The organism is Comamonas sp. MYb21 (assembly GCF_037479395.1).
Taxonomy (GTDB): domain Bacteria; phylum Pseudomonadota; class Gammaproteobacteria; order Burkholderiales; family Burkholderiaceae_C; genus Comamonas.
The window spans coordinates 1-55,814 of sequence record NZ_JBBGZC010000016.1 but is presented as its reverse complement, the minus strand read 5'-3'; the positions used below and the strand labels follow the sequence as shown (position 1 = coordinate 55,814).

General features: G+C 62.6%; 56 protein-coding genes and 1 tRNA gene (1 of these 57 running past the window's edge). 13 read left to right on the top strand and 44 right to left on the bottom strand.

Annotation, left to right across the window (positions count from 1 at the left end):
- A protein-coding gene (gene tam / locus WH367_RS21450; protein ID WP_339537600.1) for a trans-aconitate 2-methyltransferase crosses the window boundary here: on the top strand, positions 1 to 713 show its 3' portion. The gene continues 49 nt to the left of window position 1, outside the view; the window shows 713 of its 762 coding nt (coding positions 50-762); its start codon lies beyond the left edge, outside the window; it ends in the stop codon at positions 711 to 713.
- A 15-nt stretch (positions 714 to 728) separates the two neighbouring features.
- Here the strand turns inward: tam and WH367_RS21445 are convergent, their stop codons facing one another.
- Together WH367_RS21445 and pmbA are read right to left on the bottom strand one after the other, a co-directional pair.
- Positions 729 to 1,436 carry a riboflavin synthase subunit alpha gene (locus tag WH367_RS21445; RefSeq protein ID WP_339537599.1) on the bottom strand — a complete coding sequence of 236 codons (708 nt, stop codon included), beginning with the start codon at positions 1,434 to 1,436 and terminating at the stop codon, positions 729 to 731.
- A gap of 121 nt (positions 1,437 to 1,557) precedes the next feature.
- A complete protein-coding gene (gene pmbA / locus WH367_RS21440; protein ID WP_021028588.1) occupies positions 1,558 to 2,958 on the bottom strand; it encodes a metalloprotease PmbA in 1,401 nt (466 codons plus the stop codon).
- An 80-nt stretch (positions 2,959 to 3,038) separates the two neighbouring features.
- Between pmbA and yjgA the strand changes: the two genes are divergently transcribed.
- The 3 genes from yjgA (at position 3,039) to WH367_RS21425 (ending at position 5,838) form a co-directional block, all read left to right on the top strand.
- Positions 3,039 to 3,725 (top strand): ribosome biogenesis factor YjgA, encoded by a 687-nt coding sequence (gene yjgA, locus WH367_RS21435; RefSeq protein ID WP_021028587.1) that lies wholly within the window; start codon positions 3,039 to 3,041, stop codon positions 3,723 to 3,725.
- Between the two features lie 22 nt (positions 3,726 to 3,747).
- Positions 3,748 to 4,344 (top strand): molybdopterin adenylyltransferase, encoded by a 597-nt coding sequence (mog, locus tag WH367_RS21430; RefSeq protein ID WP_021028586.1) that lies wholly within the window; start codon positions 3,748 to 3,750, stop codon positions 4,342 to 4,344.
- 285 nt (positions 4,345 to 4,629) lie between these two features.
- A complete protein-coding gene (locus WH367_RS21425) occupies positions 4,630 to 5,838 on the top strand; it encodes a multidrug effflux MFS transporter (RefSeq protein ID WP_339537598.1) in 1,209 nt (402 codons plus the stop codon).
- Between the two features lie 129 nt (positions 5,839 to 5,967).
- Here the strand turns inward: WH367_RS21425 and WH367_RS21420 are convergent, their stop codons facing one another.
- Complete coding sequence (locus WH367_RS21420; protein WP_339537597.1) at positions 5,968 to 6,378, bottom strand: hypothetical protein; 411 nt, start codon at positions 6,376 to 6,378, stop codon at positions 5,968 to 5,970.
- A 463-nt stretch (positions 6,379 to 6,841) separates the two neighbouring features.
- Positions 6,842 to 9,997, bottom strand: a complete 3,156-nt coding sequence (locus tag WH367_RS21415; protein ID WP_339537596.1) for an IPTL-CTERM sorting domain-containing protein — start codon at positions 9,995 to 9,997, stop codon at positions 6,842 to 6,844.
- A gap of 317 nt (positions 9,998 to 10,314) precedes the next feature.
- On the opposite strand from WH367_RS21415, the gene WH367_RS21410 reads away from it, so the two are divergent.
- The gene (locus WH367_RS21410; RefSeq protein WP_021028582.1) at positions 10,315 to 11,532 is read left to right on the top strand and encodes an ABC transporter substrate-binding protein; all 1,218 of its coding nucleotides are present in this window, start codon (positions 10,315 to 10,317) and stop codon (positions 11,530 to 11,532) included.
- Positions 11,533 to 11,706: 174 nt separating this feature from the next.
- Positions 11,707 to 12,390, top strand: coding sequence for a YitT family protein (locus tag WH367_RS21405; protein WP_339537595.1), 684 nt, complete (start codon positions 11,707 to 11,709; stop codon positions 12,388 to 12,390).
- Positions 12,391 to 12,408: 18 nt separating this feature from the next.
- On the opposite strand, the gene WH367_RS21400 is transcribed toward WH367_RS21405, so the two are convergent.
- Entirely contained in the window at positions 12,409 to 13,074 is a 666-nt protein-coding gene (locus WH367_RS21400; RefSeq protein ID WP_312986904.1) for a nitroreductase, read from the bottom strand.
- Positions 13,075 to 13,213: 139 nt separating this feature from the next.
- Positions 13,214 to 15,148, bottom strand: a complete 1,935-nt coding sequence (gene thiC / locus WH367_RS21395) for a phosphomethylpyrimidine synthase ThiC (RefSeq protein ID WP_339537593.1) — start codon at positions 15,146 to 15,148, stop codon at positions 13,214 to 13,216.
- A 608-nt stretch (positions 15,149 to 15,756) separates the two neighbouring features.
- On the opposite strand from thiC, the gene WH367_RS21390 reads away from it, so the two are divergent.
- Positions 15,757 to 16,980, top strand: coding sequence for an ABC transporter substrate-binding protein (locus WH367_RS21390; protein WP_339537644.1), 1,224 nt, complete (start codon positions 15,757 to 15,759; stop codon positions 16,978 to 16,980).
- A 79-nt stretch (positions 16,981 to 17,059) separates the two neighbouring features.
- Here the strand turns inward: WH367_RS21390 and WH367_RS21385 are convergent, their stop codons facing one another.
- From WH367_RS21385 to WH367_RS21230, 32 genes are all read right to left on the bottom strand, one after another.
- Positions 17,060 to 18,043: a branched-chain amino acid ABC transporter permease gene (locus WH367_RS21385; protein ID WP_339537592.1), complete on the bottom strand. Its 984-nt coding sequence runs from the start codon at positions 18,041 to 18,043 to the stop codon at positions 17,060 to 17,062.
- Positions 18,044 to 18,052: 9 nt separating this feature from the next.
- On the bottom strand, positions 18,053 to 18,937 hold the full coding sequence (locus WH367_RS21380) for a branched-chain amino acid ABC transporter permease (protein WP_021028576.1): 885 nt from the start codon (positions 18,935 to 18,937) through the stop codon (positions 18,053 to 18,055).
- Between the two features lie 130 nt (positions 18,938 to 19,067).
- Entirely contained in the window at positions 19,068 to 20,264 is a 1,197-nt protein-coding gene (locus WH367_RS21375) for an ABC transporter substrate-binding protein (RefSeq protein ID WP_339537591.1), read from the bottom strand.
- 77 nt (positions 20,265 to 20,341) lie between these two features.
- On the bottom strand, positions 20,342 to 21,064 hold the full coding sequence (locus tag WH367_RS21370; protein ID WP_021028574.1) for an ABC transporter ATP-binding protein: 723 nt from the start codon (positions 21,062 to 21,064) through the stop codon (positions 20,342 to 20,344).
- A 1-nt stretch (position 21,065) separates the two neighbouring features.
- Positions 21,066 to 21,836 carry an ABC transporter ATP-binding protein gene (locus WH367_RS21365; protein ID WP_021028573.1) on the bottom strand — a complete coding sequence of 257 codons (771 nt, stop codon included), beginning with the start codon at positions 21,834 to 21,836 and terminating at the stop codon, positions 21,066 to 21,068.
- Positions 21,837 to 22,165: 329 nt separating this feature from the next.
- A complete protein-coding gene (locus WH367_RS21360; RefSeq protein WP_339537590.1) occupies positions 22,166 to 22,684 on the bottom strand; it encodes a DUF1178 family protein in 519 nt (172 codons plus the stop codon).
- Between the two features lie 4 nt (positions 22,685 to 22,688).
- Positions 22,689 to 23,015: a DUF2818 family protein gene (locus WH367_RS21355; RefSeq protein ID WP_027011294.1), complete on the bottom strand. Its 327-nt coding sequence runs from the start codon at positions 23,013 to 23,015 to the stop codon at positions 22,689 to 22,691.
- 32 nt (positions 23,016 to 23,047) lie between these two features.
- The gene (gene nuoN / locus WH367_RS21350; protein ID WP_021028570.1) at positions 23,048 to 24,541 is read right to left on the bottom strand and encodes an NADH-quinone oxidoreductase subunit NuoN; all 1,494 of its coding nucleotides are present in this window, start codon (positions 24,539 to 24,541) and stop codon (positions 23,048 to 23,050) included.
- Between the two features lie 27 nt (positions 24,542 to 24,568).
- Entirely contained in the window at positions 24,569 to 26,038 is a 1,470-nt protein-coding gene (locus tag WH367_RS21345; RefSeq protein ID WP_312986898.1) for an NADH-quinone oxidoreductase subunit M, read from the bottom strand.
- A 12-nt stretch (positions 26,039 to 26,050) separates the two neighbouring features.
- On the bottom strand, positions 26,051 to 28,090 hold the full coding sequence (nuoL, locus tag WH367_RS21340) for an NADH-quinone oxidoreductase subunit L (RefSeq protein ID WP_021028568.1): 2,040 nt from the start codon (positions 28,088 to 28,090) through the stop codon (positions 26,051 to 26,053).
- 28 nt (positions 28,091 to 28,118) lie between these two features.
- The gene (gene nuoK / locus WH367_RS21335; RefSeq protein WP_021028567.1) at positions 28,119 to 28,427 is read right to left on the bottom strand and encodes an NADH-quinone oxidoreductase subunit NuoK; all 309 of its coding nucleotides are present in this window, start codon (positions 28,425 to 28,427) and stop codon (positions 28,119 to 28,121) included.
- A complete protein-coding gene (locus WH367_RS21330) occupies positions 28,424 to 29,092 on the bottom strand; it encodes an NADH-quinone oxidoreductase subunit J (RefSeq protein WP_021028566.1) in 669 nt (222 codons plus the stop codon). The genes nuoK and WH367_RS21330 overlap by 4 nt, the downstream gene beginning before the upstream one ends.
- Positions 29,093 to 29,127: 35 nt before the next feature.
- Positions 29,128 to 29,640: an NADH-quinone oxidoreductase subunit NuoI gene (nuoI, locus tag WH367_RS21325; RefSeq protein WP_021028565.1), complete on the bottom strand. Its 513-nt coding sequence runs from the start codon at positions 29,638 to 29,640 to the stop codon at positions 29,128 to 29,130.
- Between the two features lie 15 nt (positions 29,641 to 29,655).
- Positions 29,656 to 30,732 carry an NADH-quinone oxidoreductase subunit NuoH gene (nuoH, locus tag WH367_RS21320; protein WP_339537589.1) on the bottom strand — a complete coding sequence of 359 codons (1,077 nt, stop codon included), beginning with the start codon at positions 30,730 to 30,732 and terminating at the stop codon, positions 29,656 to 29,658.
- Entirely contained in the window at positions 30,729 to 32,843 is a 2,115-nt protein-coding gene (nuoG, locus tag WH367_RS21315; protein WP_339537588.1) for an NADH-quinone oxidoreductase subunit NuoG, read from the bottom strand. Before nuoG ends, nuoH begins: the two co-directional genes overlap by 4 nt.
- 14 nt (positions 32,844 to 32,857) lie before the next feature.
- On the bottom strand, positions 32,858 to 34,213 hold the full coding sequence (gene nuoF, locus WH367_RS21310; protein ID WP_021028562.1) for an NADH-quinone oxidoreductase subunit NuoF: 1,356 nt from the start codon (positions 34,211 to 34,213) through the stop codon (positions 32,858 to 32,860).
- A complete protein-coding gene (gene nuoE, locus WH367_RS21305; RefSeq protein WP_021028561.1) occupies positions 34,210 to 34,701 on the bottom strand; it encodes an NADH-quinone oxidoreductase subunit NuoE in 492 nt (163 codons plus the stop codon). The genes nuoF and nuoE overlap by 4 nt, the downstream gene beginning before the upstream one ends.
- Positions 34,698 to 35,951 (bottom strand): NADH-quinone oxidoreductase subunit D, encoded by a 1,254-nt coding sequence (locus WH367_RS21300; RefSeq protein ID WP_312986895.1) that lies wholly within the window; start codon positions 35,949 to 35,951, stop codon positions 34,698 to 34,700. Before WH367_RS21300 ends, nuoE begins: the two co-directional genes overlap by 4 nt.
- Before the next feature lie 27 nt (positions 35,952 to 35,978).
- Entirely contained in the window at positions 35,979 to 36,587 is a 609-nt protein-coding gene (locus WH367_RS21295; RefSeq protein WP_021028559.1) for an NADH-quinone oxidoreductase subunit C, read from the bottom strand.
- A gap of 8 nt (positions 36,588 to 36,595) precedes the next feature.
- A complete protein-coding gene (locus WH367_RS21290; protein WP_021028558.1) occupies positions 36,596 to 37,075 on the bottom strand; it encodes a NuoB/complex I 20 kDa subunit family protein in 480 nt (159 codons plus the stop codon).
- A 22-nt stretch (positions 37,076 to 37,097) separates the two neighbouring features.
- Positions 37,098 to 37,457: an NADH-quinone oxidoreductase subunit A gene (locus WH367_RS21285; RefSeq protein WP_021028557.1), complete on the bottom strand. Its 360-nt coding sequence runs from the start codon at positions 37,455 to 37,457 to the stop codon at positions 37,098 to 37,100.
- A 73-nt stretch (positions 37,458 to 37,530) separates the two neighbouring features.
- A tRNA-Leu gene (locus WH367_RS21280) sits at positions 37,531 to 37,615 on the bottom strand.
- Positions 37,616 to 37,730: 115 nt separating this feature from the next.
- A complete protein-coding gene (gene secG / locus WH367_RS21275; protein ID WP_339537643.1) occupies positions 37,731 to 38,198 on the bottom strand; it encodes a preprotein translocase subunit SecG in 468 nt (155 codons plus the stop codon).
- Positions 38,199 to 38,245: 47 nt separating this feature from the next.
- Positions 38,246 to 38,989: a triose-phosphate isomerase gene (tpiA, locus tag WH367_RS21270; RefSeq protein WP_339537642.1), complete on the bottom strand. Its 744-nt coding sequence runs from the start codon at positions 38,987 to 38,989 to the stop codon at positions 38,246 to 38,248.
- Positions 38,983 to 39,978 (bottom strand): NAD(P)H-quinone oxidoreductase, encoded by a 996-nt coding sequence (locus tag WH367_RS21265; protein ID WP_339537641.1) that lies wholly within the window; start codon positions 39,976 to 39,978, stop codon positions 38,983 to 38,985. Before WH367_RS21265 ends, tpiA begins: the two co-directional genes overlap by 7 nt.
- Positions 39,979 to 40,077: 99 nt before the next feature.
- Positions 40,078 to 42,321 (bottom strand): polyribonucleotide nucleotidyltransferase, encoded by a 2,244-nt coding sequence (pnp, locus tag WH367_RS21260; protein WP_021028553.1) that lies wholly within the window; start codon positions 42,319 to 42,321, stop codon positions 40,078 to 40,080.
- A 209-nt stretch (positions 42,322 to 42,530) separates the two neighbouring features.
- Positions 42,531 to 42,797, bottom strand: coding sequence for a 30S ribosomal protein S15 (gene rpsO / locus WH367_RS21255; RefSeq protein WP_027011292.1), 267 nt, complete (start codon positions 42,795 to 42,797; stop codon positions 42,531 to 42,533).
- 132 nt (positions 42,798 to 42,929) lie between these two features.
- A complete protein-coding gene (locus WH367_RS21250) occupies positions 42,930 to 43,259 on the bottom strand; it encodes an AzlD domain-containing protein (protein WP_312986891.1) in 330 nt (109 codons plus the stop codon).
- Positions 43,256 to 43,978 (bottom strand): AzlC family ABC transporter permease, encoded by a 723-nt coding sequence (locus tag WH367_RS21245; RefSeq protein WP_339537587.1) that lies wholly within the window; start codon positions 43,976 to 43,978, stop codon positions 43,256 to 43,258. Before WH367_RS21245 ends, WH367_RS21250 begins: the two co-directional genes overlap by 4 nt.
- A 140-nt stretch (positions 43,979 to 44,118) precedes the next feature.
- On the bottom strand, positions 44,119 to 44,655 hold the full coding sequence (locus tag WH367_RS21240) for a GAF domain-containing protein (protein ID WP_339537586.1): 537 nt from the start codon (positions 44,653 to 44,655) through the stop codon (positions 44,119 to 44,121).
- Positions 44,652 to 46,010, bottom strand: coding sequence for an MFS transporter (locus WH367_RS21235; protein WP_339537585.1), 1,359 nt, complete (start codon positions 46,008 to 46,010; stop codon positions 44,652 to 44,654). The genes WH367_RS21240 and WH367_RS21235 overlap by 4 nt, the downstream gene beginning before the upstream one ends.
- Positions 46,011 to 46,035: 25 nt before the next feature.
- On the bottom strand, positions 46,036 to 47,268 hold the full coding sequence (locus WH367_RS21230; protein WP_021028547.1) for a metal-dependent hydrolase family protein: 1,233 nt from the start codon (positions 47,266 to 47,268) through the stop codon (positions 46,036 to 46,038).
- Between the two features lie 137 nt (positions 47,269 to 47,405).
- Here WH367_RS21230 and WH367_RS21225 point away from each other — a divergent pair, with 137 nt between their 5' ends.
- Together WH367_RS21225 and WH367_RS21220 are read left to right on the top strand one after the other, a co-directional pair.
- A complete protein-coding gene (locus WH367_RS21225; protein WP_339537584.1) occupies positions 47,406 to 48,311 on the top strand; it encodes a LysR substrate-binding domain-containing protein in 906 nt (301 codons plus the stop codon).
- Positions 48,312 to 48,380: 69 nt separating this feature from the next.
- Positions 48,381 to 48,773: a low affinity iron permease family protein gene (locus WH367_RS21220; protein WP_339537582.1), complete on the top strand. Its 393-nt coding sequence runs from the start codon at positions 48,381 to 48,383 to the stop codon at positions 48,771 to 48,773.
- A gap of 47 nt (positions 48,774 to 48,820) precedes the next feature.
- Here WH367_RS21220 and ykgO read toward each other — a convergent pair whose 3' ends face one another.
- Together ykgO and WH367_RS21210 are read right to left on the bottom strand one after the other, a co-directional pair.
- A complete protein-coding gene (ykgO, locus tag WH367_RS21215) occupies positions 48,821 to 48,970 on the bottom strand; it encodes a type B 50S ribosomal protein L36 (protein WP_021028544.1) in 150 nt (49 codons plus the stop codon).
- A 112-nt stretch (positions 48,971 to 49,082) separates the two neighbouring features.
- Positions 49,083 to 50,150 (bottom strand): SDR family oxidoreductase, encoded by a 1,068-nt coding sequence (locus WH367_RS21210; RefSeq protein ID WP_339537581.1) that lies wholly within the window; start codon positions 50,148 to 50,150, stop codon positions 49,083 to 49,085.
- Positions 50,151 to 50,330: 180 nt separating this feature from the next.
- On the opposite strand from WH367_RS21210, the gene WH367_RS21205 reads away from it, so the two are divergent.
- Positions 50,331 to 50,480, top strand: a complete 150-nt coding sequence (locus WH367_RS21205; protein WP_165841178.1) for a hypothetical protein — start codon at positions 50,331 to 50,333, stop codon at positions 50,478 to 50,480.
- A gap of 54 nt (positions 50,481 to 50,534) precedes the next feature.
- Here the strand turns inward: WH367_RS21205 and WH367_RS21200 are convergent, their stop codons facing one another.
- Positions 50,535 to 50,855 (bottom strand): plasmid stabilization protein, encoded by a 321-nt coding sequence (locus WH367_RS21200; protein WP_339537580.1) that lies wholly within the window; start codon positions 50,853 to 50,855, stop codon positions 50,535 to 50,537.
- A 54-nt stretch (positions 50,856 to 50,909) separates the two neighbouring features.
- Positions 50,910 to 51,038 carry a hypothetical protein gene (locus WH367_RS21195; RefSeq protein ID WP_339537579.1) on the bottom strand — a complete coding sequence of 43 codons (129 nt, stop codon included), beginning with the start codon at positions 51,036 to 51,038 and terminating at the stop codon, positions 50,910 to 50,912.
- Positions 51,039 to 51,255: 217 nt separating this feature from the next.
- On the opposite strand from WH367_RS21195, the gene WH367_RS21190 reads away from it, so the two are divergent.
- Entirely contained in the window at positions 51,256 to 51,492 is a 237-nt protein-coding gene (locus tag WH367_RS21190; protein ID WP_339537578.1) for a hypothetical protein, read from the top strand.
- Between the two features lie 29 nt (positions 51,493 to 51,521).
- Here WH367_RS21190 and WH367_RS21185 read toward each other — a convergent pair whose 3' ends face one another.
- Both WH367_RS21185 and WH367_RS21180 read right to left on the bottom strand, forming a co-directional pair.
- Positions 51,522 to 52,193 carry a hypothetical protein gene (locus WH367_RS21185; protein WP_339537577.1) on the bottom strand — a complete coding sequence of 224 codons (672 nt, stop codon included), beginning with the start codon at positions 52,191 to 52,193 and terminating at the stop codon, positions 51,522 to 51,524.
- Positions 52,190 to 53,233, bottom strand: coding sequence for an MlaD family protein (locus tag WH367_RS21180; RefSeq protein WP_148293042.1), 1,044 nt, complete (start codon positions 53,231 to 53,233; stop codon positions 52,190 to 52,192). The genes WH367_RS21185 and WH367_RS21180 overlap by 4 nt, the downstream gene beginning before the upstream one ends.
- Positions 53,234 to 53,672: 439 nt before the next feature.
- Between WH367_RS21180 and imuA the strand changes: the two genes are divergently transcribed.
- Entirely contained in the window at positions 53,673 to 54,488 is an 816-nt protein-coding gene (imuA, locus tag WH367_RS21175; RefSeq protein ID WP_339537576.1) for a translesion DNA synthesis-associated protein ImuA, read from the top strand.
- Positions 54,406 to 55,814: Y-family DNA polymerase (locus WH367_RS21170; protein ID WP_339537575.1), on the top strand; the 1,409-nt coding region annotated here is incomplete at its 3' end. The genes imuA and WH367_RS21170, both read left to right, overlap by 83 nt.

Below are 55,814 nucleotides of genomic sequence, written 5' to 3'. Positions count from 1 at the left end.
GTCCCGTGCGCGATCTGGTGGCCGCCATTCCGAACACCGAGGTGCAGATCGCAATCGACCTGGGCTGCGGCCCCGGCAACTCCACCGAGGTGCTGCAGGCGCGTTACCCTAAAGCGGCCGTGACCGGCCTGGACAATGACGAGGACATGCTGCGCGCCGCGCGCGAGCGCCTGCCGCAGACGCCGTTTGCGCTGGCCGATATTGGCAACTGGCAGGCTGCGCCGGCCGTGGATGTGATCCTGGCCAATGCCAGCCTGCAGTGGCTGCCTGACCATGCCCGCCTCTACCCACAGCTGCTGCAGCAACTGCACGCCGGCGGCAGCCTGGCGGTGCAGACGCCCGACAACCTGCAAGAGCCCGCCCATGTGCTGGCACGCGAAGTGGCCGCACAAGGCCCCTGGGCCTCGCGCATCGGCGCGGTGCGCCACCCGGACCGCCACAGCCTGGACTGGTACTACGCACTGCTGCAGCCGCTGTGCCGCCGGGTCGATGCCTGGCGCACCACCTATATGCACCCGCTGGCCAACCACGAGGCGGTGGTGGAATGGTTCAAGGGCTCGGCGCTGCGGCCATTTTTGGCGCAGCTCGATGCACAGGAGAAGACGCAGTTCCTGGCCGACTACCTGGCCGCCATCCGCCAGGCCTACCCGGCGCTGCCCAGCGGCACGGTGCTGCTGCCCTTCCCGCGGATCTTTATCGTGGCCACTCGTTGATCTAGACCTTGGGCATCAAGCCTTGGGCAACTGCGGCGGCGTGACCAGGTCATCCAGGCTCAAGCCCTTCTCGCGCAACAGCGCTTCGAGCAGGGGTTTGAGTTGGCCCAGGCTCTCATCCACCGCTTCGCGCACGGTGTCGACGACGACCTGGGTGCTGCGCTCGATCTCGATGTTCAGGCGGTCGCCGGCGCGCTTGTCGCCAAAGACGGTCATGCGCAAGGTCTCGGGAATCAGCCAGACCTCGAACCAGCCTTCCTGGCGGTTCACCTCGGCGACGGTCAGGCTGGCGCCATTGATGGCGATATAGCCCTTGGCAAACACATAGCGGCGAAAGGCCTCGGGTACCGCCACGCGCATCACATGGTTGTTGTCGAACTGGCGCACCTGCGCCAGGGTGCCGGTAAAGTCCACATGGCCCGACAGCGGGTGGCCGCCAATCTCGGCGCCATCCTTGGCAGCGCGCTCCACATTCACTGGCGAGCCCAGCTCCAGCGCGCCCAAGGTGGTGATGTTCAGGCTTTGCTGCATCACATCAAAGCGGGCATGGCTGGGGTCCAGCAGCTCGGTCACCGTGAGGCACACGCCGTCGTGCGAGACGCTCGCTCCTATCGCCAGGTCTTCGCAAAAGCCCTCGGGGAAGGCCACGGTAAAGCTCCGCAGCCCCGGTTGGTCGTCGATCGCGCTGATGCGCGCCACTGCCTGAATAATGCCGGTAAACACAGCCCACTCCTTACGGCACTGGCCAGCCTTGGCCAGCTGCTCACTCAAAAAAACAAAACCCGCCCGCCGCCCCTGGATTGGATGGCTCTGAGCGGGCTGGAAGCTATTGAACGGCGCGTGATCAGGACCCTGCCACCTTCATGCGGTTGACCAAGATACTGCCCAGGGTCTTGGAGCCGGCGTTGTACTCGTCGGCGCCCACGGCCTCGATGCCCTTGAACATGTCCTTGAGGTTACCGGCAATCGTGATCTCTTCGACCGGGAAGGCGATCTGGCCGTTTTCGACCCAGAAACCACTGGCGCCGCGCGAGTAGTCGCCGGTGACCGGGTTCACGCCCTGGCCCATCAGCTCGATCACAAAGAGGCCCGTACCCAGCTTTTGCAGCATGGCATTGAGGTCGTCCGAAGGGCGCGTCTTGGTCGAGTAGAAATGCAGGTTGTGGGCGCCGCCGGCATTGCCGGTGGTGCGCATGCTCAGCTTGCGGGCCGAATAGGTGGACAGGAAATAGCCGGCCACCTTGCCGTCCTCGATCACCGAGCGCTTGGCCACGCGCACGCCTTCGTCGTCATAAGGCGCGCTGCCCTTGCCGCCGATGATGAACGGATCTTCGATCAGCTGGATATGCTTGGGGAACACCTTCTTGCCCAGCGAATGCAGCAAGAAGGAACTGCGGCGGTAGAGCGCGCCGCCGCTGATGGCCTGCACCAGCGAGCCCACGAGGCCAGCAGCCAGCGGTGCATCGAACAGCACCGGGCATTCGGTGGTGGCAATCTTGCGCGCGCCCAGACGCGAGAGTGCGCGCTCGGCAGCGTAGCGGCCCACGACGGCCGGATCGGCCAGATCGCCCGCACGGCGCATGCTGCTGTACCAGGCATCGCGCTGCATGTCGGCCCCCTTGCCGGCAATCGGCGCGACCGACAGGCTGTGGCGCGAGCTGGCATAGCCGCCGGCAAAACCATTGGTATGGGCGCTGTAGAAATGGCTTTGCTGGGCCGAAACACCGGCCCCTTCGCTGTTGGTGATGCGCTTGTCGGTGGCAAAGGCTGCTGCCTCGCACTGCAGCGCCAATTGGGCCGCCGCCTCGCTGTCAATGGCCCAAGGATGGAATAGCTCGAGCGCACGGTGCTCGGCTGCTGGCACAATGTCGGCTGCGTCGGGCAGACCTGCGATAGGGTCCTCGGCGGTGAAGCGTGCAATGTCATAGGCCGCCTGCACGGTGCGCTGCACTGCTTGGGCAGAGAAATCAGACGTGCTGGCGTTGCCACGGCGTTTGCCCAGATAGACCGTCACCCCCAGTGATTTGTCCCGGTTGCGCTCCACCGTCTCCAGCTCGCCTTTGCGCACACTCACCGACAGACCGGAGCCTTCGGAGGCATCGGCCCCGGCGTCGCTGGCCCCCAGTTTTTTGGCATGCGAGAGCGCCTGCTCGACGAGATCTTTGAAAAATGCGCGGCTGTAGCTGAAGCCGGACTCAGCCTTGGCATCGCCTTGGCTGTTAGAGCTGGATACGGATTTATTCATACTGCCCGCTATGATACTGATAACCGCCATCGCCCAGGCACTGCGCCGGGCGATGGCCTTTTGAACAAAAGCATTTAACCATGTCACGCAAACCCAAAAAAGGCTATTTCGTTCGCGGCAAGTTCGTGGCCGAAGGCAGCGAGCTCGATATCGAACTCAAGGCCGAGCTCAAAGGCACGACCGAGTCGAGCAAATCCGACCTGAAAAAGGAGATGGATGAGCTGCAAGACCTGGGCAAAGAGCTGCTGACCTTGCGCAGCGATCTCTTCAAGCGCCTGGAATTGCCCGAGATCCTGGCCAACGCGTTGGCCGAAGCCAAGCGCATCACCAATTTCGAGGGCAAGCGCCGCCAGATGCAGTACATCGGCAAGCTGATGCGCAAGCTCGAAGACAGCGAAGTTGCTGCCATCAATGCCGCCCTGTCCGAGCAAAAGGAAGGCTCCAGCCTGGAAAAGGCCCTGCTGCATGCGGCCGAGCAGTGGCGCGACCGCATGATCGTCAGCGACGACGCCGTCGCCCAGTGGATCAATGAAGCCCCCGATACCGACATCCAGCAGCTGCGCTCGCTGGTGCGCCAGGCCCGCAAGGACATGCCCGGCGCCCATGAGGCCAATGTGCAGGAATCGACCGGCCAGGCGCCCCGCAAGGGCCGCGCCTACCGTGAGCTGTTCCAGCTGGTGCGCGACCATGTGATGGCCGCCCACAGCGCCAGCCGCAGCAGCGCCGATGCGCCCGAAGACGGCGATGACGACGATGACCAGGCCTGATGGCAGCGCAAGGGGTCCGGCCATGAGCAACACCTGCGACAGCGTCAAGATTGGCCTGGTCTCCATCAGCGACCGCGCCAGCCGTGGCGTCTATGAAGACAAGGGCCTGCCTGCGCTGCAGGACTGGCTGGGCCGCGCGCTGCGCAACCCGCTGCAGTACGAGACCCGCCTGATTGCCGACGAAGAGGCACTGATCAGCCAGACCCTCATCGAGCTGGTGGACGCTGGCTGCGCGCTGGTGTTGACCACCGGCGGCACCGGCCCCGCGCCACGCGATGTGACGCCCGAAGCCACCCTGGCCGTGGCCGACAAGGTGATGCCCGGCTTTGGCGAGCAAATGCGCCAGATCAGCCTGCAGTTTGTGCCCACCGCGATTTTGTCGCGCCAGGTGGCCGTCATCCGGGGCAGCAGCCTGGTCATCAACCTGCCCGGCCAGCCCAAGGCGATTGCCCAGACCCTGGAAGGCCTCAAGGACGCCGAAGGCCAGCAGCAGGTGCCCGGCATCTTTGCCGCCGTGCCCTACTGCGTGGACCTGATCGGCGGCCCCTATCTGCAGACCGATGAAGCGGTCTGCAAGGCATTTCGCCCCAAGGGCGCCGAGCGCCCCAGCGCGGGCTAAACGCTCTACAACACCGATACCCGCCCAGAGCGCGAAATGTGTACACAGTTTCGCGCTCTTTGCATTACAGCGGGCCAATGTCCCAGCTCTTTGCGGCGGCGCCGCCAGCGGGCACAGGCAGCGGCATTTTTTGGTTAAATGCTTGCTTGCCACTTTGCCGCTCCCCTCTTCTGAGAGGCGGTGGTTCTTCATTTCGGCGCCTTAGCCCCCACCCGCTTCTTCCTCCGCCCGCAGGGCCAGGCAGCGCTTGCTGTGATCGCGGCCCAGGGCAGCGCCCAGCGCCCCATGCAAAAGTCACCCGTTACGCTCACCTTGCTGTTTGCCCTGTGCACCATGATTGGTCCGCTGGGCATCGATACCTACCTGCCCTCTTTCCATGCCATCGGACAGGAATTTGGCGCCACGCCGATAGCGGTGCAGCAGACGCTGAGCGTCTATGTGTTTGCGATGGCCAGCACCATGCTGTTCTACGGCACGCTCAGCGACACCTTTGGCCGCCGCCGCGTGCTGATGGTCTCGGCCATCGGCTACTGCATCACCTCGCTGGCAGCGGCCTTTGCCGGCTCGATCGAATCGCTGGTGCTGATGCGCCTGGTGCAGGGTCTGTGCGCCGGCTCGGGCATGGTCATCGTGCGCGCGATGGTGCAGGACCAGCACCAGGGGGCAGAGGCGCAGCGCATGATGGCGCTGGTGATGATGGTGTTTGGCCTGGCCCCTGCGCTGGCGCCCGTGCTGGGCGGCTGGCTGCAAAGCCATGGTGGCTGGCGCTACAGCTTCTATTTCCTCTCGGGCTTTGGCGCGCTGCTGGCGCTGCTGATCTGGCGCCAGCTGCCCGAGACGCTGCCGCCCGAGCGCCGCACGCCTTTGAAGCTGCGCGTCATTGCCGGCAACTACCTGCAGGCGCTGCGCAATCGCAAATTCCGCACCATGCTCATTGGCCTGGCGCTGATGGCCGGCGCCAACTCCATCTACATCAGCTCGGCCGCCGAGTTTGTGATGACCATCCTGGGCAAGGACGAAACTGCGCTGGGCTGGCTGTTCATCCCGCTGATCGCCGGCACCATGCTGGGCTCGGCCGTCTCCAGCCTCTTTGCCCGCCGCATCCCAGCTGCCGTGCAAAAACGCATCGGCTATGCCTGCCTGCTCATCGCCTGCGCCAGCAACCTGCTCTACAACAGCCTGACGCAACAGCCCAGCGTCCCCTGGGCCGTCCTGCCGATCACGCTCTACACCTTTGGCATCTCGCAGCTGATGCCCATCCTGACCTTGGAAGCCATGGGCCATTTCCCCCAGATGCGCGGCCTGGCCTCGTCTCTGCAGGGCTTTAGCCAGATGATGGTCTTCACCATCATCTCGGGCCTGGTGGCGCCGCAGCTCTTTCACAGCGGGCTGCTGCTGGCGCTGGGGCTGGCAGTGACGGTACTGCTGGGGATGGTGGTGTTTGCCTGGGCGTCGCGCATGCCGGATGCGCGGGGGATTGGGCAGGTGGCTTGAGGGCTCAGGCGCTCGAGGACACTATTGTGCCGCGTTGGTTGCCAATTAAGGCATTTGATCAGCTGAGCGCTGCGCAAAGATCACAAAATCCTGCCTTTTGTGAAGACAGGATCGGGAGATTATCTTTCTTCAGGCTTCTGCAGGCCAAAACATCTGCTTCACGTCGCTGTGAAGGAAGGGGAGAGTTAGCGCAAGCCCATGCGCGTAAGTAGCCAAAAATTCTAATACCTGGGACACATTTGACTGCGCTGATGGTGCACTGTCGACGATTAAAAATAAAAGTGCGATCAAAGTAAAAAGAATGTTGAATTTAGGTGCCCAACGCTTAAACCTAAGGGTTCCGTATAAGCCAGCTATGAACATGGGCAACAATACGAATACGGCGATCATCATCGACACATAATCGAAATCTGATTCCCTGATGGATAACTGCACATATAGTTCTCTTGGAATCAATCCAAATACTATATCTACAACTCCCGCGAATATAGAGACAACCATCCCACCCAGAACTAACATGCGATATTGATTTTTAGTCATTCCCTAGCCTTTGAAAAGCTAAGATCCTAGCAAATTGCAGGAAAGATTGAGCGTAATATATGCAAAAATGCACCAGAGATGTCGCCATCTTCCAACAAGGTGCGATACAACAGGCTCACTGCACAAAAAAATTCTTATCCAGCAATCACTACAATTATATCTTGTTATCTTAAATAAATAAATAAATATAATCGCATGCCATACAGCATCAGCCAAGAAATATTTGAAAGCCACACTGGATTTTATAATCTGCCAAAATCCCTGAAACGCGAATTCAGAAGTCTAACTAGTGCTGTTCTGAAAGTCTTTACCAATACCGCACCGCAACCTGCCAAATAAAGAATTTGAACCCAAATCCATAAAACCAATAAAAAAACACACAAATGATTGAGCAGCACTGATAAAAACCGCCAGGGCACCCCAAGGCACCACTGGCGGTCAACTACCCATCAAACCCTAGCGATCAAACCAGCGACTTGCGCTTGCGGCGCCAGGCCAGCAGGCCCATGCCGCCCGACAGCAGCGCGAGTGCTGCATGGCCCAAGGTAGGCACGGGGGTGGCGGTAGCGCCAGGGGTGCCAGGGGTGCCTGGGTCATCGGCCAGCACGGCTACACCACCCGGATCGCGGATGACGCCATTGGCCAGCAGGTCGTCATCGCCGGTCTGGCCGTCGGTGAGGGTCAGGATGACCTTGTTGCCGCTGATCGTGGCGTTGGGGTAGGCATACCAGTGGTCCTGGTTGTTGTCGGCGGTCTTGCCAAACTTGTAGTACTTGGCATTGGCGGGCAGCGCCTGCGGGTAGGTCATCTCCACCGTGGCGCTCTGGCCTGGCTGGCCGCCGGTCAGCTGCAGGCTGACGACGCCAAACGGAAAGCTCAGGCCACTGGGCGCGGCCGCTGCCGGGCTTACGGCCACCGCTTGCGCGGCATCAAAGGCCCACAGGCCCGTGCCGCCGCCTTGCACGGTGGCTTGCATCTCGCCGTCCTTGCCGATGGGGGTCAGGGATGCGCTGGCCGGCTTGGCCACAAAGTCAAAACGCACCTGGCACTGCGCTGCAATCGTGCCGGTGGTGTAGGCCGTTTGGTCGGCATTCCATTGGCCGGCCGGGCAGCTGCTGTCTGCCGCCAGGCCCACCAGCTGGTAGCCCGGTTGGGGCACCACGGCGCAGGTGCTGGTCTGGCCGGGCACGGCGCTGCTGCAGCTCACATTACCGGCAGCAGGTGCATTGGGTGTGCCCACCACGCCATCGCTGCCATCGCCCACCACCAGGGTCACGGGCTGGCCCACGATCACATAGCTGTAGGTGCCATCCATCTGGTAGCGGTAGCCGGGCATGACGATGGCCGTGCCTGCGCTGCTGAAGCTGAGGCCTCCTTTGCCATCGGGCACCGCCGTAGCGGTACCGCCCAGGTACACCAGCTCGGTGGCGGTAGCATCGCTTTGCGCACGCAGTTGGGTGGTCAGGGTCACACCCAGGCTTAGCGACTCGTTCAAGGCCAGTGCGGCCGTCTGCAGCTTGGCAGCGATCTCCACCGGGAAGTTGCTGGCCAGGTAGGCGTGGTCGGTGGTGATGCCGTTGGTGCCCCAGCTGTAGTACTTGTAGAAGTCAGTGGCCGTATTCACTGTCCAGGGCCAGAAGGTCACGCCCCGGTGCTTGGCCGCTTCCATCGTGCTTTGGCGAATGGCGGTGTAGCTGGGGTTGAAGGTCGAGGAGTTGGCCTGGGTCGCTTCCAGCACATTGCGTACGCTGGCCGGCACATCGGCGCTGTCGCCAATGCTGTTGAGGAAACCGCCCGTCAGCTCGGGCATTTGCTCGCCGCTGCGCTTGAGCTGGTCGGCAATGAAGGAGATCGCAACCGACTGGTCCGCCACCCCCTCTTCGGCCATTTCCTTCTTGAGCTGGGCAATGATGCGCGGGTTGCTGCTCTTGAGCTCGATCACATGGGTGATCGGATTGTTCTTGAAGGCCTGGAAGTACTCACGCATGGTGGGCACTTTGTAGCCCTTGGTTTTGCTGGCAAGGGCTTTAACCTGCGCCAGCGTCATATTCTCGATAGCTCCAGTGCCATTGGTAGTGTTGTCTACTGTCGCGTCATGCATGATGACCAGGTGGTCATCGGTGGTGATGTAGATGTCGTTTTCCACGGCATCGGCACCGGCAGCCACTGCCGCCTTGGCGCTTTCCAGCGTGTTCTCGTCCTCGCGGCTGGGCATACCCCGGTGGCCGATGACCAGCGGCTTGCGCAGCAAGGTGTTGGCGGGCAGCTTGCGCAGCACCTCGGCGTAGGCGGCGCTGTTGGCAGAGACGACGCCGTTGACACCGCTGACCAGCACCTTCGCTGCTTGCTCGGGGGTGGCGGCCTCGGCATTGCTCCAGACCGTGATCAGCAGGCGCTGCAGGTGGGCGACAAATGCGCGGGTTGTCAGGCCCTCGGGCAGGATCGCGATCTTGGCGCCCGCCCGGTTGGTATCGCCCACGATGGTCAGCAGATCGGCCTTGGACGTGGTCAGCTTGCGCTCGCTGAAATCCACCGCCGTGCGCAGCTTGGGCAGCGCCACGCGGGCTTGCTTGAGCAGTGCCACATCGCTGGACAACAAGGTCAGGTCGGCGAGATTGTGCACCTGGTCGGAGAAAGTCACCAGCGCATTCAGGGTCGCTGCATCCTGGATGCGCAACAGCGGAATGGTGTTGCGGTTGGGCTGGGCAAAGTAGGCCGCCAGCGGACCCACGGTGGCGCCGCTGGCGTCAAGCAGGTTGAGGGCGCTGTCCAGCGTCCACAGCGCATTGCTGGCGCCGGTGCCAGCCAGCGATTGCAGGCCTTCTGCCGCCTGTACCAGGGTGGGTGCCATTGCCGCTGCGCTGCCGGCGTCCTGCACGGCCACAGGCATATCGAACTCAGGCAGTGGCGTGATCTGCTCGGTCACCTTGATGCTTTTGACACGCATGATGAGGCCGGCAGTCGACATGCCAATGCCCCCGTTGGCCATGTCGGCCGTCATCACCGTGTCGTGCAGCAAGGCCCCATCGAGGTACTGGCGCACCCGGTTGCCATAGACCACAACGCTGGCGGTATAGGTTTTCGCGGCGCTGATCGCCTCGGTAAAGGGCTTGGTGCCCTGCACCGACCAGGCATTCGCCTTGCGGAGCGCAAATTCGGTGCCATTGTTGGCTGTGGCCGTCTGGCGAATCGCAAATTGGTAGTAGGGCTCGTGCGCCGGAGAATTTGTGGCGGGCGAGGTGCGGTACATCACACTGCCCCAGCGCGTGGCGTTGTTCTGCTGCTCGAAGCTGAACTCCACATCCACCCGGTAGTTGGACAGCTTCTCCAGCTCCACGGGCAGGAGGACTGCCGTCATCGCAGTGTCATTGGCCTTGCCGTTGATCAGCAGATTGCCGGTGCTGGCATCCATAGTCACCGTGCCCTTATTCCATGAGGCTGGGCGCCAGCCATCAGGCAGCTTGGTCGCTGCCGGGTCATTGAATACATGCGCAGCATAGACCTGGCCTTGCGGGTCAGCGGCGGCCAGCTTGGCCTCCAGCGCCTGGCCAGCGGGGGTCTGCACCGATAGATCTGCCGCTGGCGTGGTTTGTGTGGTGAGGATGAGCAAAGAGGCCATGGCGGCCACAAGGGGTAAGCGTCGCATAGGGATCCCAAAAGAAAGGCGGGAGTGTTGCAACGGCGGGTGACATCCTGATGAAGAAGATTTGACAGAGCCGCTCTTACAGCAGCATGCCCTCTGGACAAATATTCCTATGTGTTATTTGGTATTTATTTGTATTTATCAACTTATCAAATATTCCTCTGCACAGCGCGCCCGGTAACGTGGGTGACAAACGCGGCGCGGCGCCGCGGCTTCCACCCTGTCGCCATCTGGCATCTGCTCTTAGCATGGCTGTTGCACCACCAAAGCAACCCATAACAAAGGAGTCTCGTATGTCCACCCCAACCTCCCTGCGCTTTCGGCCCGCGCTCAGCGCCTGTGCCCTCGCCTGCTGCGCGATCACCGGCACGGCCCAGGCACAGGCCCCAGCGCCGGTGCGCCTGGGTTTTCTCACCGATATGTCCAGCCAGTATTCGGACGGCGATGGCAAGGGCGGCGTGACCGCCATCCAGATGGCCATCGAGGACTTTGGCGGCAAGCTCTTGGGCCGCCCGATCGAGCTCTTGTCGGCCGACCACCAGAACAAGGCCGATATCGCCTCGACCAAATCGCGGGAATGGGTCGACACCCAGGATGTGCAGCTGCTGATTGCCGGCACCAATACCGCGACGGCGCTGGCCATGGGCCAGGTGGCCAATGAGAAAAAGCGCGTGCTGCTGATCAATGGCGCCTACTCCTCCAACCTGACGGGCAGCCAGTGCTCGCCGTACTGGGTGCACTACAACAGCGACACCACGGCCATTGCGCGCGGCACGGGCCGGGCGGTGTCCGAGCAAGGCGCCAAGACCTGGGCGCTCTTGGTCGCCGACTACACCTTTGGCCACACCCTGGAGGCCGATGTAACCCAGGTGGTGCAGGCCCAGGGCGGCCAGATCGTCAAATCGGTGCGTGCGCCCTTCCATGCGAACGATTTTTCGTCCTACCTGGTGCAGGTGCAGGCCAGCAAGGCCGAGATCCTCGGCCTGGCCAATGCCGGCGGTGACTTCATGAACGCGCTCAAGGCCGCACGTGAGTTTGGCATTACGCCCAAGATGAAGCCCGTGGCGCTGATGGTGTTCGCCAATGAGGTCGAGAGCCTGGGCCTCAAGCTCGCCGGTGGCCTGATGTTCACCGACAGCTGGTACTGGGACCGCTCGCCCGAGGCCCGCGCCTGGACCGACCGCTACTACGCCCGCACCAAGAAAATGCCCACCTCGCTGCAGGCCTCCGACTACTCCTCAGCAATGAGCTACTTCAAGGCCGTAGAGAAGGCCCAGAGCCTGGATGCCGACAAGGTGATGCAGACCCTCAAGTCGATGCCGCTGAACGACATGTTCGGCAAGGGCAAGATCGAGCCCAATGGCCGCTATGTGCACGACATGTACCTGCTGCAGGTCAAGACGCCGGAAGAGTCCAAGGGCAAGCATGACTCGTTCAAGCTGCTCAAGGCGCTGCCAGGCGAGACGCTGTTTGCCAGCAAGCAAGAGGCCCAGTGCCCCATTTGGAAGTAAGCGACTGAACCGGGGATGGCAGCCTGCAGCCGGGCTGCGCCAATCCTCGGCGGGGCTTGAGGGATAAGGGTTAGCCCTATATTTGAGGGCTATCTCGCCTTTTGCTTGCGCCTGGTCAGAGTGGGGACATGCGCTGCGCCCCAAGCTGGCAGGACTCTTGCTTGCCCTCTTCCCATGACCCGATACCGCCTCTTTGCCAGCGCAGGCTTTGCGCGCGTGAGCCAACTGACCTCCGACAAATTCCGCTGGGCGCTCAAGACCGGCTCCTCCGGCCATTCCTGGCTGGAGGATGGCATCGCGATGGCGGTCGGCATCTTGCTGATCTCTACCGCCTTGGTGCTGTACAAAAGCGCGGGGCTGCTGACGGGCGGCATTGCCGGCATTGCACTGCTGGGGCACTACGCCACCGGCAGCGATCTGGGCCTGCTGTTCTTCTGTCTGAATTTGCCGTTCTACTGGCTGGCGGCCAAGCGCATGGGCACTGCCTTTGTGGTCAAGACCTTTATCGCGGTGGTGGCCACCTCCTGGCTCACCGAGCTGCTGCCGGCGCTGCTTTCCATCTCCTATGTGTCCCAGCCGCTGGCCGGCATCCTTGGCGGTGTGCTGCTGGGCACCGGCTTTTTGATTCTGTTCCGCCACCGGGTCAGCCTGGGCGGCTTTGGCATTCTGGTGCTCTACCTGCAGGAGCGCCATGGCTGGTCGGCCGGCAAGGTGCAGATGGGCCTGGACTGCCTCATCGTGGCGTTTGCGCTGTGGCTGGTGCCGGCCGTGTCGGTCGCCTGGTCGATTGCAGGCGCCGTCATCCTGAACCTGATTGTGGCGATGAACCACCGCAAGGACCGCTATATCGCGGTCTGATGCTCCCGACCAAAAGCTTCAGTCAAACCCGCGCATCTGCGCCCAGTCGCCAAAGGGTGCGCGGTCGGCGCGCAGGCCGTTGATGGGCGCCGTCAGGTCTTCATAGCCCAGCGCAATGCCATAGGCCACACGGTAAGGCTCTGGCGCCTTGAGCACCCGCTCCACCGTGTCGCCATAGCGGCGCCAGTAGCCCTGGGCACAGGTGGCCAGGCCGCGCTCGGTGGCCAGCAGCATGAGGGACTGCAGGTAAATGCCCAGGTCCACCCACTGCGCATAACCCATGCGCTCGTCGGCAAACACCAAGAGGCCCACCGGGGCGCCAAAGAAGCGGCCGTTCTTGGCCAGCTGCTCCAGGCGCGCGGCCTTGTCCTCGCGCGGAATGTCGATGGTCTTGTACAGGTCCTCACCGTTCTTGAAGCGGCGCGTGCGATACGGCTCCCAGAGATTGGGCGGGTAGGTGTAGTTGTTGCCGCCTTCGGGCAGCGGCTGCGCATCTGCAATGGCATCGGTCAGTTCGTGCAGCGCATGGCCCGCCAGCGCCACCACCCGCCAGGGCTGCAGGTTGCCGCCCGATGCCGCCTGGGCCGCATCGGCGATCAGGCTGTGCACCTCGTGGGCAGAGGGAGCTTTGGGCAAAAAGGCGCGCACCGAGCGGCGCTCTTTCATGGCTTGCGTGACGTTCATGGCAAAGGGCTTTCTGGCGTTGAAAGGGGCTGGCAGATGGCAGTCCGCAGTTTAGTGCAGCGCAGCAAATGCTGCTGACACCGAGGCGCCAATGCGGCCACCAGGTGGTGGCCGCATGGGGTCAACGCCCGCCGCGTCCTTATCTGGCCGTGGTGTCGCTGGCGATCGGGATGTAGAAATCGCCGCCCGCCCGGTTGAACTCCGCCGCCTTGGCCTGCATACCCACGGCAATGCCCTGCTCTTCGGCCACGCCCTGGTTCTTGGCAAACTCGCGCACCTCCTGCGTGATCTTCATCGAGCAGAACTTGGGCCCGCACATCGAGCAGAAATGCGCCACCTTGGCACTGTCCTTGGGCAGGGTTTCGTCATGGAAGGCGCGGGCCGTGTCCGGGTCCAGCCCCAGGTTGAACTGGTCCTCCCAGCGGAAATCAAAGCGCGCCTGGCTGAGCGCATCGTCACGCGCCCGGGCCCCCGGGTGGCCCTTGGCTACATCGGCTGCGTGCGCTGCAATCTTGTAGGCAATGATGCCCTGCTTGACGTCATCGCGGTCGGGCAGGCCCAGGTGCTCCTTGGGCGTTACATAGCACAGCATGGCGGTGCCAAACCAGCCGATCATCGCTGCGCCGATGGCGCTGGCGATATGGTCGTAGCCCGGCGCGATGTCGATGGTCAGCGGGCCCAGGGTGTAGAACGGCGCCTCATGGCAGTGCTTGAGCTGCTCGGTCATATTGGCCTGGATCATGTGCATGGGCACATGGCCGGGGCCTTCGATCATGGTCTGCACATCGTGCTTCCAGGCCAGCTGGGTCAGCTCACCCAGGGTGGCCAGCTCGGCAAACTGGGCTTCGTCGTTGGCATCCGAGGCGCAGCCCGGGCGCAGGCCGTCGCCCAGCGAGAAGCTCACGTCGTACTGCTTCATGATGTCGCAGATGTCTTCGAAATGCGTGTAGAGGAAGCTCTCGCGGTGGTGGGCCATGCACCATTTGGCCATGATCGAGCCGCCGCGCGAGACGATGCCGGTGCGGCGCTGGGCTGTCAGGTGGATATAGGCCAGGCGCACGCCGGCATGGATCGTGAAATAGTCCACGCCCTGCTCGGCCTGCTCCACCAGGGTGTCGCGGAAGATCTCCCAGGTCAGGTCCTCGGCCACGCCGCCCACCTTCTCCAGCGCCTGGTAGATCGGCACCGTGCCAATGGGCACCGGCGAGTTGCGCACGATCCAGTCGCGCGTGGTGTGGATGTTCTTGCCGGTGGACAGGTCCATCACATTGTCCGCACCCCAGCGGATCGCCCAGACCAGCTTCTCGACCTCTTCCTCGATGCTCGAGGTCACCGCCGAGTTGCCGATGTTGGCATTGATCTTGACCTTGAAGTTGCGGCCAATCGCCATCGGCTCAATCTCGGGGTGGTTGATATTGGCCGGGATGATGGCCCGGCCTCGCGCCACCTCATCACGCACAAACTCGGGCGTGATGATCTTGGGGATGGCCGCGCCCAGGCTGTTGCCGGCCAGGCGCGCCTCGCGCGCGGCATCGCGCTGGTACTCGGCCATCCATTCGCGGCGGCCGTTCTCGCGCAAGGCCACATACTCCATCTCGGGGGTGATGATGCCTTTGCGTGCATAGTGCATCTGGGTCACGTTGGCGCCGCTCTTGGCGCGGCGCGGCTGGCGCTGCAATGCAGCGGCCTCGGCCCGCAGCTGGGCCACGCGCAGGTCTTCTTCGCCGCGCTTGCCGCCGTCATCGAGCGCCACGCGCTGGCGCCCCACATAGTAGTGGCTGTCGCCGCGCGCCGCGATCCATTCGGCACGCAGCGCGGGCAGGCCCTGGCGCACATCGATGGCCACGGCCGGGTCGGTGTAGGGGCCCGAGGTGTCGTAGACGCTGACCTGCTCTCCGTTGGTCAGCGCAATATCGCGCACCGGCACCTGCAGCTGCGGGTGGATGGCACCGGCCAGATAGGACTTGGTCGACGCAGGGAAAGGCAGGCGCGATTGGGCCAGCAGTTCGCCAAAGCGGGCGGCATCGGGGGCATCACCGGTGGCGGGGATGAACAGGGACTCAGGGGCGTTCATGGCAGTCTCCTCAAAGCGGTTGATTTCATCGAACGCTCCGAGACGTGCCGGCCCTCTTCTGCTGCAACACGCCAGGCATGGCTGCTTGGCCGCAACACGCCCATCGACTACACCCCGGCCCGGCCGTGCTGTGCGTGGTGCCAGGGCCGCTGTTAGGTGGCCATGGCGGCACCTGTTGCGCGCTGACAGGTGCCGTCCCCAAAAAAGACAAAACCCCAGTGCGCGAGGCGCCTGGGGTGTGCGTGGCAGGTGGCCGCAGGCGCGTGCCATGCAACGCTGCCTGCCTTCCACCGCTGTGCTTTCAGGGTCCCGCTCTTCTTCCGCCGGCATGAACCGGATCAAGTTCGTCGGGTTCACTACTCAGCAGTCTTGCAACTGCCTTTGGCATCTCAGCGCTTTCGCACACCCCGGAGCTGCGAGCAGTATAGCCGCTTCGTGCCGCGCGCGCAGCCCCGTTTTTTGCGCCGCGCTGGTGCTTACCCCAGTAGGCGCGCGCCAAGCAGCCTGCAACCATCGGGGCGCAGCAGCCCACGGGTGCGCCGCACCTGGCAGCCGCACTGCACGCCTGTCTATTTGAACAAGGAGACCTTCCGATGAATGTTCCTGCAATGCCCTCTTTGCGTTCTGCCCGGCCGCACCGGCGACGCGCGATTGCGGCCGCTGCCGCCGGCTGCGTGCTGGCCCTGTTCGCCCAAGGTGCGCTGGCGCAAGACAAGGTGCGGATCGGCTTCATCACCGACATGTCCAGCGTCTATGCCGATGTCGATGGCAAGGGCGGAGCGCTGGCCTTGCAGATGGCGATTGATGACTTTGGCGGCAAGCTGCTGGGCAAGCCGGTGGAGCTGATGGTGGCCGACCACCAGAACAAGGCCGACCTGGCCGCCTCCAAGGCACGCGAGTGGTTTGACCAGCGCGATATGCAGATGCTGGTGGGCGGCACCACCTCCAGCACCGGCCTGGCGATGGCCAAGGTGGCCGAGGAGAAAAAACGCCTCATCATCGTCAACGGCTCGGGCACCTCGGCGCTGACCAATGACCAGTGCAGCCCCTACACCGTGCACTATGCCTATGACACCGTAGCCCTGGCCAAGGGCACCGGCGGCGCCATTGTGGCGCTGGGCGACAAGGACTGGTTCTTTCTGACAGCCGACTACGCCTTTGGCCATGCGCTGGAGGCCGATACCACCAAGGTGATCAAGGCCGCAGGTGGCCGCGTGGTGGGCGCCGTGCGGCATCCGATCAATGCCTCGGATTTCTCATCCTTCCTGCTGCAGGCGCAAAACTCCAAGGCCCAGATTCTGGCGATGGCCAATGCCGGTGGCGACACCATCAACACTATCAAGGCCGCGCGCGAGTTTGGCGTGACCAAGACCATGAAGCTCGCCGGCATGCTGCTGTTCAGCTCGGACATCCACAGCCTGGGGCTCAAGCAGACCGAAGGCCTGATGTTCACCGACAGCTGGCACTGGGACCTGAACCCGGAAAGCCGCAAGTTCTCGGACCGCTTCTTCGAGAAGTTCAAGAAGATGCCCACCTCGCTGCAGGCGGCCGATTACTCGGCGATGATGACCTACCTAAAGACGGCCGACCGCATCAAGTCCACCGATTCGGACAAGGTGATGGCCGCGCTGAAGGCCGAGCCCCTGTCCGACTTCTATGCCAAGGGCGTTGTCCGCCCTGATGGCCGCTACGCCCATGAGATGTACCTGATGCAGGTCAAGGCCCCGGCCGAATCCAAAGGCGCCTGGGATTATTTCAAGGTACTCAAGACGCTCAGCCCCGACGAGGTCTGGACCACCAAGGCCGAATCCAGCTGCAAGCTCTGGAAGTAAGACCGCCCTCCGCGCCCTCCCCAAAAACAAAGACCCGCGCAATGCGGGTCTTTGACTTGGGCGGGTCTGCAAGCCTCCGCTATTTCTTATTGCGATCCATGAAGGCGATCAACTCGCCCATGATGCCGCGGCGGAACGCCAGCACGCAGATCACAAAAATCAGGCCGGTCACAATGGTCACCGACTCACCCAAGGTGTTGAACCACTCGACGCCGGTCAGGCGCGACAGCCAGGTACCGATATCGCCGATCTTGTTCTCCAGCGCGACGATCACAGCCGAGCCGACGATCGGGCCAGAGAGCAGGCCCAGGCCGCCCACCAAGGTCATCAGGATGACCTGGCCCGATGCCGTCCAGTGCACGTCGGTCAAGGTCGCAAAGCCCAGCACCACGGTCTTGAGCGAACCGGCCAGACCGGCCAGCGCAGCCGAGATGACAAAGGCCAGCAGCTTGAAGCGGTTGACGTCGTAGCCCAGCGAGATGGCACGCGGCTCGTTTTCCTTCAGGGCCTTGAGCACCTGGCCGAAAGGCGAATGCACGGTGCGCATGATCAGCAGGAAGGCCAGCACCACGATGGCCAGGGCCACGTAGTACATGGTCCAGTCGCTCTCCAGGCTCAGCACGCCAAACAGCTTGCCGCGCGGCACCGCTTGCAGGCCGTCCTCACCACCGGTAAAGGGCATTTGCAGGCAGGCAAAGAACAGCATCTGGGCGAGCGCCAAGGTGATCATCGAGAAATAAATCCCCTGGCGGCGAATGGCCAGCCAGCCAAACACCACACCCAGCAAGGCGCCGAACACCACGCCGAACAAAATACCCAGCTCCGGCGTCAGGTGCCAGACCTTGATCGCATGGCCGGTGACATAGGCCGCACCACCAAAGAAGGCGGCATGGCCAAAGGACAGCAGACCGGTGTAGCCCAGCAGCAGATTGAACGCACAGGCGAACAGTGCAAAGCACATCAGCTTCATCACGAACACAGGGTAGGCCCCCATGAACGGCGCAGCGATCATGCCGAGCAGCAGCAACCCATACCCCAGTTTGGCAAACTTCTTGGAATTCATCCCCTCACCTCACTTCGCTTTGCCAAACAGGCCAGCCGGGCGCACCAGCAGCACGATGACCATGATCACGAACACGACGGTGGCCGAGGCTTCTGGGTAGAAGACCTTGGTCAGCCCTTCGATCACGCCCAGTGCCAGACCGGTGACGATGGCGCCCATGATGGAGCCCATGCCACCGATCACCACCACCGCGAACACGGTGATGATCAGGTTCTGGCCCATCAGCGGCGTGACCTGGTAGACGGGCGCTGCCAGCACGCCGGCAAAGGCGGCCAGGCCCACGCCAAACGCATAGGTCAGCATGATCATCAGCGGCACGTTGACACCGAAAGCCTCGACCAGACGGGGGTTCTCGGTGCCGGCCCGCAGGTAGGCGCCCAGGCGGGTTTTCTCGATCACATACCAGGTGGCAAAGCAGACGATCAGCGAGGCCACCACCACCCACATGCGGTAGTTGGGCAGCAGCATCACGCCGACATTGGTAGCGCCTTCGAGCAGCTCGGGCGTGTCGTAGCCCAGGCCCGAGACACCGTAGATCGAGCGGAACACGCCCTCGATCAGCAGCGACAGACCCAAGGTCAGCAGCAGGCCGTAGAGGTGGTCGAGCTTGTAGATATGGCGCAGCAAAAAGCGCTCTATCAACACCCCGATAATGCCCACCAGAATCGGCGACAGCAGCAGCATCACCCAGTAATTGACCTGGAAGTAGGATGCCGCCATCCAGGTGAACATGGCCCCCAGCATGAACAAAGCGCCGTGGGCGAAATTGATCACGTTGAGCAGGCCAAAGATCACGGCCAATCCCAGACTGAGAATGGCATAGAACGAGCCATTGACCAGACCCAGCAGCAGCTGGCTCATCAAGGCCGGTAATGAGATACCAAAAATTTCCATGAAAAGCTCACGAGTCAGTGAATGAACACAACAGGCCTGGCGTCATGCCGCTGCTTTTGCGACCCGGGCCATCAGCGATGGCGGGCAGCTGCAGCCAGCAGCAAAGACGCAGGTTAGGTGTGAGCGGTGCTTACTTCCAGAGCGCGCACTTGGATTCGGCCTTGGTCGTCCAGACCTGGTCCGCAGGCAAGGTGGACAGAACCTTCAGGTAATCCCAGGGCTTCTTGGATTCGGCAGGCGACTTGGCTTCGACCAGGTACATGTCGTGCGCGTAGCGGCCATCGGGGCGGATCACGCCCTTGCCGTAGAAGTCGTTGAGCGGCGTGCTCTTCAGGTAGGCCATGACCTTGTCGGCATCGGTGGTCTTGACGGCTTCGACAGCCTTCAGGTAGTTCATCGTGGCCGAGTAGTCAGCGGCATGCAGATCGGTAGGCATGCGCTTGGTTTTGGCGAAGAACTTGTCGGCAAACTTGCGCGTGTCGTCGTTCAGATCCCAGTACCAGCTGGTGGTGTGCAGCAAGCCTTCGGTGTTCTTCAGGCCCATGCTGTGGATGTCGGACAGGAAGACCAGCAAGCCGGCGGTCTTCATGGTCTTGTTGATGCCGAACTCACGCGCGGCCTTGATGGCATTGATGGTGTCGCCGCCGGCATTGGCCAGACCCAGGATCTGGGCCTTGGAGCTTTGCGCCTGCAGCAGGAAGGACGAGAAGTCAGACGCGTTGAGCGGGTGGCGCACCGAGCCCAGCACCTGGCCGCCCTTGGCCTTGATGACGGCCGTGGTGTCCGCTTCCAGCGAGTGGCCGAATGCGTAGTCGGCCGTCAGAAAGAACCAGGACTTGCCGCCACGGTCCACCACCGCGCCGCCGGTGCCCTTGGCCAGCGCCACGGTGTCATAGGCATAGTGCACGGTATAGGGGCTGCATTGCTCATTGGTCAGTGCCGAGGAGCCCGCGCCGCTGTTGAAGTAGACGCGCTTTTTCTCTTGCGCCACCTTGGCAGCGGCCAGTGCGGTGCCGGAGTTGGTGCCGCCAAACAGCATGGTCACGCCTGCGGTATCGATCCACTCGCGCGCCTTGGAGGCAGCGATGTCGGCCTTGTTCTGGTGGTCGGCCGAGACCATCTCGATCGGCTGGCCCAGCACCTTGCCACCAAAGTCATCGATGGCCATCTGGATCGCGACTGCGCCGTTCTTGCCTTCCACATCGGCGTAGAGGCTGGACATGTCGGTGATGAAGCCGATCTTCACCTTTTCTTGTGCCTGGGCAGCGCCTGCGGACAGGGCGACCAAACATGCCACCTGGGCAATGGCTTTGAGCTTTGCTTTCATCTTGTCTCCTAAAAAATATCTGTTCTCAATACATGGCGGCAGTCTGCGCTGCGCCAGGGTTGCAAAAAAGTGGGAGGCTAAACCCCCAGCAAGGTGTTGAGCAAAGGCATCTTGCCTTCGAGCTCGTCGGCGCTGAACTGCTCGACGATCTGGCCGTGTTCCATCACATAGAGGCGGTCGGCCAGTGGCGCGGCAAAGCGGAAGTTCTGCTCGACCATCACCACGGTGTAGCCCTTGGCGCGCAGGCTCACGATCATGCGGGCCAGCGCCTGCACGATGACGGGGGCCAGGCCTTCAGAGATCTCATCGAGCAGCAGCAGCTTGGCGCCGGTGCGCAGAATGCGGGCCACGGCCAGCATCTGCTGCTCGCCGCCCGACAGGCGCGTGCCCTGGCTTTGGCGGCGCTCGGCCAGGTTGGGGAACATCTCGTAGATCTCTTCCACCGACATGCCGGCTGAGCCGGTTTTGAGGTCCGGCGGCAGCATCAGGTTCTCTTCGCAGGAGAGGCTGGCAAAGATGCCGCGCTCTTCCGGGCAGTAACCCAGGCCCAGATGCGCAATCTTGTGCGTGGGCATCTGGATGGTCTCGACGCCATGGATCTTGATCGAGCCCTTGCGCGCTCCGGTCAGGCCCATCACCGCACGCATCGTCGATGTGCGGCCCGCGCCATTGCGGCCCAGCAAGGTCACCACCTCGCCCGGCATCACGCGCATGTTCACGCCATGCAGCACGTGCGACTCGCCATACCAGGCGTGCAGATCGCTGATCTCCAGTGCAGGCACTCCGTTTTTCTCATTCATGTCAGTGCGCTCCCTGCAGCTGGCCGTCGGTGGTTCCCATATACGCTTCCATCACCTGGGGGTTCTGCGACACCGTCTGGTAGTCGCCCTCGGCCAGGATCGCGCCGCGCTGCAGCACCGTGATGCGGTCTGCAATCGTCGAGATGACCTTCATGTTGTGCTCGACCATCAAGATGGTGCGGCCAGCCGAGACCTTCTTGATCAGCTGGGTGACGCGCTCGACGTCCTCGTGGCCCATGCCCTGCGTGGGCTCATCGAGCAGCATCAGCTCGGGCTCCATCGCCAAGGTGGTGGCAATCTCGAGCGCACGCTTTTGGCCATAAGGCAGGTTCAAGGTGATCTCGTCGGCCAGGTGCGCCAGGCCCACCTCTTCGAGCAAGGCCACGGCGCGGCCATTGAGCTTGTCCAGGGTGCGCTCGCTGCTCCAGAAGTGGAAGGACGTGCCCAGCTTGCGCTGCAAGGCGATGCGCACGTTCTCCATCAGGCTCAGGTGCGGGAACACCGCCGAGATCTGGAAGGAGCGGATCACCCCCCGGCGGGCAATCTGCGCCGGCTCTTCACTGGTGATGTCCGTGCCGTTGAAATGGATGATGCCCTTGGTGGGCGTCAGAAACTTGGTCAGCAGGTTGAAGCATGTCGTCTTGCCGGCCCCATTGGGGCCGATCAGCGCATGGATCGAGCCCCGCTGCACCGACAGGTTGACATTGCTGACTGCTGTGAATCCCCGAAACTCCTTGGTGAGATCTCGGGTTTGAAGAATGACATCACTCATGGGCACCGCACCGCTTCGCTGGAAAAAAGTGCGACGCCATTTCCTGGATGGAAATATACGTCGCTTCGATGCTGCCAATACTAGGAAAGAATACTGCAACGCAACACTGGGGAAAGCCTGTAGGTGAGGCTGCGTACGCGTTAACCCGTGGGCTTTATGCGCTCACTTTTTGATAGTCACCTGAGGGACAAGTGGTCGTCTTTTTGTCATCAAAATCAAGCACGGGCGACAATGCAAAGGCCCTGCCCCAACCCATTCATACGCGCTGTGCATCATCGGCGCTGCAGCATGCCAGCCAGGCGGGCTGCTGCCAAGGCGACAGATAAAGCCTATTGCAGGCGGTGCTTGCTCGCTTCGGGCAGCAGCAAGGGCAGCACATCGATGCCCTCATCGACCAAAGCGCGCTGCTCCTCGGGGGTGGCAGTGCCCCGGATCGGGCGGGCATCGACCTCGCCCTCATGCATCTGCCGGGCCAGGTCGGCAAAGCCGCTGCCTACATCGTCGGTGTTGGCTACGATCTGGCGCGACAGCTCCAGCCAGGCCTGTTGCAGGCGCCGGGCATCGCTGAGCGGGCTATGAGGGGCCTGGGATGGCGAGGACGCAGCCGGCGCGCTACCAGGCTGTGCAGGGGCTGCGCTGGATGAAGGTTGCGCAGCAGGCGCCGCTGGGGCCAGGGAATTGGATTTGCGCGCCAGATGCGGCGTGCTCAGGCCTTTGACGATCTCGTGCGAGTTGCACATCGGGCAGCTGAGCCAGCCCTGGCTTTGTTGCTGCTCGAACGCGGCGTCCGAGGCGAACCAGCCCTCAAAGATATGGCCCAAGGGGCAGCGCAGGTTGAAGACCTTCACAGGCTCACCCCGCTCGGCTCACCTTGCGCAGCAGGTACTGGTAGGCAAAACCGGGGAAGGCAAAGGTCAGGAACAAGGTGCCGGTGACCGCATAGAACTCCCAGCCCTGGCTGCTGCGCTGGCCGGCACGGCCTTCGAGCAGCATCGCAAAGGCCCCGATGAGGAAGTACAGCACGACGAGCTCGACCAGGCGGATCCACAGGGCCTTGCCGGCACTGCTGCCGTCATGGCACAGGGGCCCAGCAGCCAGGATGCGTTGGTTCAGAAACGGCAGATTGGCCGCAACAAAGCCCGCCACGATCACCAACCAGATGGATGCAGTGATAGACATGCGGGCTTTGTCAGGCTCGGTTGCCGAGCCGCTTAGCTGGCGAGTGCGCGCAGCACGGCGTCAGAGCACAGCTTCATCAGACCGCCGGGCATGATGCCCAGGATCAGCACCAGCGCGCCATTGACGACCAGCACGGCACGCACGTCCAGCGGTGCATGCACCTTGGCGGCGGTGATGGGCTTGTCGAAGTACATGACCTTGACCACGCGCAGGTAGTAGAAGGCGCCGATCAGCGACATGATCACCGCGAACACCGCCAGCGCAATGTACAGGCCACTGCCCGATGCGACCAGCGCCTGCAGCACGGCCAGCTTCGAGTAGAAGCCCACCAGCGGAGGAATACCGGCCATCGAGAACAGGCAGATTGCCATCACGCCAGCGTACAGCGGGCTGCGCTGGTTCAGACCGGCAAAGTCGGCGATCTCTTCGCTCTCGAAGCCTTCACGGGCCAGCAGCAGCACCACACCGAACGTGGCCAGGGTGGTCAGCACATAGCTCACGACGTAGAACATCGAGGCGCTGTAGGCGTTGCCAGCGGTGGCCGCTTCGACATTGCCATTGACCACGCCGGACATCAGACCCAGCAGCACAAAGCCCATTTGGGAGATCGTCGAGTAGGCCAGCATGCGCTTGATATTGGTCTGTGCAATAGCGGCCAGGTTACCGATCAGCAGCGAGAGGATGGCCAGCACGGCCAGCATCTGTTGCCAGTCAAAGGCCAGCGGCAGCAGGCCGTCCACCAGCAGGCGGATCACGATCGCGAAAGCTGCCAGCTTGGGCGCGCCGCCCACGATCATCGTGATGGCCGTGGGTGCGCCTTGGTAGACGTCAGGCACCCACATGTGGAAAGGCACCACACCCAGCTTGAAGGCCAGGCCAGCAACCACAAACACCAGACCAAACACCAGCACCTGGTGGCGGATCAGGCCGGAGTTCACCGCCTTGAACACTTCACCGATATCGAGCGAGCCGGTGGCGCCGTAGATCATCGACAGGCCGTACAGCAGGAAACCCGAGGCCATCGCACCCAGCACAAAGTACTTCATGCCCGCTTCCACCGCCGCGGTGTTGTCACGGCGCAGGCAGACCAGCGCGTAGCTCGACAGGGTCAGCAGCTCCAGGCCCAGGTAGATGATCAGGAAGTTGTTGCCCGAGATCATCACGTTCATGCCCAGCAGCGCGAGCAGCGACAGGATGAAATACTCACCGCCCTTGAGCATGCCACGGTCACGCGAGTAACCACGGCCATACACCAGGGTCACAGCCATCGCGATGGCCGCAGCGCACTTGAGCCAGTTGCCCATGGCGTCGGAGACGACCATGTTGCCAAAGGCGTAGAAGGTATTGCCATTGCTGGCATAGATACCGGTGATCACCGCCACGACCACCAGGGTCAGCAGCGACAGAATGTAGGTGAGCGTGCGCCCTGCGCTCTTGACGCCCAGGTCCACGATGGTGATGACGCAGGCCATCACCAACAGCACGATTTCAGGATAGATAGCCAGCCAGCTGATGTTATCAATCATCTCAAGTCTCTCAATTCTGTCCGACCATCACAGCTTGGACGCAGCGACATGCTTGAGCAGGTCGGCCACCGAGGCACCCATCACATCGGTGAACGGCGCAGGGTAGACACCCATGATCAGCACGGCAGCAGCCAAGATGCCCAGGATTAGGAATTCGCGGCAACCGATGTCCTTGAGCTCGCGCACATGGTCATTGGTCACTGGGCCGAAGTACACGCGCTTGTACATCCACAGCGTGTAGGCAGCGCCCAGAATCAGCGCGGTGGCCGACAGCACACCAATCCAGAAGTTGAACTTGGTGGCGCCCAGGATCACCATCCACTCACCGATGAAACCGGCGGTGCCTGGCAGGCCGCAGTTGGCCATCGCAAACAGCAGTGCAAAGGCGGCGAACTTGGGCATGGTGTTGACCACGCCGCCGTAGGCAGCGATATCACGCGAATGCACGCGGTCGTACAGCACACCGATACACAGGAACATTGCGCCCGACACAAAGCCGTGGGCAATCATCTGCATCAGGCCACCCATGACACCGATGTCATTGAAGATGAAGAAGCCCAGGGTCACAAAGCCCATGTGTGCGACGGACGAATAAGCCACGAGCTTCTTCATGTCCTTCTGCACAATCGCCACCAGACCCACATAGATCACAGCCACCAGCGACAGCGCGATGATGAGCCAGGCCCATTCGTGCGACGCATCAGGTGCGATGGGCATCGAGAACCGCAGGAAACCATAGGCACCGAGCTTCAGCATGATCGCGGCCAGCACGGCAGAACCACCGGTAGGCGCTTCGACGTGAACGTCGGGCAGCCAGGTGTGGACCGGGAACATCGGCACCTTCACGGCAAACGCAGCGAAGAAGGCAAAGAAGATCAAGGTCTGCTCGGTCATCGTCAGCGGCAGCTGGTGCCAGGCCAGAATCTCGAAGCTACCGGCCTTGGTGTACAGGTACAGCAGCGCGATCAAGGTCAGCAGAGAACCCATCAGCGTGTACAGGAAGAACTTGAACGCTGCGTAGATGCGGTTCGGGCCGCCCCAGATACCGATGATCAGGTACATCGGGATCAGCGTGGCTTCAAAGAACACGTAGAACAGCAGACCGTCCAGTGCCGAGAACACACCGATCATCAGACCCGACAGGATCAGGAACGCGCCCATGTACTGGTTCACGCGCTCGGTGATCGACTCCCAGGACGCCAGCACCACGATCACCGTGATGAAGGCAGTCAGCGGCACAAACCAGAAGGAGATGCCATCGACGCCCAGGTAGTAGTTGATACCAAAGCGTGGAATCCAGGACGCCTTCTCGACGAACTGCATCGCCGACGTACCCAGCTGGAAGCCGGTGTACAGCGGCAAGGTGACCAAGAGGCCTATCAGCGCACCGACCAGTGCGATCCAGCGCACCATCTTGGCCTGCTCCTGCTTGCCAAAGGCCAGCAGGACCGTACCAAAGACGATGGGCGTCCAAATTGCAAGACTCAACAATCCCATTTTTCTTCTTCCTTACTTGTTGAGCAGCACGAAGTACGTCATGGCCAGGAAGATACCCAGAATCATGACCAATGCGTAGTGGTACACATAACCCGTCTGCAGCCAGCGCACCAGGGCGGAGATGCGGCCCACCAGCTTCCAGGAACCGTTGACGAGCAGGCCGTCGATCAGGCCTTGGTCGCCCACCTTCCAGAACACGCCACCCAGCACGCGCGAGCCGCGGGCGAAGATGTTTTCATAGACCCAGTCCACACCGTACTTGCCTTCCAGTGCCTGGTACAGGCCGACCTTCTCGCTCATGCGCTTGATGGCGGCAGGAATCTCGGGCTTGACCATGTAGAACACATAGGAGGTCACCACACCGGCCAGCGCCAGCCAGAACGGCGCAGCGGTGAAGCCATGCAGTGCCATCGGGATCCAGCCGTGGATCTTCTCGGCCAGCTCGGCCATCGCGCCGTGCTTGCTGCCATCGACATAGATGACGCCCTTGAAGAAGTCACCGAACAGCATCGGCATCAGCGCAATCGCACCGATCACCACCGAAGGAATCGCCAGCAGCACCAGCGGCAGGGTCACCACCCATGGCGACTCATGCGGCTTGGCATCGTGGCCATGGCCGTGGTGGTCATCGTGGGCGTGGTGATCGTCATGGTGGGCATCGGGGTTCTGGTCGTAGCGCTCTTTACCGTGGAACACGATGAAGTACAGGCGGAACGAGTAGAACGCAGTGATGAACACGCCAGCGAGCACGGCAAAGTTGGCAAAGCCGGCGGCAGGCAGGTTGGAGGCGTGCACTGCTTCGATGATCGCGTCCTTCGAGTAGAAGCCCGAGAAGAACGGCGTACCGATCAGTGCCAGGTTACCCAGCAGGAAGGTGATCCAGGTGATGGGCATGTACTTGCGCACGCCACCCATCCAGCGGATGTCCTGGTTGTGGTGCATGCCCATGATGACCGAGCCCGCGCCGAGGAACAGCAGTGCCTTGAAGAACGCGTGCGTCATCAGGTGGAACACCGACACCGAGTAGGCCGACACGCCCAGTGCGATGGTCATGTAACCCAGCTGCGATAGCGTGGAGTACGCGATCACGCGCTTGATGTCGTTCTGGATGATGCCCAGGATACCCATGAACAGCGCGGTGATCGAGCCAATCACGAGGATGAAGTTCAGGGCTGCGTCAGACAGCTCATAGAGCGGCGACATGCGCGAGACCATGAAGATACCGGCGGTCACCATGGTGGCCGCGTGGATCAGTGCCGAGATGGGGGTAGGACCTTCCATCGAATCGGGCAGCCAGGCGTGCAGCGGGAACTGGGCCGACTTGCCCATCGCACCGATGAACAGGCAGATGCAGATCACCGTCATCAACGACCAGGTCGAGCCCGGCAAGGTCATGCCGCTCAGCTCATTGGTCTTGGCGAAGATTTCGGTGTAGTTCAGGGTGCCGGTGTAGGCAGCGATCAGGCCGATGCCCAGGATGAAGCCGAAGTCACCGACACGGTTGACCACGAAGGCCTTCATGTTGGCGAAGATCGCGGTTTCCTTCTTGAAGTAGAAACCGATCAGCAGGTACGACACCAGGCCCACCGCTTCCCAGCCGAAGAACAGCTGCAGCAGGTTGTTGCTCATCACCAGCATCAGCATGGAGAAGGTGAACAGCGAGATGTACGAGAAGAAACGGTCATAGCCGTCGTCTTCCGCCATGTAGCCCATGGTGTAGATGTGCACCATCAGCGACACAAAGGTCACCACGCACATCATCATCGCGGTGATGGAGTCGATCATGAAACCGATCTCCATCTTCAGCGACCCGACGGTCATCCAGGTGTAGAGCGTCTGGTTGAAGGTCGCGCCTTCAAACACCACGCTCTGGAACGTCATCGCAGAGATGACGAAGGCAATGAACACACCCAGGATGGTGAGCGTGCGGCTGCCAACGCGGCCGATGCGGTTGCCGCCCAGGGCGGTACCGAAAATGCCTGCCAGCAAAGATCCTGCCAGGGGCGCCAGAGGCACCGCCAACAGTGTTGAAGCAGAAAGGGTTTGACTCATTCTTCTTAACCTTGCAAGTATTGGTGCCTCAACCCTTCAGGGAGTTGAGATCTTCCGCATCGATGGTGGACTTGTTACGGAACAGCAACACCAAGATTGCCAAACCAATTGCCGACTCCGCCGCCGCAACGGTCAGGATGAAGAACACGAAAATCTGGCCGTGCATGTCTCCCAGGTAGTGGGAGAAGGCGACAAAGTTCGTGTTCACTGCCAGCAGCATCAACTCGATGGCCATCAGCAGCACAATCAGGTTGCGACGGTTCAAGAAGATACCGACCACGGACAGCGCGAACAGCATCGCGCCCAACGTCAGAAAATGACCCAGAGTGAGCGTCATACCTTCTTCTCCTCGACCTCAGCGGCAGGCTGCACCACAGGGGCAGCGGGCTTGCTCGCTTCGACTTTGACCAATTGCAGGCGATCCGAAGCACGCACGCGCACTTGCAGCGATGCATCGATGGCCTTGGAATCCTTGCGCTGGCGCAGGGTCAGGGCAATCGCGGCAATCATCGCCACCAGCAAGATGACCGCAGCCACTTGCACAGGGAACAGATACTCGGTGTAGAGCATGGTGCCCAGCGCCTTGACGTTGCTGTAAGGCACCACCTTGCCGGCCGCATCCACCACCGCAGGAATGGCCTTGGGCGCGTCGATGGCGCTGAAGCCGCCGATCAGCACCACGCCCATCTCGAACGCGACGATGGCAAAGATCACTGCAGCGAGCGGGAAGTTCTTCCAGAAGCTCTTGCGCAGCTGGTCGATGCGGATATCCAGCATCATCACCACGAAGAGGAACAACACCATCACGGCGCCCAGGTAGACCATCACCAGCACGATGGCCAGGAACTCAGCCTTGAGCAGCAACCAGATACCGGCCGCCTGAGAAAACGCCAACATCAGGTGCAGCACAGCGTGCACCGGATTTGGAGCAGTAACCACTCGGAATGCCGCATACAGCAGCACTACCGAGAACAGATAGAAAAAACCAGTTGTGACATCCATGTGGGGCTCTTTTCGATCAGTCTCCAAGTGCCGCGTTAGCGGTACTTTGCGTCCGCAGCCTTGGCTGCAGCAATTTCAGGTTCGTAACGGTCACCCACGGCCAGCAGCATTTCCTTGGTGAAGTACAGGTCGCCGCGCTTTTCTCCGTGGTATTCCAGAATCTGGGTTTCCACGATGGAGTCAACGGGGCAGCTTTCTTCACAGAAGCCACAGAAAATGCACTTGGTCAGATCGATGTCATAACGGGTGGTGCGGCGCGAGCCGTCATCACGCACATCGGACTCGATCGTGATCGCCATCGCAGGGCAGACGGCTTCGCACAGCTTGCAGGCAATGCAACGCTCTTCGCCGTTTTCGTAGCGGCGCAGCGCGTGCAGGCCACGGAAGCGGGGCGACAGCGGCGTCTTCTCTTCAGGGAACTGGACCGTGATCTTGCGCGCAAACGTGTAGCGGCCGGTCAGGGCCATGCCCTTCATCAATTCCCAGAGCATGAAGCTCTTGAAGAAATCCTTCACCGAGAAAGAGCGGGGAGAAACTGCAGTAGTCATGTTGTATTCCTCCGCTTATTTCCAGATGTTCCATGGCGACAGCAACCAGCCGCCGACAAAGACCAGGTACACCAGGGTGACGGGGATGAAGATCTTCCAGCCCAGACGCATGATCTGGTCATAGCGGAAACGTGGGAAAGTAGCGCGGATCCAGATGAACATCGACACCACGAGGAAGGTCTTGGCAGCCAGCCAGATCCAGCCTGGGATGAAGGACAGGAAATCGAACGGTGGCAACCAGCCGCCCATGAACATGATCACGGCCAGGATGGACACCAGCCACATGCTCGCGTACTCGGCCAGGAAGAACACGGCAAAGCCCATGCCCGAATACTCCACCATGTGACCGGCCACGATTTCCGCTTCGCCTTCGACGACGTCGAAGGGGTGGCGGTTGGTCTCAGCCACGGCCGAGATCAGGTAGACGATGAACATCGGGAACAGTGGCAGCCAGTTCCACGACAGGATGCTGGCACCCGACGATGCCATCATGCCCTTGCCCTGGGCCAGCACGATCTCGGTCAGGTTCATGCTGCCGGTGACCATGATCACCACCAGGAAGCAGAAGCCCATTGCGATTTCATAGCTCACCATCTGGGCCGATGCGCGCAGCGCGCCCAGGAAAGCGTACTTGGAGTTCGATGCCCAGCCGGCGATGATCACGCCATAGACTTCGATCGACGTAATCGCCATCACCAGCAGCAGGCCCACATTCACATTGGCCAGCGCCACGTCAGGGCCGAAGGGGATGACCACCCAGGCTGCCAGCGCAGGCATGATGGCCATGATCGGGCCCAGGCGGTAGAGGCCCGAGCTTGCCGCCGTCGGCGTGATGATTTCCTTGGTCATCAGCTTGAGGCCGTCGGCCAGAGGCTGGAGCAGACCAAAAGGGCCGACCCGGTTGGGGCCGTAACGCACTTGCATGAAGCCCAGAAGCTTGCGCTCCCACAGCGTCAGGTAAGCTACCGCGCCCATCAAAGGCAAGACGATGCACAGGATCTTGATCAGGTTCCAGATCACAGGCCAGACCAGGGTCGCCCACCACTCTGCTGCGATCAGGGTCAGACCGCCGTTGTAGATTGCGTCGATCATGCTGCCACCACCTCCGAGGATTGGCGGGCATCCGCCGTCATTTGCAACGACGGCGCGCGACGCACGATGCCATCGAGTTGGTAGATGCTGGCCACCACCGGCTCCTGGCCTGCAGGTGCCGACACGGCCATGTTGGTCTTGGTGCTGTTGGACAGCAGCTCGGCAGGCACCTGGCCTTGCGAGCCGGTGGCCACGGCCAGCACGTCCTGCGACGAATCAAAGGCCATGCCTGCGACATCCAGCAGATTGCCCAGCACGCGCAGCACCTTCCAGCCCGGACGGGTATCGCCCAGTGGCTTGACCACGGCGTGGAAGCTCTGCACACGGCCTTCGGCATTCACGAACGAGCCCGAGGTCTCGGTGAATGGCGCGATCGGCAGCAGCACATCGGCGATGTCCATGTTGGCCTTGAACGGGCTCAGGCTCACCACCATCTCGCAGCCTTGCAGCGCCTGGCTGCCAGCGGCTGTGTCGAATGCGGGTTCGCAGTTCAGCAAGATGGCCGCCTTGACGCCACCGGCGAGCATCTCGCCAGCGTGCATGCCATGGGCCTGGGGCACAGCACCCACCCATTGCGCGCCCACGGTGTTGGCCGCTTCGGTCAGGAAGCCCACGGTGGCACCGGTCTGCGCGCCAATCCAGTTGGCGATCGACAGCAAGGTGCTCGCTTGTGCATGGTGCGCGACGGCATTGCCCAGCAGGATGGCCTTTTGCTCGCCGTTTTGCAGCGCGCGGGCAATCTCGATGGACTCGGGCGTCACGGTACCGGCGTTGTTCGGCGCTTCCACACCCTTGGACTGGGCGAGGGCCGCTGCCACGGAGGACAGCGCATAGGCCCACTGCGCAGCAGGTGTGATCACCTGGTGGGCCAGCGGAATCGCCAGATCAAAAGCCTTGGACTGGATCGCGGTCACCACCGCACCCTTGCGGGCGGCCTGGCGGATACGCTGGGCAAACAGCGGATGCTCCTTGCGCACGTTCGAGCCCACGATCAAGGCCGTGTTCAGGTCCGACAGCGAGGCGATCGAGCGGCCCAGCCAGCGCACGCCTTCTGCCTTGGCAAAATCGGCGTTGCGCAGGCGGTAGTCCACATTCTGGCTGCCCAGCGAGCGCACCAGCTCACCGGCCAGGAACAGCTCTTCGAGCGTGCTGTGCGGGCTGACCAGCGCACCCACGCCGCTGGCGCCATGGTCGCGTTGCACGCTCTTGATGCCATTGGCCACGTATTCCAGCGCAGCTTGCCAGCTCACTTCGAGCCACTGGCCGCCTTGCTTGATCATCGGCGCGGTCAGGCGCTCTTCACCGTTGAGCGCTTCGTAGGAGAAGCGGTCACGGTCGGCAATCCAGCATTCGTTGACGGCGTCGTTCTCGAACGGCACCACGCGCATCACCTTGTTGTTCTTGACCTGAACGATCAAGTTGGCACCGGTGGAGTCATGGGGCGAGACCGACTTGCGGCGCGACAGCTCCCAGGTACGGGCGCTGTAGCGGAAAGGCTTGCTCGTGAGCGCACCCACGGGGCAGATGTCGATCATGTTGCCCGACAGCTCCGAGTCCACCGTATCGCCCACCACCGTGGTGATCTCGGCATGCTCGCCGCGGTTGACCATGCCCAGCTCCATGATGCCCGAGACTTCTTGACCGAAGCGCACGCAGCGGGTGCAGTGGATGCAACGGCTCATCTCTTCCATCGAGATCAGCGGGCCCACGTTCTTGTGGAAGACCACGCGCTTTTCTTCTTCGTAGCGCGAGCTGCTGGCACCGTAGCCCACAGCCAAGTCCTGCAACTGGCATTCACCGCCCTGGTCGCAGATCGGGCAATCCAGCGGGTGGTTGATGAGTAGGAACTCCATCACCGATTGCTGGGCCTTGACCGCCTTGTCCGAGGTAGTGCGCACAATCATGCCCTGCGTCACGGGCGTGGCGCAGGCAGGCATCGCCTTGGGCGCCTTCTCGACGTCCACCAGGCACATACGGCAGTTCGCCGCGATCGACAGTTTCTTGTGGTAGCAGAAGTGAGGGATGTACTTGCCCGCCGCATCGGCCGCGTGCATGACCATGCTGCCTTCCGCGACCTCGACCTTCTGACCGTCTATTTCAATTTCAACCATATGCTCACTCGCGATCAGGAAGAAGCAGCGGTCTGCTTTTCAGCAGCGTTGATCTTTGCTTCGAATTCATGGCGGAAATGCTTGATCATTGCGCGCACCGGCATCGCTGCCGCATCGCCCAATGCGCAAATCGTGCGCCCCATGATGTTGCCGGCTACCGAGTCCAGCTTGTCCAGATCCTCGGCGCGGCCGTGGCCGTGCTGGATGCGGTCGACCATGCGCCACAGCCAGCCCGTGCCTTCGCGGCAAGGGGTGCACTGTCCGCAGGACTCGTGCTGGTAGAAGTAGGACAGGCGCAGCAGGCTCTCGACCATGTCGCGCGAGTCGTCCATCACGATGACGGCGCCCGAGCCCAGCATCGAGCCGGCCTTGGAGATGGAGTCATAGTCCATCGTGCAGGCCATCATGATGTCCGCTGGCAGCACAGGGGCCGACGATCCGCCAGGGATCACGGCCTTGAGCTTGCGGCCGGTGCGCACACCGCCGGCGAGCTCCAGCAAGGTGGAGAACGGCGTACCCATTGGCACTTCGTAGTTGCCGGGCTTGTTCACGTCACCGCTGACCGAGAAGATCTTGGTGCCGCCGTTGTTGGGCTTGCCGCATTCCAGGTAGGCCTGGCCACCGTTGCGGATGATCCAGGGAACGGCCGCAAAGGTTTCGGTGTTGTTGATCGTCGTGGGCTTGCCATACAGACCAAAGCTGGCCGGGAATGGCGGCTTGAAGCGGGGCTGGCCCTTCTTGCCTTCGAGCGATTCGAGCAAGGCGGTTTCTTCGCCGCAGATGTAGGCGCCAAAACCATGGTGCGCATGCAGCTCGAAGCTGAAGCTGCTGCCCAGGATGTTGTCACCCAGGTAGCCTGCCGCACGCGCCTCTTCCAGCGCCGCTTCAAAGCGTTCGTAGACTTGGAAGATTTCGCCGTGGATGTAGTTGTAGCCCAGCGAGATGCCCATGGCATACGCGGCGATGGCCATGCCTTCGATCACGATGTGCGGGTTGAACATCAGGATGTCGCGGTCCTTGCAGGTGCCAGGCTCGCCCTCGTCCGAATTGCACACCAGGTGCTTTTGGCCGGGGAAGTTGCGGGGCATGAAGCTCCACTTCAGACCGGTGGGGAAGCCAGCGCCGCCGCGGCCGCGCAGGCCCGACTCTTTCATCGTGGCAATGACCTGGTCCTGGGTCAGACCCTCGCCACCGTCCTTGCCCAGCAGCTTGCGCAGGGCCTGGTAGCCGCCGCGTGCCTCGTAGTCTTTGATCGACCAGTTCGTGCCATCCAGACCTGCATAGATCTGGGGTTCGATATGGCGGTCGTGGAAGCAGGTTTCCACGCCGGTGGCCTGGAACTGCGACAGAATTTGAGCGGCTGTCGTCACTTGGTGTCCTCCGCTGCGCGCAAGCCGGTCATCAGCTGGTCCAGCTTTTCGTTGTCCATGAAGCTGCACATGTGGCGGTCATTGACCAGCAGCACCGGTGCATCGGCGCAGGCGCCCAGGCATTCCGATTGCTCGATGGTGAACACGCCATCGGCGGTGGTATCACCCATCTTGATGCCCAGCTTGTCTTCCAGGTGCTTGAGCGCCTCGCGGCCGCGACGCAGTTGGCAAGGCAGGTTGGTGCACACGCTCAACTTGTACTTGCCCACCGGGTGCTGGTTGTACATGTTGTAGAAGGTGGTCACTTCATGCACGGCGATCTCGGGCATCTCCAGGAACTCGGCGATCACCGCCTCGCTCTCCTGGCTCACCCAGCCCTGCTCCTGCTGCACGATAGACAGGCAAGCCATCACGGCCGACTGCTTCTGCTCTGCCGGATACTTGGCAACTTCGCGGGCAAAGCGTGCTTTTGTTGCTTCGGTAATCATCGGTCAACGTCTCCAAACACGATGTCCAAGGTGCTCAGCACCATCACGGCATCGGCCAGCATGTGGCCACGGCTCATTTCGTCGAGCGCCGAGAGATGCACAAATCCTGGTGGACGAATCTTCAGGCGGTAAGGCTTGTTGGCACCATCGCTGATCAGGTAGATGCCAAACTCGCCCTTGGGGTGCTCCACCGATGCATAAGCCTCGCCCTCGGGCACTTTGAAGCCTTCGGTGAACAGCTTGAAGTGGTGGATCAGCTCTTCCATGTTGGACTTCATGGCTTCGCGATCGGGAGGCGCCACCTTGTGGTTGCCCGTGATGACCGGACCGGGGTTGGCACGCAGCCAGTCCACGCACTGCTTGATGATGCGGTTGGACTCGCGCATCTCGGCGATGCGCACCAGATAGCGGTCATAGCAGTCGCCGGTCTTGCCCACGGGGATGTCGAAATCCATGCGGTCATAGACTTCGTAGGGCTGCGACTTGCGCATATCCCAGGCCAGGCCCGAGCCGCGCAGCATCGGGCCGGTCAGGCCCAGGTTCATCGCGCGGTCGATGTCAACCACGCCGATGCCCACATTGCGCTGCTTCCAGATGCGGTTGTCGGTCAGCAGGGTTTCGTATTCATCCACGCACTTGGGGAAGCGCGCCGTGAAGTCATCGATGAAGTCGATGAGCGAACCTTGGCGGTTGCTGTTCATCTGCTCGATGGCCTTGGCATTGCGCACCTTGCTGGCCTTGTACTGCGGCATGCTCTCTGGCAGGTCGCGGTACACGCCACCCGGACGGAAGTACGCCGCGTGCATGCGCGCGCCGGAGACGGCTTCGTACATGTCCATCAGGTCTTCACGTTCGCGGAAGGCGTAGATCAGAATGGTCGAGCTGCCGCCGTCATTGCCCGAGGAGCCCAGCCACATCAGGTGGTTCATGATGCGGGTGATCTCGGAATACATCACGCGGATGTATTGCGCGCGGATCGGCACTTCCAGGCCCAGCAGCTTTTCGATAGCCAGGCAGTAGGCGTGCTCGTTGCTCATCATCGAGCAGTAATCCAGGCGGTCCATATAGGGCAGCGACTGGATGAAGGTCTTGCTCTCCGCCAGTTTCTCGGTGGCGCGGTGCAGCAGGCCGATATGCGGGTCTGCACGTTGCACCACTTCACCATCGAGCTCCAGCACCAAACGCAGCACGCCGTGTGCTGCAGGATGCTGGGGACCGAAGTTGAGTGTGTAGTTTTTGATTTCAGCCATGGTTCTTCATCGTGAGGTCAGAGCGCCTCAGTGCAGGCCTCCGTAATGGTCTTCACGAATAATGCGGGGCGTGATCTCGCGCTGCTCGATCGTCACCGGTTCGTAGATCACGCGTGCCTGCTCGGCGTCGTAGCGCATCTCCACATGGCCCGTCAGCGGGAAATCCTTGCGGAAGGGGTGACCGATAAAGCCGTAATCGGTCAGGATGCGGCGCAGGTCGTCATGGCCTTCAAAGACAATGCCGAACAGGTCAAAAGCTTCGCGCTCAAGCCAGTTGGCCGAAGCCCAGAGCTGGCTGAGGGTGTCGAGCACCGGGAAATCGTCGTCCTGACAGAACACGCGCACACGCAGGCGCTGGTTCAGGCTGATCGACAACAGGTGCGAGACCACGGCAAAACGTGGGCCATCGGTGCCCACGTCCTTGTATGCGGAGTAATCCACGCCGCACAGGTCCATCAGCATCTCGAACTTGCATTCGGGCGCATCGCGCAGCAGCTGCATGGCTTGCAGGTAGTTCGAGGCCGAGACCTCCACGGTCACTTCACCCAGCGCCAGGGTCACCGAGCGTGCCTTGTCGCCCAGCACGCGGGCGATGGTCTCTTGCAGCACGCTAGGCTGTATCAGTTCTACACTCATTCCAACTCCTAGGCGCGCGCGATCGTGTGGGTGCGGCGGATTTTTTGCTGCAGCTGGATGATGCCGTAGATCAGCGCTTCTGCCGTGGGCGGGCAGCCTGGCACATACACATCCACCGGCACAATGCGGTCGCAACCGCGCACCACCGAGTAGCTGTAGTGGTAGTAACCACCACCGTTGGCGCAGGATCCCATCGAGATCACCCAACGCGGCTCGGCCATCTGGTCGTACACCTTGCGCATGGCCGGGGCCATCTTGTTGCACAAGGTGCCAGCCACAATCATCAAGTCAGCCTGGCGCGGGCTGGCACGGAAGACTTCGGCGCCGAAGCGGCCAATGTCGTAACGCGCAGCGGCCGCGTGCATCATCTCGACGGCGCAGCATGCCAAACCAAACGTCATGGGCCAGATCGACCCGGTCTTAGCCCAGTTCACCACCGAGTCGTAGCTCGTGGTGACAAAGCCTTTCTCCAACACACCTTCAATCATCGTGTACCTTTTTGATTTCCGGTTATTCCCAGGTCAGCGCGCCCTTTTTCCATTCATAGGCGAAACCCACCACCAGAATGGCCAAGAACACGAGAACCGCGATAAAACCAGGCATTCCCACTTCATGCAGCGAAACCGCCCATGGGAAGAGGAACGCAATTTCCAAGTCGAAGAGAATGAAAAGAATGGCGACGAGGTAGTAGCGCACATCGAATTTCATGCGCGCGTCTTCAAAGGCCTCAAAGCCGCATTCGTAAGGGGAGTTTTTCGCCGCGTTCGGGCGATTGGGTCCGAGGATGTAGCCTATGACCAGTGGGCCAAGGCCAACGCCTGCTCCCACCAGGATAAACAAAAGGACCGGGAGGTATTGTTCGAGGCTCATCTTGATGTCTACTCACCGCAGGAGCCAACCCAGGTAAGCACAAGACGCGACCCAGGCAGGCCTTTTATTGTGTTGGTGCCGTCGGCGAGACTCGAACTCGCACAGCTTTCGCCACTACCCCCTCAAGATAGCGTGTCTACCAATTTCACCACGACGGCTGATTTGACTTGTCTGGCAAGCACCGATTGCTTTTGAAACAATCTGCTCACCAGACAGACTCAGATTCTACTCTGTAAAAACCCTGACTTCAGGGATTCTTTTCAAATAGTTGAGTTATTTGCCAGCAGGCTGTGCTGGCTCAGCCGCTGCGGCCGGTGCAGCAGCAGGCACGGAAGCATCGGCAGCAGCGCCAGCGGCAGGCACCGAGGCATCCGCACCAGCGGCGGGTGCCGCAGGGGCTGCAGCAGGTGCAGGGGTCGACGCCGGAGGAATGGTCGCATCCACTGGGGCGCTCGACTGCGGGATCGTCGCAGCAGGGCCTTCGAGCACACTACCGGCCGAGGTCGGACGGGCATTGCCCAGGTAGGCCAGCGCCAAGGTTGCGGCAAAGAACACCGCCGCCAGCACGCCGGTGCTGCGCGAGAGGAAGTTGGCGCTACCGGAAGCACCGAACAGGCTGCCCGCGCTGCTGCCGCTGCCAAAGGCAGCACCCGCATCGGCACCCTTGCCATGCTGCACCAGCACCAGGCCAATCATGACCAGTGCTGCCAGCATTTGAATCGTCAACAGAATCGTTACCATCATCTACCCTTTTATCAAACTTGGTCGTCGCCAGCAGCCGCTTGCCCTCAAGCAGCTGCAGCAATAATTTTCAGAAAATCCTGGGCCTTCAGCGAAGCGCCACCGATCAGTCCACCATCAATATCGGGCTGGGCGAGCAGCTGCTCGGCATTGCCCGCATTCATGCTGCCACCATACAGCACCGGCACCTTGGCAGCCTGCGTGCTGGCCGCTGCCAGTTGCGCGCGCAATACAGCATGCACGGCCTGCGCCTGCTCGGGGCTGGCCGTCTTGCCCGTGCCAATGGCCCAGACCGGCTCATAAGCCACGACGATTTCGCTCACACAAGCACCCACCGCATGGATCACCGCTGCCAGCTGGCGCTTGACCACCGCTTCGGTCTGGCCGGCTTCGCGCTCGGCCAGGGTCTCGCCCACGCAGACAATCGGCGTGATGCCGGCAGCCAAGGCCTTTTGCGCCTTGGTCGCCACCAGCGCATCGGTTTCGCCGTGGTACTGGCGGCGCTCGGAGTGGCCGACCAGCGCATAGCGCACCGCAAAGTCACGCAGCATGGGTGCCGACACCTCGCCGGTGTAGGCACCGCCATCGTGCGCCGACACATCCTGCGCGGCCAGCGCAATGGCCGAGCCCTGCAGCAAAGACTGCACCTGGCCCACATAGACAGCAGGCACGGCCACGGCCACATCGCAGCCCGGTTGACCCAGGCCTTGCAGCAACTCGCCCAGCAAGGCTTCGTTGGCAGCCAGGCTGCCGTTCATCTTCCAGTTTCCAGCAATCAGTTTTTTCACAATTGATCCCAGGTCAGCACGATCTTGCCGATATGTTGGTTGGATTCCATCAGCGCATGGGCCTGACTGGCGTGTGCGGCCGGGAATTGGCTGTGGATGATGGGGCGCACCTTGCCCGCTGCCAGCAATGGCCAGACCTTGGCCTGCAAAGCCTGGGCAATCGCCGCCTTGAAGGCCACAGGACGCGGACGCAGGGTCGAGCCGGTAATCTGCAGACGGCGGCGCAGCACCAAGCCGGCATTGAACTCGGCCTTGATGCCCCCTTGCACGGCAATGATGACCAGGCGGCCATCTTCGGCCAGCGCCTCGACCTCGCGGGCCACATAGTCGCCCGCCACCATGTCCAAAATCACATCCACACCCTTGCCAGCGGTGATGCGCGCCACTTCGGCGACAAAATCCTGGCTGCGGTAGTTGATGGCCTCGTCAGCACCCAAGGCCAGGCAAGCCTGGCATTTCTCATCAGAGCCTGCGGTCACGATCACCTTGGCACCAAAGGCCTTGGCCAGCTGGATCGCCGTCACACCAATGCCGCTGCTGCCGCCCTGGATCAACAAGGTCTCACCGGGCTGCAACGCACCCCGGTCAAACACATTGCTCCAGACCGTGAAGAAGGTCTCGGGCAGGCAAGCGGCCTCGACATCCGACAAGCCCTCGGGCACCGGCAGGCACTGGGCCACGGGAGCCACGCAGTACTCGGCATAGCCACCACCGGCCACCAGCGCGCATACGCGGTCACCCAGCTTGAGACCCTGCTCGGCCATGGCCGCCGTGTCTCCCGCCACCACCACACCGGCCACTTCCAGACCTGGCAGGTCCGAAGCACCCGGAGGCGGTGCGTAATAGCCCTTGCGCTGGATCACATCGGGGCGGTTCACACCACTGGCGACCACGCGAATGCACAGCTCGCCCTGCCCCGCCTGCGGCACAGAACGCTCTCCCAGCTTCAACACCTGCGGATCACCAAAGGCGGTGATCTCGACTGCACGCATCTTGTCCACGCTTGTTTCCTCAGCCAATCACAATCAGCACACGCTTTTCAGCAGAAAAACGCACCCAGCGCCAGGCGCATGGGTGCGTCACACAGCAGATTATTGCTGTTGTTGTTGCTGCTGGTCGGCAGCACCGTCCACGCGGGGTTCGCGTGGTTCGCGGTTCTGGCGAGGCGCGCGATCGCCGCGGTCACCACGGTCGCCGCGTGGCTCACGGAACTCGCGTGGTTCACGCTCAGGCATGCCGGCTGGACGGTCCAGCAGCGCCTTCATCGACAGCTTGACACGGCCCTTTTCGTCCGTCTCCAGCACCTTGACCTTGACGACCTGGCCTTCGCTCAGGTAGTCGGTCACCTTTTCCACGCGCTCGTGGGCGATCTGGCTGATGTGCAGCAGACCGTCCTTGCCGGGCAGCAGGTTCACCAGGGCACCGAATTCCAGGATCTTGACGATCGGGCCTTCATAGATCTTGCCGATTTCGACTTCGGCGGTGATCTCTTCGATGCGGCGCTTGGCTTCGTCCGCCTTGGCGCCATCGGTGGCGGCGATGGTGATGGTGCCATCTTCCTCGATGTTGATCTGGGTGCCGGTCTCTTCGGTCAGCGCACGGATGGTGGCGCCGCCCTTGCCGATCACGTCACGGATCTTCTCGGGGTTGATCTTCATCGTGTAGAGCTTGGGCGCGAACGACGAGACTTCGGCCTTGGCTTCGCCCATCGCTTCTTGCATCTTGCCCAGGATGTGCATGCGCGCTTCCTTGGCTTGCGCCAGTGCCACTTGCATAATTTCCTTGGTGATGCCCTGGATCTTGATGTCCATCTGCAGCGCGGTGATACCGTTGGTGGTACCGGCTACCTTGAAGTCCATGTCACCCAGATGATCTTCGTCACCCAGGATGTCGGTCAGCACGGCAAACTTGTTGTCTTCCTTGATCAGACCCATGGCGATACCGGCCACGTGGGCCTTCATCGGCACGCCGGCGTCCATCATCGACAGACAGCCGCCGCAGACCGAAGCCATCGACGAGGAACCGTTCGATTCGGTGATCTCCGACACCACGCGGATGGTGTAGGGGAACTCTTCCTTCGAAGGCAGGCAAGCGGCCAGAGCACGCTTGGCCAGACGGCCGTGGCCGATTTCGCGGCGCTTGGTCGAGCCCATGCGGCCCACTTCGCCGGTGGCAAAGGGAGGCATGTTGTAGTGGAACAGAAAGCGGTCTTCAAACTCGCCAGCCAGCGCGTCGATACGCTGTGCATCGCGCTCGGTGCCCAGGGTGGAGATCACCAGCGCCTGGGTTTCACCACGGGTGAACAGGGCCGAGCCGTGGGTGCGTGGCAGCACGGACGAGCGGATCTCGATAGGACGCACGGTGCGGGTGTCGCGGCCGTCGATACGGGGCTCACCGGCCAGAATCTGCGAGCGCACGATGCGCGCTTCGATGTCGAACAGCATGCCGTCGACCTTGACGCCGTCAAAGGCCACGCCTTGCTCGGCAAGACCGGCCTTCACAGCGGCGTATGCCTGGCGGCAGGCCAGCGTACGGGCTTGCTTGTTGCGCAGTTGGTAAGCGTCGCGCAGGGCGGCATCGCCCAGCTCGCCGACCTTGGCGATCAGTGCTTCATCCTTGGCAGGCGCGGCCCAGTCCCATGCGGGCTTGCCGGCTTCGCGCACCAGCTCGTGGATGGCGTTGATCGCAACCTGGCCTTGCTCGTGGCCATAGACCACAGCGCCCAGCATCACTTCTTCAGGCAGTTGTTGGGCTTCGGATTCGACCATCAGCACAGCAGCTTCGGTACCTGCCACCACCAGATCCATCAGCGAATCCTTGCGCTGGGTCTGGCCGGGGTTGAGCACGTATTCGCCGTTGATGTAACCCACGCGGGCAGCACCGATAGGGCCGTTGAAAGGAATGCCCGAGATGGACAGTGCAGCGGAGACAGCGATCATCGCAGCGATGTCGGCATCCACTTCTGGGTTCAGCGAGATGGTGTGGATGACCACATGCACGTCGTTGTAGAAACCTTCGGGGAACAGCGGACGGATCGGGCGGTCGATCAGGCGGCTGGTCAGGGTTTCGAGTTCGCTCGGCTTGGCTTCGCGCTTGAAGAAGCTGCCGGGGATCTTGCCCGCAGCGTAGGTCTTCTCGATGTAGTCAACGGTCAGCGGGAAAAAGTCCTGACCGGCCTTGGCGATCTTGGAGCCCACGACCGTAGCCAGCACCACGGTGTCGTCGATGTTGACCAGCACCGCGCCGGAAGCCTGGCGGGCGATTTCACCGGTTTCCATCGTGACCGTGTGTTGGCCCCACTGGAAAGTCTTGGTGACTTTGTTGAATATGGACATAGATTGCTCCTGGTTAAACAGCCAAAAACCTGTCGGTTCTCGGCAGGAGCCGGCATTCAGAACACGATGCCATTCCAGGGAGGTTGAAGGCCTGGAGCCCGGGGTTCAGCCCCCTTGGAATGACACAGCTTCGCTCTGTTTGCGCGGCGTTGAAGTAAAAAACGCCTGAGCTAGCGGACTAACTCAGGCGTCTCCATCTCACCCTGGGCTTACTTACGCAGGCCCAGCTTAGCGATCAGTGCAGTGTAACGGTCAGCGTCCTTGGACTTGAGGTAGTCCAACAGCTTACGACGACGGCTCACCATGCGCAGCAGGCCGCGGCGACCGTGGTGGTCCTTGGCATGCGTCTTGAAGTGAGGGGTCAGTTCGTTGATACGAGCGGTCAGCAGAGCCACTTGGACTTCTGGGCTACCAGTATCGTTAGCGGAACGTGCGTTGGCCTGTACAACTTCGGCCTTGATAGATGCGGCGATCATGTGTTTTCCTTATAAGGAACACCGGCTTGCGCTGGCATTCTGGTTACTTGCGCCACAGCCGGAAAAGCTTGTGACGTGCGTCTTGCACCATGCAAAACCCTGCAATTATACCCAATAACTTCTTTTAGGTTTTTAGCCCCAAAACCGCACCAGGGCCGATGCCGCCGCACCCAGCACCACCACCAGCAAAAACGGCGCACGCAGCGCCAGCGCGATGATGGCCACGGCCAGCGCCGCCAGGCGGGCATCGAGCACCAGCTGCTGGCCGCTGACAAGGGTGTTCATGGCGGTAAGGGCCGCCAGCAGCGCAATCGTCAGCGCGCCGGCCACCCGGGCCATGCGCGGGTGGCGCAGCCAGTGCGCGGGCACACCATAGCCCAGCAGCTTGGTGCCATAGGTCACGGCGCTGGCCAGCAGCACCCAGATCCACCAGTGGTTGCCCACATCAGCCATCGCGCTCATCGTGCGGCCTCCTGCGCGCTGGCGCCCTGCCCGGCCGGTCCGCTGCTGCGCGAGCCGTAACCCCAGGCAGCGCCCACCACCGCTGCAATCAAGATAGGCACGCCCGGCGCCACCCAGGGCACCGCCAGCATCGCAATGCTGGCAGCGACCACCGCCAGCGCAATCGGCTCCTTGTGCGTCAGACGAGGCCAGAGCAGGCCCATAAAGGCGGCCACCGCTGCGCCGTCCAGGCCCCAGCGCCCCGGGTCGCCCAGGGCATTGCCCAGCAAGGCGCCCGCAGCGGTGAACAGGTTCCACAGCAGGTAGACGCCCACGCCGGCGGTCCAGAAACCGCGCTTTTGCTCGGCTTTGTCGGTTTGCCCCAGCGCAGTGGCCGCAGATTCATCAATCGTCAGCTGCGCCGACAGCAGGCGCGCCAGGCCGCGCGGGCCCAGCAAGGCGGCCATCTGCATGCCGTAGACCGCATTGCGCACGCCCAGCAGGCTGGCCGCGCCCAGCGCTGCGGCCCCGGCACCGCCGCCCGCGACCACGCCAACAAACGCAAACTGCGAGCCACCGGTAAACATCAGCAGGCTCAAGGCGCAGGTCTGCCAGACCGACAGGCCTGCCGCCACGCCCAGCGCGCCAAAAGAGATGCCGTACAAACCGGTGGCCACGCTGATCGAGACGCCCATGCGCACGGCGGGCGACGACCACCACCCTGAACTGTTAGAAGCCATGGGCGGCGATTGTAGAGGCTGTTGCGCGGCGCGCAGGCCAGTTGCGCGCCGCTGGGACGCATGGGGCACAGGCCACAAAAAAGCCCGCAGGGACTTTGTCCTTGCGGGCCCAGGGCACCTGGCATTGGTAAGCCAGACGCTCAGACGCTTTGCAAACTGGTGCTGTCAATGCCCCGCGCCGCCTCGCGTGCAGTCTCGCGGGCCGAGGCCAGGGCCGGCACGCAAACACCGGCCACCAGGTGGATCAGGGCCTCGGGCACCGCGTTGTAGGCGCCACGCGGGCCCAGGATATTGATGGAGCCCAGCACCTCCCCGCCGTACCAGACGGGGATGTTCAGCACCGCATGCAGGCCCCGGGCAACCAGGTCCTCGGCTTCGGAAAACACGGTGCGGATGTCGGCCTCATCCCGCCCGATATAGGGCAGGCCCTGGTCCAGCACCCGGCCAGACCAGGGGCCCTTGCCGGTGGCCTTGAAGCCACCCAGCGGGCTGATGGCCTCGTTGGACGAGTAGATGCGGCGCATCAGCTTTTCCTGCTGCAGGTAGACCAGGCCGGTCAGCAGGCCGTAGCCAAACAGCTGCTGGCAGGCCTCGGCAATGGCGGCCCAGTGGCGCTCGGCATCGCTGCTCTGGCCCAAGGTGTGGGCCAGGCGGCCCAGGACATGGGTGGTGCTCATTGCTGAATCCCTTCCAGGGACACGCCATGGGTGTTCTTGCCAAACAGCAAGATGCCCATGCCGCCAACAAACAGCACGCCGGTCATCAGCGCAAACACGCCGCCAAAGCCCAGCACCGGGTAGGCCGCCCCCACGATGGTGGGCGAGGCAATCGAGCCGATACGCGCCAGCGCCGAGGCCGTTCCCATGCCGGTGGCACGGATGGAGGTCGGGTAGATTTCCGAGGTGTAGGTGTACTGGCCGGCAATCACGCCGTTCATGCCAAAGGACAGCAGCATGCTCAGCAGGATGATCTCCTGGTCGGCACCGGCAAAGGCCAGGCCCAGGGCCGCCAGGCAGGACACCAGCATATAGGCCAGGATGGTGTACTTGCGGCCGATCTTGTCGTTCAGGTAGGCAGCCGAGTAGTAGCCGGGGATCTGCGCCAGGTAGATCAGGATGGTGAAGGAGAAGCTCTTGGTCACCGCAAAGCCGCGCGCCACCAGCAGGCTCGGAATCCAGACCAGGAAGGCGTAGTAGCAGAACATCACCGTGATCCAGAACACCCAGACCACCAGGGTGGTTTGCAGGTACTGGGGCTTGACCAAGGTAGCCAGCTTGGCCCATGCGCCTTGCACGGCAGCGTCGGCGGCCTTGGCAGCCAGGCTCATCTTCACCGGCTCGGGAAGCGGCTTGCCGCTGCTGCGCAACACCTGCGCTTCAATGGCGGTACAGATCCGGCTGGCCTCTTCATGGCGGCCCATTTCTTCGAGCCAACGGGGCGACTCGAACAGCGCGCGGCGCATCCACAGCAGGAACACCACCGGCACCGAGGCGATGACCATGATCCAGCGCCAGCCATCGTCGCTCATCGGCACGATGAAATACCCCAGCAGCGCCGACATCACAAAACCAAAGGAGAAAAAGCCCGCCAGCGCACCGGTAAAGCGCCCCCGGTAGCGGCTGCTGACAAACTCGGCCAGGTAAGGCGCGACGATGGCGCCCTCGGCCCCCATGCCCACACCGGCAATCATGCGCAGAATGTAGAACTCATGGAAGTTGGTGGCAAAGGCATTGATGAAGGTGGCCACGCAAAACAGCACCAGCGCCCACATCATCACGACCTTGCGGCCAAAGCGGTCGCCCAGCATGCCCGACAGCAGCGCGCCCACCAGAAAGCCGACATAGGTGCTGCTGGCAATCCAGCCGGCCTGAATGCCGGTCAAACCCCATTGTTCGCGCAACGAAGGCAGGATGAAGGCGATGATGCCCGCATCCAGCGCCTCAAAGGCCAGGCCCAGGCCGCCAATGATGAGCAAGGTGAAATGGAAGCGGCTGAAAGGCAGCCGCTCCAGACGTTCGGAAGCGTTATACATATTGTTGTTCTCGCTCAAAAGCCCATCAGCAGGCGTTCTTGTGGATGAAGCCGTCGCGCATGATCAGCTTGATCGCCGTGTCATGCTGGGTCAGCACCGAGACATCTTCCAGCGGGTTGCCGTCGACCAGCAGCAAATCCGCATAGGCACTCTCCACCACTTCGCCCAGCAGGCCTTCGTGGTTCAGGATCTCGGCGCCGATCAGGGTGGCTTGCTGCACCACCTTGGCGTGGCCCAACACCTTGGCGCGCAGCACCAGCTCGTCCGATTGCATGTAGTGCGTCTCGCCCAGCAAATCGCTGCCAAAACCCATCTTCACGCCCGCGGCGTCCAGCACTTCCAGCGCCTTGAGGCCGTTGGTGCGCACCTTGGCAATCTTTTGCACCGACTCGTCGGGCAGACCGTACTTGGCGCCGTCGTTGGCCAGGCCTTCGTAGGTGATCAGGGTCGGCACCATGTAGGCGCCTTTTTCCTGCATCAGCTTGGCGGTGGGCTCATCGACCAGGTTGCCGTGCTCGATGGTGCGCACGCCGCACTCGATGGCACGGGTGATGGCCTGGGGCGTATACGCATGGGCCATCACATAGGTGTTCGCATTGTGGGCCTCTTCGACGATGGCGGTCAGCTCCGAGACCGAAAAGCCCAGGTTGTTGATCGGATCGTTGGGCGAGGCCACGCCGCCCGAGGCCATCACCTTGATCTGGGTGGCGCCCTTCAGGATCTCTTCACGCACCGCCAGGCGGCAGGCGTCAACGCCATCGACCACCTTGCCGATATTGCCGATCTTGTAGGCGCAGGAGCAGGGGTCGAGCGTGTCATTGCGCGCCCGAAAATCACCATGGCCGCCGGTTTGCGACAGCGCCTTGCCAGCGCAGAACAAGCGCGGGCCGGCCACCTGGCGCGTACGCACGCCTTCGGCCAGCGCCCAGTCGGCACCGCCGGCATCGCGCACCGAGGTAAAGCCCCGGTCGATCATGCCCTTCATGATGGGCAGCGCGCGCAGCAGCGCCAGCGCATTGGGCAGATTGGCAACCGCACCCAGGTTGAAGCCCGAGGCCATCACGTGCACATGGCAGTCGATCAGGCCGGGCATCAAAGTCATCCCCTTGGCATCGATGACGGTGGCGTCCAGCACCTCAAAGTCTTCGGCACTGATCTTTTCGATCAGACCGTTGCGCACCAAAATGGTATGAGTAGAAGTCAATACGAGATTTCGGGTGTCCAGAATCTTGGCATTGCGGATCAGGGTGGATTGCATAATCGGTTGTGGCGTTCACAGCGCCATGGTTGCCTCTAATGCCCCGAACTCTAGCCAAGCTGCAACAATATGTGGCAATGACATGACGTCATGCATCTGCCAATTCTTCCTACCATCATGAGTGGAGCTCATACCCCATGCGCCGACGCTGCCCCACGATCTCCGAGCTGAATGCCTTTTTGCTGTCGGCGCAGCACCTGTCGTTTTCCAAGGCCGCCAAGGAGCTGTTTGTCACGCAAAGCGCCATCAGCCGCCACATTGCAGGCCTGGAGGCCTACCTGGGCCACCCGCTGTTCATGCGCCGCAGCCATGGCTTGGCGCTGACCCATATTGGCGAGAACTACCTCAAACTCGTGCGCCCGGCGATGGAATCGCTCGAACGCGCCACCACCCAGGTCATCTCCACCGCGCAGAACGCCCATCTGCTCAGCCTGTCGGTCGCGCCCACCTTTGCCGCCAACTGGCTGTTTCCCCGGCTGGAGAGCTTTCGCGTCCGCAACCCGCACATTGCCATCCACTTTGTGCGCTACAGCACCACCGACAGCGCCGAGACCGGCGATGGCTTCGATGCCTCCATCCAGTACGGCTACGGCGACTGGCCGATTGCCGATGCCCAGTACCTGATCGGGCGCGAGACCAGCATCGTCTGCTCACCCAGCTACCTGCAGCAGCACCCGATTGCGCACTTCAACGACCTCAAGCAGTGCAGCCTGCTGCAGCATATCGAGCTGCCCACCTCCTGGGACGACTGGTTCACCGCCTATGCCGGCCCCTATGAAGGCGCACGTATCGGCCCGGGCTTCAACCTCTTCACCCTCATCATCCAGGCGGCCATTGGCGGCCTGGGCGTTGCCTTGGTCCCCAGTTGCCTGCTGCAGGAGTCGCTGGCCTCACACAAACTGGTCGAGCCCTTTGGCCAGCGCTTTGAAAGCCCACTGGGCTACTACCTCTGCGCCCCCACCTGGCGCAGCGATATGGAAAGCTACCAGCGCTTTGGCGAGTGGCTGCAGCAGGAATGCAGCCACCCTCCTACAGCCACTTGATCTGCAGCGGCACCCTGGCCGCTCCCCTTGCTTCTATGCTGGACCCCATCCCTGAACGAAGGAGTCCCTGTGAAGACCCAGCATTCCCCTTTCAACAAAATCGCCCGCTCGGTTGCCAAGTTCAGCGGCCACCCCGTCTGCTTTGTCGGCGCCCTGGCGGTCATCGTGCTCTGGGCCCTCAGCGGCCCGGTCTTTGGCTTCAACGACACCTGGCAGCTGGTGATCAATACCGGCACCACCATCATCACCTTCTTGATGGTGTTCCTGATCCAGTCCACCCAGAACAGCGATACCGAGGCCATGCAGATCAAGCTCGACGAGCTCATCCGCGCGATCGAGCCGGCCCGCAACCGCATGCTTTCGCTCGAAGAGCTGGACGAAGACGAGCTGGATGCGCTGCGCAAGGAGTTCGACATCCTCGCGGAAAAAGCCCGCCAGGCCGAGGAAGCCAAGCGGAGCTGAGCCGCGCCGGCCTGAGTGGGTGACTCCACTCAGCCTATCCACTCAACTCAACCCTTGTGCTTGTTCTTGGCCCCGCCCTGGCGCGCCTTGAAGCGCGGGTTGGACTTGCAGATCACATAGATGCGGCCACGGCGCTTGACCACCTGGCAATCACGGTGGCGCTTCTTGGCTTCTTTGAGCGAGGACAGGACTTGCATGGCAGAACTTCTCCAGAACAGCAACAGAAGCCAAAATGATAATGCATTCTCATTATCATTTCAACCCTGTCCCCTGCGATGGATGTAAAGCTGGGCCTCCGCAAGCCGTCGTTCAGGATTCGCCCACGCTCCCCGTCACCGGTAACACAATGCCGGAGATATAGCTGGAGCAGGCCTGCGAGGCCAGAAACACATAAGCGGGCGCCAACTCCTCGGGCTGCGCGGGCCGGCCCATCTGCGTATCGGCGCCAAACTTGCGCAGGTCCTCGGGGTTTTTATCGGCCGGGTTCAGCGGCGTCCAGACCGGGCCCGGGGCCACCGCATTCACCCGTATGCCCCGCTCCATCAGGTTCTGCGCCAGCGCTTTGGTAAACGCATGGATGGCGCCCTTGGTCGCAGAGTAGTCCAGCAGCTGCTTGCTGCCGCGCAGGCCGGTGACCGAGCCGGTGTTCACAATCGCATCGCCCCGCTGCAGGTACGGAATGGCGGCCTTGACCATGTGGAAGTAGCCAAAGATATTGGTGCGAAAGGTCTCGTCCAGCCGCTCGGTGTTCAGGTCCTCAATATCGGCCGCATGCTGCTGGAACGCGGCATTGTTGACCAGCACATTGAGCGCGCCAAATTTTTTCAGCACCTGCTTGACGGCTTTGTCGCAAAACTGCGGGTCCTGCACATTGCCGGAGATTGCCAGGCTCTGCTGGCCCTCGTCCTCGATCAGGCGGCAGGTTTCTTTCGCATCGTCGTGCTCATTGAGGTAGAGGATCGCCACATTCGCGCCCTCGCGGGCAAACAGCACGGCCACCGCCCGGCCAATGCCCGAGTCGCCGCCGGTGATCACCGCCGTCTTGCCCTCGAGCTTGCCGCTGCCCCGGTAGTTGTCTGCCAGGTAGAGCGGCTGCAGATCCAGCGCCTTCTCATGCCCGGGTTTGGCCAGCTTCTTGCCGGACATCGGCGGCGTGGGCACGGCGTGGCCGGGGCCGGGTGCCGTCTTCTTGCTGCTTGTACCGTCTTTGCTGCGCTTGGTTTTTGGGGACGCCTTGGCCGCCTTGTCCCGGGCGTCATTGCGGGTTTGCGCTTGCTGGATGCGCTGCTGCGCAGCCACTACTTCCTCGACCGAGCGCTTGTCGGCCGAAGGCTTCTTGCTGGCGCGTTTTTTGGATGTGCTGGTGGATGGACTCATGCTGAAACTCCTTGGGTCTTGAACTTCAAAAAACAAAACGACATAGCAACGAACGGGATGCAGCGGCACACCGCTGCTACATCAACCTCGACCGCCCTACATGCGCTTACCCGCTGACAAGCTTGTCCGACATACGGCCGCCGCAGCGCGCAGTACAAACAAGGCAGAAAGGAGGCCGCCATGCCAACCCCTACTACGCCCCCTCAACCGCCGGTGGCACCACCGCCGCCGGATCTGCCCAAGCCCGAGCCCATCGATCCGCCAGACAGCACCTTGCCGATCGAGGAGCCGGGGCATGAACCACCGGTCAAGGATCCGGAACCGGTTTAAACCGGCAACGCAACAGGCCAGCACACCCACCGGTGGCTGGCCCGTTCCTTATTCTTAGTGCTTCTTGGCAGCGGCGTTGCGCTTGCGGGTGGCTGCCGCCTTTTTGGCCGATGCGGAGCGCTCCTCGGGGCTGCGGCTGGCAGCGGCTTTTTTGGCCGCTGCCGAGCGCACGGCCGCCAGCCGCGACCCCGGCCCGGTCGCCTTGCCCCGGCCCGAGCCTGAGAGCTTGCCGCCGCCCGTTTCCTTGTTCACCGTGGCCCAGGCACGTGCAGCGGCTTCATCTTCCGACACGCCTTTTTTCTCGTAGCTTTTCTCGATATGGCGGGCCATGCGTTTTTGCTTATCGGTATAAGCGGATTTATCTCCTTGGGGCATCACGGATCTCCTTGGGTGCTGCGTTGAGGCGGGGTGGCGCGGTATAGATACGCCTTACTGCGATGGATCCCCATCGGCAGGCGGGCCGCCGCCACCGGGCTGGGGCTTCTTGGGGGTGGTTGGAACTGGCTTTTGCGCTTGTGCTGTGGCCAGCGCAAGCTGTGCAGGGGGCAGATGGCGCATGGGGTCCTCCGAGGGCTGAGTCAATGCTTTCAGCCTAGCCCTGGCGCAAGGCGCTGCCTGTCAGAAAAACGCTTTGCTGCCGCTTGTTCCGCTTCACACAGCGCGTAACGGCGATGCGCGTACCCTTGCGCGCTCCCCAGGCCTACACAGCGCAGCCATGGCGCTTGCAACACTGGGCTTTTGCATGCGCTGCCGATGCCGCAGCAGGAGGACTACCATGCCCCAGCCCTACGAACCCGGCCATTCGCCGCAGCCCCCTATCCCGGGCCAGCCCCAGCCAGCCCCTGGCGTGCCCGATCCCTATGAGCCCAGCCCTTTGCACCCCTACCCGGGCAACCCGCAGCACCCTTATCCAAGTGAGCCAGTGCACCCCTACCCAGGCAACCCCGAGCACCCCTACCCCGGCACGCAGCCAGACCCGGCGCCCGATACGACAACCGGTCAATCGATATGAGTGGATGCAGCGCTTGAGCGGCTGCGGGCTTATTTCTGCGTCGCCTGCAGCAGGTCAAGACGGCGCTGCACCTGGTCGGCCAGCGCCGTATCGCCCAGCTCGCGGGCCAGGCGCTGCTGGTTGATCAGCCAGGCCATCACAGCACGGCGCCAGCCCTGGGCAGAGGCAGTGTCCACCGCCTGGGTGACGACCGCCATCGGCACCGGTCCGCGCACCGCCAGCACGCCGGCGGCGACCAGGCGCGAGAGTGGGTCTTCAATGGCAGCCAGCGCAGCGGCTGCCTGCTCCGGTGCCAGCGGTGCCACCGCCTGCTGGGCCTTGGGCAGCAAGGCCACATCGCCAGCAGCCAACTGGCCCTGCAGATAGCGCGCATAGGCCTGCTCGGCATCGGCGGCATCCTGGGCCACCGCCTCAAAGCCCGTGCAAGGGGCGGCATCCAAGGCGGCTACTTGCGCAGCGCAGCGCGCCAACTCCAACCGGGCCAACAGATCGGGCCGCGCGGTGCGGCTTACTTCGTCACGCGCACGCCGCCATTCGGCATCGGCCACCCGGCTGTTGCCTGCGAGGTAGGCATCGGTCGCGCGCTCGGCAGCGCCTTGTTCGTTGATCGCCCAGTCGGGCGCCTTCTTGCCGCTGGCGCAGCCGCCCAGCACAGCGGCGGCCAGCAGTGCAGCGGCCAGGCGGGTGGTGATGGCAATCATGGCAGTCGCACCTCGGCATCCTTTTTGGCAAACGGCCATTTGCGGTTCAGCTCGGTCAGCATGCCTTCCACCTTGCGCAGATTGGCCTCGACATCAGCGCGCAAATCGCCCAGCTGGTTGGTGGCATCCTTGGCATTGGCGCCCACGGCCTGGGCCTCCACCAGCACCGCATCCACCTTCTTCAAGCTGCCGCGCACATCACCCAGCACGGCATTGAGCTGCTGCACCGTGGCGCGCACTTCGGGCATCACGCCATCGGCCCCAAACACCTGCTTGTCGGCATTCTTGGCCAGGCCATCCAGGCGCGCCAGCAGCTGGTTGGTGCGGTCCAGGGTCTGCGATATCTTGCGCGCCTCGGCATCGCCACCCATCACCACGCCCAGCGCGCCGCTGGGGCCGTTGAGCTTGGTGCTCAGGTCACGCAGCTGCTCCAGGGTGCCGCCCAAGGCCGAGCCGGCCGAGGTCATCATGTTCAGGTTCTCCAGCAGCTGGCGGGCATTGCTCATCAGCTGCGGCAGCTCGGCCGTCGCATCGCCCGACAGCACCGCGCGCACGGCGCCATCCTCCAGCTGCGGGTCATCCAAAATGCCCGAGTAGGCCTTGATCGTCGTGCCGCCCACCAGGCCCTTGACCAGGGTGAACACGCTGCTGCTGCGCAGCCAGTGCGCGTCTTTCTCGGGCACATCCACATGGATGCGCACCGTGCCATCAGGCGCCAGCTCGATCTTGCTGACCTTGCCAATCGCAAAACCGGAGAAGGTCATGTCCAGGCCGATGGAGACGCCCTCGGAGTCATCGGCCGTCAGGATCAGCGACTGCTTGGGCTCAAATACGCCGCGCGCATACATCAGGTAAAAGGCCGAGCCCAGGATCAGCAGCAAGGTAAACAGCAGCAATGCCCCGGCCTTGCGCTCCAGATGCGGCACCGGCGCCAGGCCGTCCACCGCCACACCATCGACCACGGCCGCACGCCGCGCAGAGGCGGCAGAAGACGGCGGCGCAGGGCGGTCGGCAGAGTCGTGGGGTTCTGGTATTTGCATGTACCGCGATCTTACCCGGGCTGGCTCTTAGAACGTGTTTACGATCTCTACGCAGCCGCGTTGAAGTGCAATCGGGATGAGTTCGAAGGGCTGGTTCGCAGCTTGCACCGGGGTGCAAGCAAGAGCCAGCGCGCAGAAATCGCCCGATTTCACTTCAACCCGTAGGGACAGGGGTTTTTCGGGCGGTCTGCGTTGTTGCAAATCCTCGCAATAGCGCGGCTATTGCTGCGGTATTGCGCCTAGCATCCCATCCCGCAAAACCGCTGTCGCGGCGCGAGGAGATCGTAAACACGTTCTTCGCTTCAAAACAAAGCTGCAGGGGCTTGTTTTCAAAGACATACACAGGCTTTGCCGTCCTACAGCCCGGCGCAGGCCCGCCCGCTGTTACACATAAGCCATGCGCAAGCTCTTATACTGTACATATATACAGTTATTTGCCATGCCTCTACTCGATGCCCTGTCCCTGCCGCCCACGGTGGCCGCCCAGCTCTGGCGCGGCGACCACCTGGTGCGCGCGCCGATGGCGGGCATCCCCACCGGCTGGGATGCGCTCGATGCCCAGCTGCCCGGCAAGGGCTGGCCCAGCCAGTGCCTGACGGAGGTGCTGCAGCCCCAGGCCGGCACCCTGGAGTGGCGCCTGACCGGCAAGGCCCTGCAACAGTGCCCGCCGCACAAACCCGTCATCGCACTGGGCCCGCCGCTGCCGCCCCATGCCAGCGGGCTGGCGCAAAGCGGCCTGGCGCCTGGGCAGCTGGTCTGGATCCATGGCAGCCGCCCGCAAGACCAGCTCTGGGCGCTGGAGCAGCTGCTCCGGGCCAATGCAGCGGCCGCGCTGCTGGCCTGGCTGCCCCAGGTGCAGCCCGAGCAGATACGCCGCCTGCAAATCAGCGCCCAGCAGTTTGAAGGCCTGGTGTTTGTGTTCCGGCCCGAGAGCAGCCGGCACCAGGCCTCGGCCGCCCCGCTGCGCCTCTTGGTGCGCAGCAGCCAGCCCTGGTCGCTGCAGCTGGAGCTGCTCAAACGCCGGGGCCCTGTGCACGAAGGCACGCTGGAGCTGCCCGCCGTGCCGCCCAGCCTGCAAGCCGTGCTGCCCGCGCGCCTGTGGCCCGGCACCGTGCCGCAGCCAGCCACCCTTCCTTCCACCACCTCGACCAGAGCCATCCTCTTGCCAGACCATGACAGCGATCTGGGCCGCCCTGCTGCCCCAACTCCCCCACCCCGCCGCCAGCGCGCCCAGCCATCCAGCCTGCAGCACTGAGGCCGCCACCGCCGCGCCCAGCGCCAACATGCAAGGCCTGGCGCTGTGGGCGCAGCAGTTCACGCCGCGCCTGGCCTGCGTGCCCTCGGACAGTGTGTTTGGTGATGCGCTGGTGCTGGAGCTCTCGGCCAGCGAGCGCCTGTTTGGCGGCCGCCAGCAGCTGGCCCGGCGCCTGCTGCGCGAAAGCCGGCAGCTGGGCGTGCAGGCCATCAGCTGGGCCCCCACCAGCCTGGCCGCCATTGCGCTGGCACGCTGCGGCATCCGCCATGGCATGGGCCAGCCGCTGCCCCAGGTGCTGGCGCCCCTGCCCTTGCAGGCCATCGATGCGGTGGCCCGCCATGCCGAGCTGCTGAGCCAGCTGGGCTGCCAGAGCCTGGGCTCCGTGCATGCGCTGCCCCGGGGCGCGCTGGCCCGGCGCATGGATACGGGCATCTTGAAAGCCCTCGACCAGGCCCATGGCCTGCTGCCCGACCGCTACCCCTGGATCAGCCTGCCCGCCCGCTTTGATGCCCGGCTGGAGCTGCCCATGCGCATCGACCAGGCCGATGCGCTGATGCATGGCGCGCGCCACCTGCTGCTGCAGCTGTGCGGCTGGCTGGCGGCGCAGCGCGCCGGCGTGCGCAGCTTTCGGCTGTGCTGGTGCCATGATGCAATGCGCTCCCGTCATGTGGGCGATGGCGGCGAGCTGACCATCCACACCGCCAGCACCACGCGCGATCTGCAGCACCTGTGCCGCCTGCTGCAAGAGCACCTGGCCCATGTAGAGCTGCAAGCCCCCGTGGGCGAGCTGAGCCTGCATGCCGGTGCGCCCGAAGCGCTGCAAGAGCGCAGCGCCAGCCTGCTGCCCGACAAAACCGCCGATGGCGAAAGCCTGGAGCAGGTGCTCGAACGCATCACCGCCCGCCTGGGCGAAGACCAGGTGCAGCGCCCGCTGCTGCGGCCCGACCACCGCCCCGAGTGGCAGGTGCAGTGGCTCCCCGCGCAGCCCGCCGGCAAGGCCAAGGCCGCCCCACCCGCTGCACAGCCCCATTCACGGCTGCATGCACCGCTGCATGTGCCGCCCCTTGCCCAACCCAGCTTTTTGCTGCCCACCCCCCTGCAACTGCTGCAAGACAGCCAGAGCCGGCCGCTCTACCACGGCCCCTTGCAGCTGCTGCTGGGCCCGCAGCGCATCGAAGGCGGCTGGTGGCACCGCAGCCCTGGCTTTTTGCCGGTGAGCGATGCGGATGGCGACACCCACACGGGCGAGGCAGCCCCTGACAGCGACCACGGCGATCAGCGCGATCACCGCGAAAGCCCGCCCCAACCCGCCCCCCTCTCCCAACC

What these genes read in the sequence shown, in the direction of transcription:
- WH367_RS21370 (WP_021028574.1), bottom strand. Translation starts at nt 21,064, where the DNA reads ATGAATGAGAAAAACGGAGTGCCTGCACTGGAGATCAGCGATCTGCAC.
- nuoE (WP_021028561.1), bottom strand. Translation starts at nt 34,701, where the DNA reads ATGATTACCGAAGCAACAAAAGCACGCTTTGCCCGCGAAGTTGCCAAG.
- thiC (WP_339537593.1), bottom strand. Translation starts at nt 15,148, where the DNA reads ATGAACGCCCCTGAGTCCCTGTTCATCCCCGCCACCGGTGATGCCCCC.
- mog (WP_021028586.1), top strand. Translation starts at nt 3,748, where the DNA reads ATGAGCAACACCTGCGACAGCGTCAAGATTGGCCTGGTCTCCATCAGC.
- WH367_RS21225 (WP_339537584.1), top strand. Translation starts at nt 47,406, where the DNA reads ATGCGCCGACGCTGCCCCACGATCTCCGAGCTGAATGCCTTTTTGCTG.
- WH367_RS21405 (WP_339537595.1), top strand. Translation starts at nt 11,707, where the DNA reads ATGACCCGATACCGCCTCTTTGCCAGCGCAGGCTTTGCGCGCGTGAGC.
- nuoG (WP_339537588.1), bottom strand. Translation starts at nt 32,843, where the DNA reads ATGGTTGAAATTGAAATAGACGGTCAGAAGGTCGAGGTCGCGGAAGGC.
- WH367_RS21300 (WP_312986895.1), bottom strand. Translation starts at nt 35,951, where the DNA reads ATGGCTGAAATCAAAAACTACACACTCAACTTCGGTCCCCAGCATCCT.
- WH367_RS21230 (WP_021028547.1), bottom strand. Translation starts at nt 47,268, where the DNA reads ATGCAATCCACCCTGATCCGCAATGCCAAGATTCTGGACACCCGAAAT.
- WH367_RS21250 (WP_312986891.1), bottom strand. Translation starts at nt 43,259, where the DNA reads ATGAGCGCGATGGCTGATGTGGGCAACCACTGGTGGATCTGGGTGCTG.
- pmbA (WP_021028588.1), bottom strand. Translation starts at nt 2,958, where the DNA reads ATGAATAAATCCGTATCCAGCTCTAACAGCCAAGGCGATGCCAAGGCT.
- WH367_RS21210 (WP_339537581.1), bottom strand. Translation starts at nt 50,150, where the DNA reads ATGAGTCCATCCACCAGCACATCCAAAAAACGCGCCAGCAAGAAGCCT.
- WH367_RS21345 (WP_312986898.1), bottom strand. Translation starts at nt 26,038, where the DNA reads ATGGGATTGTTGAGTCTTGCAATTTGGACGCCCATCGTCTTTGGTACG.
- WH367_RS21195 (WP_339537579.1), bottom strand. Translation starts at nt 51,038, where the DNA reads ATGCGCCATCTGCCCCCTGCACAGCTTGCGCTGGCCACAGCACAAGCG.
- WH367_RS21190 (WP_339537578.1), top strand. Translation starts at nt 51,256, where the DNA reads ATGCCCCAGCCCTACGAACCCGGCCATTCGCCGCAGCCCCCTATCCCG.
- WH367_RS21185 (WP_339537577.1), bottom strand. Translation starts at nt 52,193, where the DNA reads ATGATTGCCATCACCACCCGCCTGGCCGCTGCACTGCTGGCCGCCGCT.
- secG (WP_339537643.1), bottom strand. Translation starts at nt 38,198, where the DNA reads ATGGTAACGATTCTGTTGACGATTCAAATGCTGGCAGCACTGGTCATG.
- WH367_RS21180 (WP_148293042.1), bottom strand. Translation starts at nt 53,233, where the DNA reads ATGCAAATACCAGAACCCCACGACTCTGCCGACCGCCCTGCGCCGCCG.
- pnp (WP_021028553.1), bottom strand. Translation starts at nt 42,321, where the DNA reads ATGTCCATATTCAACAAAGTCACCAAGACTTTCCAGTGGGGCCAACAC.
- WH367_RS21295 (WP_021028559.1), bottom strand. Translation starts at nt 36,587, where the DNA reads ATGAGTGTAGAACTGATACAGCCTAGCGTGCTGCAAGAGACCATCGCC.
- WH367_RS21265 (WP_339537641.1), bottom strand. Translation starts at nt 39,978, where the DNA reads ATGCGTGCAGTCGAGATCACCGCCTTTGGTGATCCGCAGGTGTTGAAG.
- WH367_RS21425 (WP_339537598.1), top strand. Translation starts at nt 4,630, where the DNA reads ATGCAAAAGTCACCCGTTACGCTCACCTTGCTGTTTGCCCTGTGCACC.
- WH367_RS21385 (WP_339537592.1), bottom strand. Translation starts at nt 18,043, where the DNA reads ATGAATTCCAAGAAGTTTGCCAAACTGGGGTATGGGTTGCTGCTGCTC.
- WH367_RS21410 (WP_021028582.1), top strand. Translation starts at nt 10,315, where the DNA reads ATGTCCACCCCAACCTCCCTGCGCTTTCGGCCCGCGCTCAGCGCCTGT.
- WH367_RS21290 (WP_021028558.1), bottom strand. Translation starts at nt 37,075, where the DNA reads ATGATTGAAGGTGTGTTGGAGAAAGGCTTTGTCACCACGAGCTACGAC.
- WH367_RS21415 (WP_339537596.1), bottom strand. Translation starts at nt 9,997, where the DNA reads ATGGCCTCTTTGCTCATCCTCACCACACAAACCACGCCAGCGGCAGAT.
- WH367_RS21240 (WP_339537586.1), bottom strand. Translation starts at nt 44,655, where the DNA reads ATGAGCACCACCCATGTCCTGGGCCGCCTGGCCCACACCTTGGGCCAG.
- nuoH (WP_339537589.1), bottom strand. Translation starts at nt 30,732, where the DNA reads ATGATCGACGCAATCTACAACGGCGGTCTGACCCTGATCGCAGCAGAG.
- rpsO (WP_027011292.1), bottom strand. Translation starts at nt 42,797, where the DNA reads ATGATCGCCGCATCTATCAAGGCCGAAGTTGTACAGGCCAACGCACGT.
- WH367_RS21205 (WP_165841178.1), top strand. Translation starts at nt 50,331, where the DNA reads ATGCCAACCCCTACTACGCCCCCTCAACCGCCGGTGGCACCACCGCCG.
- WH367_RS21330 (WP_021028566.1), bottom strand. Translation starts at nt 29,092, where the DNA reads ATGGATGTCACAACTGGTTTTTTCTATCTGTTCTCGGTAGTGCTGCTG.
- WH367_RS21355 (WP_027011294.1), bottom strand. Translation starts at nt 23,015, where the DNA reads ATGTCTATCACTGCATCCATCTGGTTGGTGATCGTGGCGGGCTTTGTT.
- nuoL (WP_021028568.1), bottom strand. Translation starts at nt 28,090, where the DNA reads ATGAGTCAAACCCTTTCTGCTTCAACACTGTTGGCGGTGCCTCTGGCG.
- WH367_RS21420 (WP_339537597.1), bottom strand. Translation starts at nt 6,378, where the DNA reads ATGACTAAAAATCAATATCGCATGTTAGTTCTGGGTGGGATGGTTGTC.
- WH367_RS21380 (WP_021028576.1), bottom strand. Translation starts at nt 18,937, where the DNA reads ATGGAAATTTTTGGTATCTCATTACCGGCCTTGATGAGCCAGCTGCTG.
- WH367_RS21390 (WP_339537644.1), top strand. Translation starts at nt 15,757, where the DNA reads ATGCCCTCTTTGCGTTCTGCCCGGCCGCACCGGCGACGCGCGATTGCG.
- nuoK (WP_021028567.1), bottom strand. Translation starts at nt 28,427, where the DNA reads ATGACGCTCACTCTGGGTCATTTTCTGACGTTGGGCGCGATGCTGTTC.
- WH367_RS21285 (WP_021028557.1), bottom strand. Translation starts at nt 37,457, where the DNA reads ATGAGCCTCGAACAATACCTCCCGGTCCTTTTGTTTATCCTGGTGGGA.
- WH367_RS21235 (WP_339537585.1), bottom strand. Translation starts at nt 46,010, where the DNA reads ATGTATAACGCTTCCGAACGTCTGGAGCGGCTGCCTTTCAGCCGCTTC.
- imuA (WP_339537576.1), top strand. Translation starts at nt 53,673, where the DNA reads ATGCCTCTACTCGATGCCCTGTCCCTGCCGCCCACGGTGGCCGCCCAG.
- WH367_RS21365 (WP_021028573.1), bottom strand. Translation starts at nt 21,836, where the DNA reads ATGAGTGATGTCATTCTTCAAACCCGAGATCTCACCAAGGAGTTTCGG.
- yjgA (WP_021028587.1), top strand. Translation starts at nt 3,039, where the DNA reads ATGTCACGCAAACCCAAAAAAGGCTATTTCGTTCGCGGCAAGTTCGTG.
- WH367_RS21375 (WP_339537591.1), bottom strand. Translation starts at nt 20,264, where the DNA reads ATGAAAGCAAAGCTCAAAGCCATTGCCCAGGTGGCATGTTTGGTCGCC.
- nuoI (WP_021028565.1), bottom strand. Translation starts at nt 29,640, where the DNA reads ATGACTACTGCAGTTTCTCCCCGCTCTTTCTCGGTGAAGGATTTCTTC.
- WH367_RS21200 (WP_339537580.1), bottom strand. Translation starts at nt 50,855, where the DNA reads ATGCCCCAAGGAGATAAATCCGCTTATACCGATAAGCAAAAACGCATG.
- ykgO (WP_021028544.1), bottom strand. Translation starts at nt 48,970, where the DNA reads ATGCAAGTCCTGTCCTCGCTCAAAGAAGCCAAGAAGCGCCACCGTGAT.
- WH367_RS21400 (WP_312986904.1), bottom strand. Translation starts at nt 13,074, where the DNA reads ATGAACGTCACGCAAGCCATGAAAGAGCGCCGCTCGGTGCGCGCCTTT.
- WH367_RS21245 (WP_339537587.1), bottom strand. Translation starts at nt 43,978, where the DNA reads ATGGCTTCTAACAGTTCAGGGTGGTGGTCGTCGCCCGCCGTGCGCATG.
- nuoN (WP_021028570.1), bottom strand. Translation starts at nt 24,541, where the DNA reads ATGATTGATAACATCAGCTGGCTGGCTATCTATCCTGAAATCGTGCTG.